Origin of the sequence: Tatumella ptyseos ATCC 33301 (assembly GCF_000735525.1) — a bacterium.
GTDB classification, from domain to species: domain Bacteria; phylum Pseudomonadota; class Gammaproteobacteria; order Enterobacterales; family Enterobacteriaceae; genus Tatumella; species Tatumella ptyseos.
Genome location: NZ_JMPR01000038.1, coordinates 1 through 57,671, shown reverse-complemented (window position 1 = coordinate 57,671; position 57,671 = coordinate 1). Strand labels below are relative to the sequence as shown.

The window sequence follows — 57,671 nt, the reverse complement described above, 5'->3', positions numbered from 1 at the left end:
CCATCAGGTAATCCATATCCTCCGCTAATGCCGGAAAGCGAAGATTGAATTTAACCCGATGTTCATTGAGTGTCTCCGGCCAGTCCAGATCCTGTTCGTCGCGAAGAATGCTGGTCGCCCGGATTAGCTTTCGAGCAACGGCACGTTGTAGCTGTAATCTGACTTTCTCATCGGTTGTGGCATCAGTTTGCGCAATTAATTGCTCCGCTACCTGCCGGAAGTCACTATTCACGGCAATGGCAATGGTTTTTGACGGTTTAAATGATTCAAACCGGTCTCCCAGGTCTTCACCGTAAATACAGACACAATGATGCCTGAGCCAGTACCCCCAGCTAAATTTATTTTCCGGGAGCAGAACCTGATGCAGCAGACCGCAATCGAAATCGATTTTGCTGATAACAGGGTAAGTTATCTCAAGTTCATTTTTAATAGCTGCCAGATGTTCTGAAGTTACCCCGTCAGGCTCATCGTTGAAAATGAGTGATACATCGAGGTCAGACTTTCCTGGCGTTGCGCGGCCTTCGGCGACGCTCCCGTACAGGTAAAGGCTGTGTATGAGGTCGGGAAAAGAGCAGGTGAGTTTTGTGACCAGATCTGCAACGACCTCAGAGAATACCGGTTGCATTTCATTGCTTTTCGACCGGGTAATATAGCCATGGCAATCAACTGCCATCAATGTCTCGCTTCATCACATTACTCCCCGGGGGATTGTTTGGCACGGTTCTGAAATTATCATTGGAGACAGAATGCTGCAAGGTCTGCGTCTTTCAGCCAGCAATCCGGTTGTTCAGTGGAGAAAATATAAAGTTATCCTCAGCGCTTATCTTTACGTCTTACCCCGGGGCATTTTAACGGGTAAAACAGCAATAATGGGCAGCACAGTGTGTAGTCCGTGAGAAGGAAAGTCTCCGAAACAGCAAGATAAACAGCCACCCCGGAGACGTTCTTAATGTCCGCAGAACCAAAATCCCATTGAAAATAAATGTTTTTCTCAATCATTCCGGTTTGCTGAACGGTGTTTTTATGTAGTGAATAACAAAAAATATCCGTTTACTACTACACCGCCTTGTGGTGGAATGATTCTCAATTACATTAAGGGATGCTGCTGATCGCCTTTCACCTACCGGAAAGATGCCCGGATAGTTGTGCCCAAAAAGCCTGATGCGTTTCCTGAAAGCTCTCAACAAAAAAGCGTAGATAATAGTCCGGGAAAAAAGTAACAATGAATCAAAACAGAAAGTCTAAATACTGTATGCCTCCCCTGTGCAAAATAGGGCTTGCAGTGTGTAGTGGTTTATTAATTTCGTCAGCTGAAAGCTACGCCGCTGAAAATACCAATGTGTTAACCGTAACGGCTTCTGATAAAAAAGCGCAGACGGGTGACAGCTATTCCAGCCCGACCACGTCGGTCGCCAGTAAAACACCGACCTCTAAACTGGATGAGGCGCAGTCCATCAGTGATGTAACCAATAAGCAACTGGAAGACTATCAGTCGACGACTTTATCGGATGCTATGCGTTTTGTCAGTGGTACGTCACAAGCGAATACCTTAGGCCAGACTGAAGATGGTATTGTTCGCCGTGGGTTTGGCTCAAACTCCGACGGTTCAGTCTTCCGTGATGGTATCCGAAGCAGTCAGGGGCTTAATCTTGATGCCACAACGGATCACGTCGAAGTATTAAAAGGTTCGTCTTCTCTGCTGTACGGAATTTTAAATCCGGGCGGGATGATCAATGTGGTCAGTAAAAAACCACAATATGAATGGCATACCATTGTTGGCGGTCATTATAATAGCACCGGCGGCGGTGCAGGAAATATTGATATCACGGGTCCCTTAGGAGATGGTTTTGCTTTCCGTTTGATTGCCGAAAAGCAGGACCAGAATTACTGGCGCGGATTCGGTAATGACAAACATAACCTGATAGCACCTTCCCTGCAGTGGTACGGCGATAAAGCCAGTTTTAATATCAGCTATGAAGATTATCAGTACGATATTCCCTATGATCGGGGAACAGCGTTTATTAATGGTAGTCCTATCGATATCGGCTATAAAACACGTCTGGACGATTACTCGAATCATGCATGGGGACGTAACCAGACATTCAGCTCTCACTGGGATTATCAGTTCAATGATATCTGGTCGACCCGGGTGACTGTCGGCCTTAACCAGCGTAAGTATAATAGCAATACGATGACTGCGACGGCGGTGAATACCACGACCGGTGTTGTCACCCGACGTCCGGATGCTTTCCGCGGGTTTAACCACAAAACAAAATATGTCTCCTGGGACGCCATCGGCACGCCTGAAATTCTGGGTATGACGCATAATATGGTATTCGGGACTGATTATGAGATGAATCAGACTTATCGTGCCCATGCGTATAACGGTACAAAGAATAACGATTTCACGCTGAGTCACCCGGTCTATGGTCTGGAAACCATCACTGACAGCTCCACCGAAAAAACGGCGGACAGTAATTTACTGAACCGGTTACACAGCCGTTCGGTTTATTTCAAAGACAGTATCGACCTGACAAACGACTGGACGGCGGTAGCCGGAGCCCGTTATCAGCATTACGAGCAGCGTGAATCCCGTGGAGCGCAGTCCACGCTGACCTATAGCGACACAGGGAATAAGTTTCTGCCGCAAACCGGGCTTATTTATAAGCTGACTCCGGATGTTTCGTTTTACGGCAGTCTGAGCAAATCATTTACACCGTCAACGACGCCTGATGATTATGGCAATGTCGCGGCACCGGAGCAGGGAACCACTTATGAGGTTGGCAGCAAGTGGCAGATAACGCCTGCATTGTTGTCGACGATTGCGTTGTACCGTATCGATGAGCGTAATGTTGCTCTGGCCCTGAATGGCAGTACCTATGCTGTGGATAGAGCACGTTCCAGCGGGGTCGAGTTCGAAGTGAATGGTGAAATTTATCCGGACTGGGATATCAGTGCCAATTACAGCTATGACCAGGCTGAAATTGTTAATGATAAGACGAACTCAGATAACAATGGCAACCGCCTGCAGAATGCCCCGCGCAATTCAGGGTCACTTTATTTAAGTCATAATATCCGGTTTAACGCTCTGCCTGGCAGCTTCCGTATCGGTGGTGGTGTCCGGTATATGGGTACCCGTGCCGGTGATGCGGATAATAGTTTTACCCTGCCAGCCTATACCGTGGCCGACAGCTTTATCGGCTGGGATAACCAGTTCATGGGTCAGAAAACCCATTTACAGCTGAATCTGAATAATCTGTTTAATAAAGAATATTACACTTCAAGCGGAGGCAACCTGCGGGTCATCGAAGGTGAAACCCGTAACGTAGTTCTCAGCGCAAGCGTTGAATTCTGATACTGAAATCTGCTGGCCACTGATACCCGTGAGTGGCCTTATTTGACTTACGATACCGCAGGGATCCGTGTCTCTGCGGTATTTAATCGATACCGGCCGGTATCCTGGGTATTCTGCTGCCGTGGTCGCCTGTTAATTATAGCTCCTCCCTTTTCCGGTTATCCGGTGTCATTTCTTTGTATCTGTAGAAAATCACGGCCGTGAGAACCGGGCAGAGAGCATGCTGTTTTCTTATTCCAGGCCCGCCTCACGGATCACTGCTGCTACCCTGGCGACGTCATCCCGGCTCAAGGCTTTCAGAGGACGAGGCAAACATTCCGGCGACACCAGCCCGAGAAGGGCGGCTGCGGCAGCCATTACCCGGATCCCTCCGCCATGCTGAGTAAAAAGCGCCCATAAAGGCGTTAAGCGCTCACTTAAAACGGCGACCTGCTGTTGATCATGACGAGCTGCTGCTTCGGCAATGGCCATTGCGGTGCGGGGAAACAGCCCTCCGCAGACAGAAAACCAGACGTCACAGCCCGCATTCAGTCCGTCAGCCGCAAAGACATCAGCACTCACCCCGAGAGCAACGCGCTCTGGTACACGGGTACGCATGCTCCGGACCCGGTCGGCAATCGTCCCGGCATCAGTCGGTGCCCCTGGCATTTTTATGGCGCTGATCTGCGGCAACGCAGCAACCCGGCTGAGCAGGGATCCTGAGAAACTGAAATGTGTACAGCGGGGATTATCATAAACACAGATCGGCACGGAAACATGGGCAGAGACGTCTTCATACAGGCTGTAAACTTCGTCATCGGTGAGCGGCTGGTAAGACATTACCGGCAGCAGTAAAGCATCTGCACCGGCTGACTGAGCATCCTCCGCCAGGCGCAGGACTTCGGCAGTACTCACCGCACCAATACTGGTCATCACCGGAATATCGCCGGCATGTGCTTTAGCGATAGCAGTGACGCGTTTACGTTGCTCCCGGGACAGATAAGCATAGCTGCCTGTAGAGCCCAGCACACCCAGTGAGTTTACCTTCGCGGCAGCCAGTCGCTGAAGCAGTCGGATAAACGCTCCCTCATCAATATCATCATTTAAGAGAGGCGTCAGGGGAAACGCGCTAAGACCTTTAAACATTATTTAACCTGACCCGGAAGGTGCAGAGGAACGGGGATCCAATATAAATAGCGTTAACACTTAATTCAACGCCCCTCTCCGGCCGGTTTATGCAAGTCAGAGGAGAGAATAGCGGAGCATATCCGGACGCTGGCCGCTACGTCAGTGTATTTGTGACGAAATTATAACCAGGTGGTGTGGCGTTTCCGCAACCTCCTGCCTGCCAGTCCCCCCTTAACCCTGGCCGTGGCCGTTACGTATTTGATCCTATTGTTAAGAATAACTCCCCATACGTTGGAATGATCACAAGATTAGCCTATGCTTTATACGCAAGTGATTACTAGGGTATTTGTGTTTTAAGGAAAAAGAATGCTTAAAATAAAACGTAAAAAGGTAAAGCCCATGCGGCTGAAGGACGTCACGATTATCGATGACGCCCGCTTGAAAAAGGCAATTACTGCCGCCGCATTGGGTAATGCAATGGAGTGGTTCGACTTCGGGGTTTATGGATATGTTGCAACGGTATTAGGTAAAATCTTTTTCCCTGATGCCTCACCGGGTATCCAAATTATCGCCGCATTAGGGACGTTTTCTGTACCCTTTATTATCCGTCCGTTAGGGGGGATGTTCTTTGGTGTTCTGGGAGACAAATACGGGCGTCAAAAAATTCTGTCCATAACCATTATTCTGATGACCCTGAGTACCTTCAGTATCGGGTTGATCCCCTCCTTTGCCTCCATTGGTGTCTGGGCACCTGTCCTGCTGTTAATTGCCAAAATGGTGCAGGGTTTCTCTGTCGGAGGCGAATATACCGGGGCTTCCATCTTCGTGGCGGAATACTCCCCCGACAGGAAGCGTGGCTTTATGGGGAGCTGGCTTGATTTTGGTTCTCTGGTTGGCTTCGTCTGTGGCGCGGGGATTGTGGTATTACTTTCCACAATGCTCGGCCATGAAAGCTTCAACGAATGGGGCTGGCGTATTCCGTTCTTCCTGGCTCTGCCGTTAGGGTTTGTTGGCCTGTATCTGCGTAATGCGCTGGAAGAAACTCCTGCCTTCCAGAAACACGTTGAATCGCTGGAAGAGGGCTCTAAACAGGGCCTCAGTGAAGGTCCTTCTGTTCCTTTCAAAGAAGTGGCCCGTAAACACTGGCGTAACCTGATTTCCTGTATCGGTATCGTGATCACCACTAATGTCGCTTATTACATGCTGCTGACGTATGTGCCAAGCTACCTGACACATGATCTGCACTATTCTGAAGATCGGGGCGTATTAATTATCGTCGTTATCATGCTGGCAATGCTGTTTGTTCAGCCAGTGATGGGCTTGCTGAGTGATAAGTTCGGACGTCGTCCGTTTATCATTATCGGCAGCATCGCGATGGTTCTTTTCTCTATCCCGTCGTTTATGTTAATCACGCATCACAGTTTAGCGGCGCTATTTTTCGGCCTGCTGATCCAGGCAATTATTCTTAACTGTCTGATTGGTGTAATGGCATCAACGCTGCCGGCATTGTTCCCGACCGAAGTGCGTTACAGTGCGTTAGCCAGCACCTATAACATCTCTATTCTGGTCGCCGGTATTACCCCGACACTGACCGCATGGATGGTTGAGGCGACGGGTAATCTCTACATGCCTGCCTATTATCTGATGATTGTTGGTATCATCGGGGTAGTCACCGGTATCAGCATGCGGGAAACCGCGAACAAACCCCTTTACGGAGGAACCCCTGCAGCGTCTTCTATTGAGGAAGCCAAAGAGTTACTGCAGGAGCACCATGATAATATCGAACAGCGTATTGAAGATATTGACGAACAAATTGAGACATTACAGAGTAAACGTCGCAATTTAGTCGATCAGCATCCGGATATTAACGGCTAACTCTGAACCGCCGCTATCCTGTCGGATAGCGGTATTTTTTCTGCATCGCGCAGAGTCGGTATTTCTTCTCCTGCCGTATTCCTGATAGCGGGTGACCATGCAACAGCACACGCTGTCCGCCTCATTCACGTCATCCGTCCTTCGCTTTTCCCTGTCTGATCATATTCACCATCTGCTCTGTAAATATGTGTTATTTTCACGTAGCCTGGTACCCGCACAAGTGGTTTCTCCGGTAATAATACCGTGCCGGCAGAGTTCAGCGCCCAGGTATCGCGAAGGCGGGGCTGGCGTCCATGATTTCATGGCACTCGCTCCGGTTATCGTGCTGGTCGCAGGAATATTTCTGACAGGATAAGATCGTTATGAACGCCTTTTTTTCGCCAACAGCACAATGTATTGTTCGCTGGCAGGATCTCCCGGGAACGGGTATCCCGCTGGTGTTTGTTCATGGTTTGGGGTGCGCATCCTCATATGAATATCCCCGGGTGGTCTGCGACCCTCAGTTCGGAAGACGGCGGGCGATCCTGATCGATTTACCAGGTTGCGGTTACAGTGAGAAACCGGAAGCTTACAGTTATGCCCTCACAGACCAGGCGAAGGTTGTGGCTGAAGTGGTGGAGCATCTGCAGCTTGAAAAATGCTATCTGTACGGACACAGCATGGGCGGAAGTATCAGTATTGAAGCTGCCGGAATGCTGAACCCGCGTTTACAGGGACTGATCGTTTCAGAGCCTAATTTCCATCCCGGCGGCGGATTTTTTAGCCGTAAAATTTGCAGTTACAATGAATACGCGTTCATCAACGGCGTCTGTCAGCAGATGGTAAAGGACGAACCAGGTCCCTGGGCCGGTAGTCTGGCGGTGGATGCCCCCGAGGCTGTCTGGCGGGGAGCCGCAGATATGATAAAGGGCAAAGAGTGGCTGGCGGATTTTATCGGATTGCCAGTGCGTAAGCAGCTAATTTTTGGTGAAAACTCGTTACCTGATGATGATTTCAGCTTACTTTGTGAGGCAGGAGTTTCTGCTGTCGTTTTGCCGGAGTGCGGTCATTGTATGTCATGGGAAGCTCCCGCAGCATTGGCCCGGGCGCTCTCTGCGTTTTGCTGCGGGGAACGGGAGTGAGAATGCTCTCTTATCTGTAATCTATTGATTTATCATAGGGGATAAGTGCATCTGTCAGCGGCTACCTGCCTGCATGTACAGTCGCAGGGTTTTGAACCTCAGGCAGCGGTATATACTTTCCCCGAAGGGTATTACACACAGGAGAGGTCATGAAGGTCACCCAATGTACTGCCAGCGAATGGAGGATGCTGGTGGATATTTTTATCGAAATGGAAACCTATTACCATGGCCCGGTACCGGTCACTCCGGAGGAGATGTCGGATTATCTGCAGCAGAAAGTCTTTCATCCGCAGTCCGGAACACGGGTGTTTAAAGCAGAGCAGGAGGGTGTGGTGGCCGGATTCGCCTGTGCCGCTATCCAGTTCCCGGCACCTCGTTACAGCGGGCAGATGTTTATTAAAGAGCTGTTTGTCTCTGAAAAATTCCGGGGGCAGGGGACGGGAACGCTGCTGATGAAAACGCTGGCGGCGGCAGCTCTGGATGCCGGTTGCCTGCGGCTGGACTGGCTTTCGGATAAACATGATGCGGCAGTACAGCTATTTTATCATGGCGTGGGCGGAGAGGTGATTGAATCAGTGAATTACTTCAGATTATCGGGGGAGCGTTTACGGTCACTGGCGAATAAGGAGCCTTCCGGTAACTCAGAATTTCCCTGATCTTCCCGATGTTGCTCCCTTTGACTGCGGGGGCTACCTGCGTTCACTGAAGAGATGTTGCAGTCAACGGTTTTTTTATGCCTGCCTACTCACCATGGTGACTGTGGCCATCTGCATCTGACCGGGAGTACGACACGGGTTCAAAACAGTATGCAGCAGGCCTCGCATTATCATCTTTTATGATGGCGCTGCCGGCTTCCATAAGGGCTTCACCGGCGTAAGTTTCCGGAAAAAGCCCTTATCACGGCAGGTAAGCAGGACGGTCATACCCGCCTTACTTTGCGGGGATCGCGGCAAATACCTCACTCACTGCTTTGGCTCCCGGATCAATATGTCCCTTCAGGCTTCCGGCACTCAGGTAAGAAGAACGGCCTGCACCCGCTTTTTGCATTTTTGACGTAGATTCAGCGCCTTTCTTCGCGGCCTTAACTACGTTAACCCAGCTTTTTTTACCGGCCAGTGCTTCCAGGGCAGGTTGCAGGGCATCGATCATTGTGCGATCACCGGGACCGGCACCACCGTATTTTTTCATTTGTTCAAGACCGGTCAGTAAACTTTTACCGATATCTTTGTCTTTTTCATAACCCTCTGCGGCAGCGCTGAACAGTAATGACAGCAACACCCCGCCGGAGCCTCCCATCGGCGTCGTAATACTTTCCCCCAGCCAGCGCAGCAGTGCCGGGGTATCATCCAGCGGAAGTTTGCCGGCTTTCAGGGCTTTCCGGACAAACCGTGCTCCGGTGGCCAGTGTGGACCCGGTATCACCATCACCCACATGGCTGTCCAGACTGTTGAGCTCATCTTCATTATCTGTCAGCGCCTTGCAGGCCGCATTGAGGATGGCAGCCACCCGGGCATTATCTGACGGAGTAACGTCGGTATTGTCAGGTAAAGATTTGGCCTTTTGCCAGGCCATTTTTGACGGGGTATAGAGCGGAACCCAGCCACTGACTTCCACCGGAGCCTGCAGGGCTTCAGTCAGCTTCGCTGTGAGCGGAAGAACGGTCAGTGAGATCCCTTTCATATCCAAAGCGCTTACCAGGGTGGCGGGGCCTTGCAGAAAGCGCACATGTTTCCCCAGCGGGGAGTCAAGTACCGCCTGACTGACCAGCGCCAGTTCCAGGACGGAAAATCCGCCCAGATTGTTAATCATCAACAGAATATCAGAGGTTTTGTTCAGGTGCTCTGTTAAAGCGTCACACAACCGGGTGACAATTTCCCGACTGTTCTGAGTCTCCAGGGTAATAATACCGTGCTCGCCATGGATCCCCATACCGAGCTCGCTCTTCCCGGCCGGAACACGCTCACTATCCTCAGCACCCGGCTGATGGCAGGAGGAAAGCGCGACACCGATAGTGGCGACTTTTTTCAGTGCTGCCCGCGTGATACGTGCGACTTCTTTCAGTGAAGCCCCCTGGCTTGCGGCATAGCCTGCAATTTTGTGGGCCAGGATCGTTCCTGACAGCCCGCGAGGCTGAGGATTATCCGGCAGGGCGATATCATCTTCCACCATTACTATCCCGACATCATAGCCGAGCGCCCGGGCTTTTTCGGCGGCGAGTCCGAAATTTAAACGGTCTCCGGTATAATTTTTGACGATCAGCAGGCAGCCTGCATCGCCGGTAACATTGATGATTGCGCTAAGGACCGCATCGACGCCCGGAGATGCAAAAATATCGCCACAGATAGCCCCGGTCAGCATTCCTTTACCGACAAAGCCGGCATGCATCGGCTCATGACCGGACCCGCCACCGGAGAGGATAGCGACCTGAGACTTGTCCCAGTCTTTACGCACCACAACCCGTAATTCCTGATCTGTTTTCAGCCGGGCCAGATTTCCGTACGGCGAAGTACGGATAATTCCTTCAAGGGCATCGTCTATAAGGGTCTCTTTCTTGTCATAGAAAAAATGACTCATCACTATCACTCCTGATAACTGCATTAAGTCGTGTGTAGAGTGTGGGTCAGAACGGGGTTTCCGGCGGGAATTTGAGTTCTTTATGTGATGCAGATCACTTTCCAGTCAGCGAACGGTGTGGGTGGCCCTCCCCGGGGGATGGGCGGTATCGGTTCTGCAGAGGACAGCAAAGGATCCGCGAACGAGGGATTTTCTTTATGCCTGCGATATCAATACCGCTCAGTTCACATCAGTTTTTCTGCCAGAAATGATACACTGAATTTTCTGCAGATGTCCGGGGGAGGTGGCTGTAACCCTCCTGCCGGCCCTGTTTATATTGACCAGAGAGGATAATAGTGACCGTTTCTATAGGTGTGCTTGCCGGGATGGGGCCACGTTCCACCGCTCCGTTTATCGATATGCTGATTTCCGCCTGCCAGTCTCAGTACGGGGCCTGCAACGATGAAGATTTTCCACTGATGCATATTATCTCATTACCTACACCTTTCCGGCCAGGGCATCCCATTGACGAGGCTGCGATGACTCATGCTCTGTGTCAGGGGATCGAGTCTCTGGTCAGTGCACAGACAGATTTTATAGTGGTGCCATGTAATCTGGCACACTGCTATTTCGCAGAAATGAGCCGTGCTGCCGGAACGACCCCTTTACTGCATATTGCGGAAAGTGCAGTACAGCAGCTTCCGGCAACGGTGAAGAACGTTGCGATATTGGCGACGGAACCCGTTATGGCAGCGGGGTTCTGGCAGGATAAAATACGGGCTGCCGGCAAAGAGGTCACCGATTCAGCGCAATTAAGAACGTCAGTGACAACGCTTATCCGGCGGATTAAAGAATACGGTTTTTCAGACCCGGTGGTCAGGGAGTGCTGGCAGACCGTGTTATCACAGCCCGAATTCTGTCAGGCCGACGCCGTTCTGGTTGCCTGCACAGATATCAGCCCGTTGATACCACGACACACCGGCCGGCAAATATTTATTGATACGGCGGAGAACCTCGCGGGATCTGCAATTCGCCACTATACTCAATTAAGATCATTGCAGGGTGACGATTGACGTCACCGTTCTGGTCAGGAAAGGCAGGCCGCAGGTGCGGCCCGCAACGGCTTCCGCAAGTGCAACAAATACGACGCCGTCATCCGTTTTCTCTGAAAAGATATTCCTCACGGTACTGAAGAACCCGTCACGTTACGCCGTTACAGACTCAGCCACGGCTACGTCAGGGGACCGATGTCGTTATCTGAATTTATCGCGGGCCATTGGCTCACGAATATGTTCATCGGGGATTTCTGCAGTGTCTGATACCGTCGGTTGCCGGTAACCTGCATGTACCGGAGCTTCCAAAGAATGAAACTGCAGAGATTTTGCAAAAGGCGCAACAGAAATAAATAAAAGCAGTAAGGCAAAGGATTTTTTCTTCATGCATTGCTCTCCGTGAAAGTGTCCACAGCATCCTAAATGACCGACAGTAAATTACTGTCATTGAGATTTAAATTACTGGCAGTCGCTGTAACAGCGGGAGAGCGCCATGTTTCTGGTGCTCATAGCTATCGGGATTACCGGAGGGTTAAGCGCTGACCAGAGATGTCCTGGTGCCCGGACGCGTCAGAGAATAGCGGTGGATCCGGCTTAATCGGCAGATTTTACCGGAGAATGACGTTTTTATGATCCGGGTCATGGGGGTTATCCCTTCGATAGGGCATGTTATGGTCGCAGAATCTTTCTGTTGCCACTTTGGAAAAAACACACTGCAAACTGGTTGTAACATTGGTAAAGGATAATTTACCTGTAATCAAAAAGGAGTCTTTATGCTGGCAAAAATGTTTTTACACGGGCGTTATTGTTATGTGGCTGTCACGGAAATGACAGAAATTGAAAACGGTCACCTTAACAGCGATAACAAATCGTTTATGGTCAAACTGGCCAACGGCATGCAGGAAAAAGTTGAAATGAATCCTGCCGGAGTCGCAAACCTGGCCAATGGTTGTATCCACCTCGGCTAATACTTATCATCCTGAGTGCTGTCAGTGCTTCTGACAGGCTCTGTCAAACGGACCTTTCCTTCCTCTGTCATCCTTTCCGTAAATTTCACGACGTGCTGACCTTTTTCCGGGCAAAAAAAAGCCCGCGGTCAGCGGGCAAAGATAACTGGAAGCAATGTGAGCAATGTCGTATCGAATACCTGATTAAATCAGTCAACTATTCGATAGGAATAAAGATAGTGGTAATCATTCTCAATTGCAAGCCCGTTCATTCAATTCATTGAATTTTTTTTCGATGTGTGAATAAGCATGATAAAAATCATTTAATTTCATTGAGTTACATTGAATTTTACGGGCGGTTTAGGTTGTTGCTCACGGGCGGGGAAAAGGGTATCAATAGCGGCGGACAATGGGTGAAGAACGCCATACTGCGAAAATAAAAACCCCGCAACCAAAGTCACGGGGTAAGGGAGTGATACCTGATCCGAAAGAGCCTTGCGGATCAGGGACTCATTCAAAAAATTATTTACGGCCCAGCAGGTAACCGAAGACGACGCCTACCGCCGCTGCAATAGCAACACCGGCATAAGGCTTATCAGATACCTGAGTTTTAATTGTATCTGCAGCATCGCGAACAGCATAGCTTGCTTGAGAGGCATATTTACGTGCCGCACCTTTGGCAGAATGTTCCGGTGAATCAGTCACATCACCAAAAGCTTCCTGTGCTGAGCCTGCCAGTTCTTCAGCTTTATCCTGTACTTTACCCATCATGCAAACTCTCCTTTTTTTCACTGTTATGTAAAATCAATTTAAGTATAGCAGGGGTTTTGTCACTGACTATGGAACCAGAATTTTCTGATGAATTGATGTTTATTTATACAGCCCGGAACCCTTAGCGTACCAGTAATCCCTGAACAAGACTGGCTTTTACCAGTGTGACTTCAGGAATATTCAGGGCGCGCATATAGCCTTCCACCAGCAGGAGGTTACTGACATCGGTGGCCCGATAATCACCATGCAATTCATCATCACGCTTCATTACCTGTAGACCCGCCAGGGTGGATAATTGTGTCAGCGTATAGCTGTCAGGCTTGTTCCCGAATTGCTGACGTATGGAATAATCATGCACTCCGCCAATGCCTATAATTTTACGATGCGGGATCAGTCGCTTCAGTGAGGCATCTACGTCGTTGCTGGCATAGAATTCAACAAACTTCAGGGCGTTACCGGCATCATTACCAATAGGGTTGGGCGAACTGTCAGGACGCAGTGGCTGGTGTTTTAGCAGGCTGACGATATAATTTTTCAGTGTGACTGACGCCAGTTTTCCCTGGTAAATAACGGGGTGAGGGTGCCCGTGCTGCTCATCCCAGGTGGTCATCTGCATGGATCCTCCGCCGATATCCCAGACAAGAATATCGTCTTTCTGTACACCGGATTGATTCAATGCTGCCCTGGCCGATGCAAAACCGAGCAGGGCTTCCTGCTGCTGGCTGATAATACGAATATGCGCCGATGATTGCTGATTAAATAACTGAATAATTTGCTGTCCGTTTTCTGCATTGCGGAAAACAGCGGTAGCGACGCCTTCAATACTGACCGGATGGAAACGGCTGGCCTGTTTTATTTCCTGCTTCAGGGCACTCAGTCCCTGACGGATGATGCTATCCGGTAAGCGATTATCTGCCGCATGCATCAGCGCATCATTATAAGACACCGGGAGCTGCTGCTGATAAAGCATCTTGCGAATTTGATGCTGGCAGGTATCGACCTCGGCCACCGCAATTTTCGTACTGCCGGAGCCGATATCAATCGCTGCACGATTTTGCAGACATGGGGAGGCTGAAACTGAAACGCAAAAGACGACCGGGACAACACTCAGTAGTAAGGTTGCCCATTTTGGCAGCGTCTGCATGGCTTAACTCCTTGTTATCTGTAGACGGATAGAAAATTACTACAAAATATGTCACAGCAACAGAAGAACCTTCGCCTGTCAGCGACTATTATAATCCAACCGAAAAGTGCGGGCGTGACCTTATCACCACAAGCTCCCGCGGGGCATCGGGTCGCCGAAAATGTTTCCCCGTCAGTCCCGATGGATTTCCTGTTGTAACCAGCTAAACAGAACATCACAGATGTATTGCTGCAGGTGCTCATCCAGGGGCTGATGTTGCGCTATGTTGTGCCATTTTTGCAGGCATCCCCGGCAACAGGTCGCGGTCGCATGTTGTGCAATAAATACCGGATGTCCGCGCATCGGTGTCTGCTTGCCGTCATTCACCGGTTCAGCGGCGGAAAGCCGGTCGCGGACAAAATCCGCAGCGTGACTCATCACGGTGACGGCACCTTTTTCCAGACAATACTGCCTTTCTTTCTCGCCGAGATGAAAGCGACTGCGGAATCGTGAGGCGGCCAGGCGCCGGAACAGTTGTGGGCGGGCAGGTAACGGCCCGGTCTGAATGCTCATGAGATAGTCATAACCCGTCATGAATTTTATAACATTGTAACGCACTGCGACTTTTTCTGTCGTGCAACAGAGATATTCTGGGCAAGACAATACAGATTTTTCTGACAGAAGATATTTCGGGATACACGATGAAAAAAATACTTGCCACCACACTGGCAATATTTCTGCCGCTGACCGCTGCATTTGCATTAACCCCGCCCAATGATGGTGACGAATTTCAGATCTCCTGTCCGGGACGGGATACCATGACCGTTGACCGTGCGGAGTACGGCATTTCAACACTGATGTGGGGAACCGATAATTTCCAGATAGCGGCAGGGCAGGAAAGGACCCGGCTCAGTGACGGACAACCGGTATGGATCACCATGTTTCGTAACGGAGACCAGTTGATGGTGGATAAAGCCACGCAGAATACCTTCTTTGTTTATGCAGGCACCACGGCACTGGTACCTTGCGAAAGAACGTTTACCCGGCCTGACCCGCTACTGACTCTGACACCGTGGAGTGACACCCACATGGCACAAAATAACGATTCCGGGAACGGGCGCCGGGGAGAACATCGTTACTCGTGAGTCAGTGACGCGGGCGGAAGCGGATGGCCGGTCAGTGTCAGTGAACAACTGTGACCCTGTACCTGCAGGTGAGCGTTAGCGCCGATAGGGAGTGTAACGGTGTCCTGCTCGTGCCCGAAGGGTAATCCGGTGATAAACGGGACTCCGCTCAGGTCACGCAAAGTTTGCCATACTGTGTCGTGGCTGAACCCTTGATCGTACTCAGAGAGTGTGGCGCCACTGAAGTTACCGAGGATCACGGCCTGTTGTTGCTGCAGGATACCGGCATGCCATAGTTGCAGCAGCATCCGCTCAATACGGAAGGGATGTTCATTCACATCCTCAATCACCAGGATCCCTTGTTTCACTTCCGGCATCCAGGGAGTCCCCGTCAGTGAGCAGAGCATGGTCAGGTTACCTCCCCAGAGAGTCCCTGTCAGTGACAGATTTTCTGTTGTCTTTGCGCGCCAGTGGATGGTATAACTTTTTTTCCTCAGGATCTCCCTGAAGTGTTGCAGGGTAAATGCTGAAGGGCTTTCCGCCCCGAAATTTCCGGCCAGCATCGGTGCACTGTAGGTAATTAACCCGGTCTGAGCGAACAGCGCCAGTTGTATGGCAGTAAAGTCACTGTGTCCGCAGAGGGCAACGGGATGATGTGACAGGCGGTCAGCCAGGGCGGTATAACGGATGTCGCTGAGTAATCTGCCGGCACCATATCCTCCCCGTACCGCGAGAGCGATATCAGGCAGTGATGTGCTTCCGGCCAGTTCATTCAGGTCTGCCAGTCGTTCAGCATCGGTTCCGGCAAAACGCTGGAAACGGCGAGTGATAATGTCTGTGTTTTCCAGCCGGTGGCCCTGGTCTCGCAGGTGTTGTACGCCGCGCCAGGCCGCTGCCTGATTGATGCAATAACCGGAAGGGGCAATCAGTCGGATAATATATCTGGCAGTCATAGCATTATCTTCTTCAGGAGAAAGTAAACAAAACACAGATATCACATCATGAAGAAAACAATCGTCGAAGTCACGTTTTTAAACCCCAGGTGATTTCAGACAAACGGTAATTTTACCCGGTTTATAACCCTGTATCATAGGCGACGCAAAATTATCAGGATAAAAACACGTGAAGATAAAGTATCTTGTGCTTTCTGCCTTATTTCTGGCAGGTTGTGCCAGTCAGCCACCCCGGCAACCCACAGAACAGCAAAAATATACACCGTTAATAGAAGCTCCACCCTCAAGAGTTCTGACCAATAATGATTGGTCTATTTTCACTGAAGACGCTGCCAGTCATTATGGTGTTGATCAACGTTTAATCAGCGCCATTATTAGTGTCGAGTCCGGTGGAAATCCAAATGCGGTAAGTCGTTCTAACGCCATCGGCCTGATGCAGATAAAAGCGTCTACCGCCGGACTTGAAGTCTATAGGGCTCAGGGAAAGCACGGTGAGCCAACCCGCAGGGATTTGAAAGATCCTGCGAGAAATATTGAGATCGGTACGGCTTATATCAAAATCCTGCAGAAGACCATGCTGTCAGGTATCCATAATCCTGTGACGCTGCGTTATGCGACGATAGTTTCTTATTCAAACGGCGCAGGAGCGTTATTACGTACGTTCTCACCTAACCGCGAACGTGCGATTGCGATGATCAATGACATGACGCCGCAGCAGTTCTATCGCTTTATTGAGCGCAGTCATCCGGCCAGCCAGGCACCCCGCTATTTATGGAAAGTGACCAACGCATACGAAGATAGCTAATGTCTGTGATTGGGCAGAGGCTGAACGCCTCTGCCCAATCATGCATTATGCACCCGGCCGGGCATTATTCCCTTTTTGTTACATGGCTGACGTTTAGTGGCTCCGGGGGGGGATTTTCTGCCGCTTTTTATAGCAATCACTCCGGGGTAACGTGACAATACCTGAAAATGTGCCAGGCTATATCTCTGATAACTTCGGTGTATTGTGAAGTTATCGTTACCACTGGACGGGGACCCGGCCCGGTGGATTAATAATTAATGCTGATTAATTTATGTAAGGAGCAGTTATGGGCATTATTTCATGGATTATCTTTGGTCTGATTGCAGGTATCCTCGCCAAATGGATTATGCCAGGTAAAGATGGCGGCGGTTTCATTGTAACCGTTATCCTGGGGATTATCGGTGCCGTTGTCGGTGGTTGGATCAGTACACTCTTCGGTTTCGGAAAAGTGGATGGATTTAACTTCGGAAGTTTTGTCGTCGCAGTGATTGGTTCACTGGTCGTACTGTGGATTTACAGAAAAATCAGAAGTTAATTCGTCTTTCAGAAAAAGGCCATCTCCGGATGGTCTTTTTTTATGGCATTTTCCGGCGAGTACCGTTGTTATCCCCTCAGGCTGAACCCGTTCACCGGGAAAGCACAAAATGGCCCGTGAAGTCAGCTAGCCCCTCTGTCGGCGAAAGGTGCGGGGTTATCCGGATCTCCCCGGAGGAACAATGCCTCAGGGGATAAATCCCCCCCGGCATTGACAAGGCGGGGCAGGCAACATTAAATACGACGCTTTGAGAAAGCGTGGGGTGAATCGCTGAGTTTGGTGATCTGCGGCCCGCATCAACACTGAACCTTGCAAGAGATAACCTGAATGAATGAATTTTCGCTGATTTGCCGTATTCTCGGATCATTGTTTAACCGTGCCCCGAATGATCCGGTGTTACAGCCCCTGTTCACACTTATCCGCGAAGGTAAGCTGCAGCCCGTGTGGCCGCTCGAACAGGACGACCTGCTGAAAACATTACAGAATAACTGTGACCAGCCTGCGCTGGAAGCCGACTACCAGGTCTTGTTTGGCGGTGAACAGCCTGCAGTTTCCCCGTACGGCTCTCAGTGGGAAAATGGTCCCCGGGAAGAAGACGTAAGGGCGTTTCTTCAGCAGCGTGGTATGCCACTGACCGATGCCCCGGCAGATCATTTCGGTATGCTGTTACTGGCAACGTCCTGGCTGGAGGACCAGTCTCAGGAGGATGAATATCTGGCGCAGTTCACGTTATTTGATGAGTATCTGTTGCCATGGTGCGGAGCATTCCTGGGGAAAACAGAAGCCCATGCACGGACTCCGTTTTATCGCACGCTGGCATCCATTGCCCGTGGTGCGATTCAGGCGATGTATGAAGAGCTGGCAGAGCAACAGGATCCGGAGCCGGCAGAGTAATCTGCATGAAGCCCGGGCCGGGTGTTCTCTTCTGACACCCGGAATACCGCACCCGTCAGGTGTCGGACCAGTGGTGAGTACAACTGTAGACCCAGGCAGGTGGCACGTTTTTTAATACCCGTCGCCTCTGCCAGGTGAAATAGCGTGAAAGCTCTGACTGGGTGAGTGACGTATACTGAAACTGCACGAAAACCCCGCCGGGTGTCAGGGCCTGATGAACCGCGGAAAGTATGGCATGCCGCACCGGGACCGGCAGCGAAAGCAGCGGTAAACCGGAGAAAATTGCATCATACTGACCTGTCAGACGTTCAGCAGATTTGGCGTGAACCTGCAGGCGGGGATCATTGATTGTCCGTAACCGGGAGACCAGGGGCTGACTGATCTCAAATACATCTATCGTCGCTTCTGCTGACATACGGTTCAGCAAAATTTTAGTCAGAACACCGTCACCGGCACCCAGTTCAGCCACTTTCTGAATAGCTCCCCAGTCGGCACAGCCGGCCATAGATTCACACAAGGCCATCGATGATGGGGTAATGCTGCCTACTTTCCGGGGGTTACGGATAAACTGTTGAACAAAACCTGCCTTAGAACGTACCAGACTGATGGCAGAAGCCAGCATGTAAACCTCCATGATCAAGTTAACCTTATTACTATGTACCCGATCCACAGATAAAGTGCCTGCACTGATGACAAAAGAGATCATTATCAGAATAGTCTGCACGTTGTAAACGAGGCCGATGTTGCCGGAAGTATGCAGGCGGCAACAATCTGCAGCAAAAATCACTTTCTGCAGGGCTGTCTTTTTCCTCAGGCCGGATATTCCTTCCGTCAGTCAGAAAGGGTTTTCGGGGACTCAGGGAGACGAGTGGTGACGTTCTTCTCCGCTCTGGCGGCTTGCGGCAACCCCGGTCATCACTCTGCTATAAGGTGTAAACCGTCAGGCCGGGGATGTGGCCGGAGGGGAGAGTTGCGGATCCGGCAGGAGAGCCACGGTACAGGTCTGTGGCGGAAAACATGAGGGCGGAAGGTGGCCCGCCAACTGACGGGCCATAGAACAGCTTATTTAAAAAACATCACCGAAACACATAACAGGCCCACAACCAGCACCAGGAAATTGGCTACAGACCGGTAAGGGCGTAACGCGGGTACCAGCCAGGTCGAAAGCGTCGGCATAATAAACAGGATCAAAGCGATCAACGGGCCGCTGATGGCATAAATCATCGACAGTGCATTCGGGTTAATACAACACACAATGAAGGTGAACAGAGACACTATCGCCAGTGATAATCCGCGGCTCAGTTTAGGGCCGGGGTTAAAACCGGCAAACTGTGCAGTGGAAGATACGACCTGGGTTGCACCTTCAATGACTCCGAAATAGGTCCCAAGGAATGATTTCGACATCGCTACCACGGCGACAATGATCCCCGAGGCGCTGAGCCAGCCCGCCGACGAAGACATCATCGATAATGCAGATAAAATGGTCAGCCCCTGGGTTTTAGCGATTTCCACATCCTCTGCCGGGATCGCCATAAAACAACTAAAGACGAAGAACAGTACACTCAGGCAGATGATCAGATAGGCCACTTTCATGATTTTTTTGCATTTGGCCATCGCCTGATCATGATATTTCTCGCGCTGAGCCACGGAAAAAGTAGAAATGATTGGGGTATGGCTAAACGCGAAAACCATCACGGGAATTGAGAACCAGATGTCATGCAGCGTATCCGGCGTGTAGGTTAACCCGGAGGTGAGCAGGGAAGGCTGCCAGTGACTGCTGAGATATACCGACAGAAACAGGAAGTAGGCAATCAGCGGGAACACCAGGAATCCCATGACTTTTATGGTGACATGGCGGCCGGTCAGGAAAATCAGGTTCAGAGTCGCGACCACGCCCAGACTGAGCAAGACTCTGGTGCCTTCACCGACCACCTGATGTCTGGCCAATTGTTCAGCCAGTGAATTGGTGATGGCGACAGCATAGATCAGGATAACGACAAAGAACGCGACAAAGTAAAGGATCGAAATCAGATTACCTATTTTTTTACCGAAAAATTGCCGGACTGCAGAGGTGATACCGTCCTGCTGATCACCGGCTTTTGAGGCCAGAATAAACTGACACAAGGCTTTGTGCGGCCAGTAGGTTAAGGGCCAGGCCAGTAAGGCTGTCAGAAATAACACTACCGCTCCGGCCGATCCTAACTGAATAGGCAGAAATAACGTCCCGGCGCCGACAGCAGTACCATATAGCGCAAAGCTCCACAAAGTCTCTTCTTTTGACCAACATTTAATCATTCTGCGAATGTATCCACCTAGTGAGAAAAAGTAGGGTAATTTACCATAATAAAAACTTATATGTTATCGGGCTAAGGGCTGTGATGGAATGAACGGGAAATTAAAGTGATAAATCGGTGTCAGAGGTTCTGATTTTAGGAGTAATTCGGCATCATTCGGGCTGTCATTGTTGTGACGTTATCAGATAAAATAGTAAATAAATCGTCAGGTTATGGCAGAGCCCTGAGTATTTAGCGCTATAATTTCCCTCCCGGCCCTCTGTCGGTGAAGATTTCAGACTAAAAAATAAAATGAAGCGTCGGGCTGTGGATAATGCGCATGGCTGGCCATCAGTAATGAGGATATATGATGAAAATTTGGGCCCTGGGTGACGCCGTCGTCGATTTACTCCCTGCCGGTGATATGAATTACCAGGCCTGTGCCGGAGGAGCGCCACTGAATGTTGCCGTGGGTGTTGCCAGACTTGCGGGTGACAGTGCGTTTATCGGCCGGGTCGGTAATGATCCTTTCGGCCGCTTTCTGAAACGTACGCTCGAAGAGCAAGGGGTCGGGGCGGAATTCATGCTCACCGATGAAACTTACCGTACCAGTACGGTGGTGGTGGATCTGGCAACCAGCGGTGAACGCAGCTTCTCATTCCTGGTGAATCCTTCCGCTGACCAGTTTCTGACTTCCCGTGACCTGCCGGTATTCGGTAAAGATATCCTGCATTACTGTTCACTGGCACTGGCGGCTGAAAATTGCCGTGAGGCGGTGGTTCAGGCCACAAGCAAAGTGAAAGCCCGTGAAGGCTGGGTCAGTTTTGACTTAAACCTGCGTGAACAAATGTGGTCAGATAAAGCAGAGATGCGCCGCGTTATCGAACAACAGTGCCGGAGTGCAGATATTCTCAAACTTTCAGATGAAGAATTACTCTGGATGACGGAAGAGGAAACCTCAGACTGGGAGGAAGCGCTGGCATTACTGGAGCGCTACCCGGCCCCGCTGAAAGTGATCACCCGCGGTAAAGAGGGCGGGATCGTCTTCTGCGGGCAGGATAAATTCAGCTTCCCGGGCTACAACGTCAAAAGCATTGATACGACCGGTGCAGGCGATGCCTTTATGGCCGGCCTGTTATCATGGCTTGCGAGACACGGGCTGCCTGAAACTGAACGTCTGAGCGCTCTGCTGTCGCAGGCGGGGGCCTGCGGGGCACTGGCCACTACCCATAAGGGGGCCTTGCCGGCCTTACCGACACCCGCCCGGCTGAACGATTTTATCCGTGCGGCTGGCCTGCTGACGCTTCACCCGTTGTGATCTTCCGGCAGATAAGCCAATACAAATTCATGGCTTATCTGCTTTTATCCCCCGACTGACCTCTGCTGATAAATTCCTTTTTCTGACGTTTTCATTTTTTCTCCCCGCTTGTCTTATATCAAATTTCATGAGAACGATTCTCATTATACTAAAGATCTACCGCCCGTGACGGGGGATCATCAAGTGAGGACGGCTTATGCCAGTAAAACCTTTCTGCCGCTATCGGATCCGGGCTATCAGCCCTCAGACACCACCGGCATTCCGCCAGAAACTCTTTTCGCTGGGCCTGCTGCCGGGGGCAGAGTTTGATGTCGTCAGGGTGGCACCGCTGGGCGACCCGCTTGAAATCAGTGCGCCGACGATGACTATCATGCTACGCCGCAGAGATCTGGCCCTGCTGCAGCTGGAACCTTTGCCGGTCAGTGAAGGGAGCCCGTCAGCATGAGTCAGCAAGCATTAACTATCGGGCTGGCGGGTAACCCGAATACCGGAAAAACCACATTATTTAACCAGCTGACCGGTGCATCGCAGCGGGTAGGGAATTGGGCCGGGGTGACCGTAGAAAGAAAAGAAGGCTTCTTTGCCGCCGGGGAGACACTGGTCAGACTGGTGGATCTGCCTGGGCTTTATTCGATGACCATGACCTCGCCGGAAAGCTCACTGGATGAACAGATTGCCAGTGCGTTTATTCTGCAACAGGATGCCACGTTACTGATTAACGTTATTGATGCCAGTGCACTTCAGCGGGATCTCTGGCTGACGTTACAGCTCAGGGAAACGGGGATCCCTTGTATTGTGGTCCTGAACATGATGGATGTTGCAGAGCAACGCGGGGTTTTACCGGATATTGAGCGGCTAAGACGCGCACTGGGCTGTCCGGTGATCCCGATGGTTTCAACGCGCGGGGAAGGGATCCGGGCGCTGAAACATGCCATCGATCACCTTCAGACATCCGGCCCCGGTACCGCCTGTTCACTGGCTCTCCCGGCGGAAACGGAAGCTATTCGCCGGCAACTGTCAGACAATATTACCGGACATTTCTCACCGCAGATACAGCGCTGGATGGGGCTGCAGGTACTGGAAGGTGACCTTTACAGCCGCCGGTTTCTGCCACCGGACATAGTCTCAGAGATACTTCCTGATGCAGATCTTGCGGATAAGCTGGCGTTACAGATAGCCGGATATCGTCAGCAGCGTTGCCGGAAACTGGCGCAGGAAGTGACCCACCGGCAGGTGGCGAAACCCCATCGACTGACTCTCCGGCTGGACCGACTGGCAATGGATCGCTGGCTGGGGCTGCCGGTATTTTTACTGCTGATGTACCTGATGTTTTTCCTGGCCATCAATGTCGGCGGGGCCCTGCAGCCTCTGTTTGAAAACGCGTCGGTCACGCTGTTTGTGCATGGGATCCAGTGGCTAGGGTGGATTTGCCAGCTCCCGCCCGGGGTCACCGACTTTTTTGCCAGTGGCATTGGTGGCGGGATCACTACCGTATTACCCCTGATACCGCAAATCGGGATTATGTACCTGTTGATGGCGTTTCTGGAGGATGCCGGCTATATGGCCCGGGCGGCCTTTGTGATGGACAGACTGATGCAGTCTCTGGGGCTGCCGGGGAAATCCTTTGTCCCGCTGATCATCGGCTTCGGGTGTAACGTCCCCTCGGTAATGGGATCACGGACACTGGATGCACCCAGAGAGCGATTAATGACCCTGCTGATGGCACCTTTTATGTCCTGTGGTGCCAGGCTTGCTATTTTTGCTGTCTTTTCATCGGTCTTTTTTAGCAGCCACGGGGCCCTGGCGGTCTTTGGTCTCTACCTCTGCGGCATTTTCGTGGCGGTACTGACCGGATTATTACTGAAATATACCCTGCTGCGCGGTGAAGCTACACCTTTTATCATGGAGTTACCGCTATACCATTTGCCGCACCTGAAGAGCGTTGGCTTACAAAGCTGGCAGCGTCTGCGTGAGTTTGTCTGGCGTGCCGGTAAGGTCATTGTGCTGGTCAGCCTGCTTATCAGCGGGCTGAACAGCTTTACTCTGCAGGGGCACCCGACCCGCCCCGGAGATGAGGCTGCTCTGGAAACGGTCAGTAAAGCGATAACACCGCTGCTGGGGACTTTCGGGGTACAGCCGGATAACTGGCAGGCAACGGTCGGACTGATCACCGGGGCGATGGCGAAAGAGGTGGTTATTGGTACGCTGAACACACTCTATACTTCTCAGGCCATTGATGAAGAGCGCTTTGATCCTGAGACGTTCAGTCCTCTTAGTGAACTCACCGGGGCCTGGCAGGCGACCCTGGAGAGTCTGGCGACAACCTTTAGCTGGCAGGTGCTGGAGAACCCTATCGCCGCCAGCCAGGGAGATACGGAGATCAGCAGCAGTGCATTAGGGGTAATGCACCAGAAATTCCCCGGTAGTGGCGCTGCTTTCTGTTATCTGCTGTTTGTCCTGCTCTATGTACCCTGTGCCTCTGTAATAGGGGCAATTGCCAGAGAGAGCAGCCGTGGCTGGATGTTGTTTTCGGTGTTCTGGGGGCTCAGTATTGCCTGGTCGGTATCGACTCTGGTCTGGCAGCTCATGATTTTCTCATCTTCCCCGCTCAGCGCCGGGCTCACACTTTCTGCGGTGATTATTTATAACCTGATCCTGGTCGGGATACTGGCGAGGTGTAAACCCCGCATTTCCATGCCATCTGTGCCGGTCTCAGCCTGCGGGGGATGTCGGGGATGCGGTTCACAGTCAGGATGCCATTAAGCGGTATATCGCCACGGACGTCACGGTATGGTAGGGTTCCCGGACAGCACTGACCGGTTATTTCAGGAGATCCTATGCGCAAATTGATGTTGATGATATTGCTTGTCCCGCTTTCAGGCATCAGTCTGATGACACAGGCAGCTACCCGCGATGATGGCCGGATGATGAAACCCTATCCGCTGGCAGAAGCTGAAATGCAACGTAATGTCATAGTATTACCGGCAGTCAGTCATGAGCAGAACTACCGTGTGGAGCTGATTGTCGGTAAAAAAGTGATGGCAGACTGTAATCTGGTACATCTGGCCGGGTCGTTCAGCGAAGAAACTGCAAAAGGATGGGGATATCCCTATTATCGCGTCACGCTGCAACCCGGGCTTATCTCTACACGCCGGGCCTGCATTCCTGCACAGAAGACCTCCCGATGGGTGACTTTACCGGCTGCCTCCGAAAAGCTGTTGCGCTATAACAGTAAACTTCCGCTGGTGGTGTATGCCCCGCAGGGGATACAGGTCAGTTATCGTCTATGGAAAGGCGGTGATGATGTGGTGAAGTCAGAGCCGCGTTAAACGTTCTGCTGTGCGGGGCCTGGCTGAATGGTTATTATTGCAGCGATCATCAGGCCACAGACCGGTTTCTCTGTAAACGTACAGAATGCTTTGTGGCGGTTTTTCGGGGGGCGGATATTTCAGCAAGATTACGCTATGTCTGCCGGGAAGAAGACGATGCAGAGTCATTGTTTCGTGACGGGATCATTGACCGGCAGAGCGGATGACTGGTTGTCCGATATTCCGGTGATGTGCAGCAGGTCACGTAGTTTCAGAAGGGGGGGCACATTGTGCCCCCCCTTGGTGTTCAGGAAGGAACCGCGCTCTGTACCGGTGCCCGGCGCAGCAATGCGTACATTCCGCCGGTCACCAGGCTGCCGGCAATGATAGCCACTAAATACATTCCGACATGCCCGACGGCATGGGGAATGGCCAGGACAAATAATCCGCCGTGAGGTGCCATCAGCGTACACCCGAAATACATCGATAACCCGCCCGCCAGGGCACCACCCGCCATGGTGGACGGAATAACCCGCATCGGGTCGCGGGCAGCAAACGGGATAGCACCTTCAGAGATAAAGCACAGCCCCAGTACAAAGGATGCCTTACCCGCCTGAAGTTCCGGAGGTGTGAACCGGGATTTTGCAAGCCAGGTGGCAATGCCCATCCCCAGGGCAGGAACCATCCCGGCCGCCATAATGGCCGCCATTGGCTCATAAGACTGTGACGCCAGCAAGCCGACACCAAAAGTATAGGCTGCTTTATTGACCGGACCACCGAGGTCGAAACATTGCATAGCCCCGAGCAGGACGCCGAGTAACACTGCATTGGCGGTGGTCATACCGGCCAGAAAGTGGGTCAGCCCTCTCATTACAGCTGACACCGGCCCACCCACGACATAAATCATTACCAGCCCGGAGATCACGGTCGCCAGCAGCGGGATCACCAGTACCGGTTTCAGCGCCTCCATAGACGAGGGCAGGGTGATTTTCCGGGTCAGGAACCGGGCTGTATATCCGGCCAGGAAACCGGCGATGATCCCGCCAAGAAAGCCAGCTCCGCTGGCTGAGGCCAGCATTCCGGCGATAAGGCCGGGAGCGAGGCCGGGACGGTCGGCAATGGAATAAGCAATATAACCCGCCAGCACCGGTACCATTAGCGCGAAGGCCGCCTTGCCGCCAATTTCCATCAGAGCGGCAGCCAGTGTTCCGGGTTGTTTAAATGCATTGATCCCGAAGACGAAGGAAAGGGCAATACATAATCCCCCGGCCACTACCAGCGGTAACATATGTGATACCCCGGTCATCAGATGTTTATAAATCGCCGGCAGTTCAGTCCCCCGCGCCTGACTGTCCACCGTGTTATTCTGATAAGGCGTTGCCAGCCGCAGTGCCTCCAGCAGTGTTTCTTCCGGTTTTTTCAGTGCCTGGCTGGTGCTGGTGCGGTAAAGGCGCTTACCGTGAAACCGTGAAAGATCAGTTTCGATATCAGCGGCGATGATCACCACATCAGCTTCATGGATATCTTCATCACTGAAGGTGTCACGGGCCCCGACAGATCCGCGGGTTTCTGCTTTGAACGGAAACCCTCGTTTTGCGGCTGCCGTTTTCAGGGCTTCTGCCGCCATAAACGTATGAGCCACACCGGTCGGGCAGGCGGTCACTGCAATGATACGTTCGTTCATCAGATACACCTTTTTATATTGAGGCCAGTATTATCAGTAAAAACAGGTGCCTGTCAGAGGGGGACAGAGACTGAGCCGTTACTGCCGTGACCAGGCTGCCGCCTGCCGGAACAGCTCATCTGAAGGGCGAACCCCGGTATATAACGCAAACTGTTCTACGGCCTGGATAGCAAAGACTTCAGCGCCGGTGATCACGGTCTTATTCAGCGCTCTGGCCGCGTTGATCAGGGGGGTGGTCTCCGGCAGTGCCACGACATCAAACACGGTATCCGCTGCTGCGATTTCTTCCTCGCTGTAGGCGAGTGTATTTTCATCGTGGCCGCCGGCCATCCCTATCGGGGTGGCATTGATCAGCAGTTGCGGATGCAGCCCTGCAATATCACTTCCGGCCTCAAAACCATAGAGATCGGCCAGTCTGGCCGCATTTGCCGGATCCCGGTCAATAATTCTGCCACGGGTAAAGCCTGCATCCCGCAGGGCGCAGGCGACCGCTTTTGCCATACCACCGCTGCCGCGCAGCACAAAAGTTAACCCGTTATCGACCTGGTACTGTCTGAGCAGCGTCGCGATAGCGATATAATCGGTGTTATAGGCCTTCAGGTAACCTTCGGTATTTACAATCGTATTTACGGAGTGGATCGCTTTCGCCGAGGCATCCAGCTCATCCACCAGGGCGATCACCTGCTCCTTGAACGGCATAGAGATGGCACATCCCCGTACGCCCAGCGCGCGTACCCCGCTGATTGCCCCGGCTAAATCGGTGGTAGTGAACGCTTTGTAGAGGTAATCAAGGTCCAGGGCATCGTAGAGGAAATTATGAAACCGCGTACCGAAGTTACTTGGACGCGCGGCGAGAGACATACACAGGGTGGTATCTTTATTCAGATGACGGGTCATTTACTGCTCCTTGTCTTTCAGTCAGCCATACCGGAAGCCGGACACGGGGTCTGTCCTCCGGGCAACGGTATCAATACTTGCCGCTATCTTTATAATGGGCTAAAAAGAGGAAGTTAAAAACGGCTGTCTTTTTATTCCGGGAGTTCCGCTTTTATGACTGTCCAACGGCTCGAACAGCATTACCGGCGTCTGCTGGCGTTTTACCCTCAGCGTGAAGTGACACTGACGCTGGGAGAGTTAGCTGATAAAATCTGCTGCTCAAAGCGCCATATGCGGGGGGTATTGCTGCGAATGCAGCAAGCCGGCTGGCTGAGCTGGCAGCCTGGTGTAGGGCGTGGTCATCAGTCGGTCCTGACCCTGCACTATAGCGAAACGCAGCTGCTGTTCAGAAAAGCGGAACAGCTACTGGATGAGGGCGATATCCGTAGCGCGGTCACGCTGCTGGGGGATCAGCAGCAGCTGGTGGCGGGGCTTCTGCGTCAGAAACTGGGGTATCAGGTCCGTGAAGATTACCAGTCGCTGCGTATTCCTTATTACCGTACCATGCCGAACCTTGCCCCCGGCACGCCGCTACGCCGCTCTGAAATCCATCTGGTAAAACAGATATTCAGTGGCCTGACCCGGGTCAATGATCAGACCGGACTTGCTGAAGCGGATTTGGCACATTTCTGGTCACAGCGTGATTATCGTGACTGGACGTTTCATTTGCGCCCGGCGGTACGCTTTCATGATGGACGGGAGCTGACCAGTGACGATGTCGTAACATCGCTGGCGCGCCTCGTTTCACAGCCGTTGTTCTCCCATATAGCCCGGGTTCATGCCAGAGGACGTCTGACGGTAGAGATAACGCTGAGTCAGCCCGATGCCTGTTTACCCTTATTGCTGACCGACAGCGCGGCGTTGATTTTACCGGCTGACTTTGCCAGCCGTCCTGACTTTGCCACATTACCGGTAGGGACCGGCCCCTATCGGGTGGAGGAAAATAACCGGCTACACCTGAGAATGCGGGCTTTTGACCACTACTTCGGGTTGCGAGGCTTGCTGGATGAAATTGAGGTAATTGTCTGGCCGCCTGCGCTGAAACAGGCAGCAGAAGCCTCTCAGGGAAAAGGTGATGTCAGGGGACAACCGTCCGCATGGCTGAGTTCCAGCCTGAGTGATATCGAGTATATTTCAGGGCAGGCGGTCAGCCTCACCGGGCATCCCGGCGAAGACAGCGGTGATATGTTCCCCGAGAAAGGAGGCTATTTTCTGCTCTGTGACAGCCGTTCACCCCACTGGCAGCAGAGTCCGGCACGACGCTGGATCCGCGAAATTCTGAACCCTTATGCGCTTATTCAGCGTTTTATACCGGCCATTCGTCCCTTATGGATCCCTGCGGCCAGCCTGATGCCGGACTGGTTACATGCGATGTCTGAAGGTGAGGCTATCCGTCCGGCATCCTTACCCGTCGGGGGGGCCGGAAACATTCTTCGGCTGGCGTTTCACCGCCAGCATCCTGAGTTTGAAATGCTGGCCCGGGAGATGCAGTTTCTGCTTAAGCAGCAGGGGATCATCCTGCAACTGATGGAGCAGGATTATGAAGAATGGGCTAACGGAGAGGGGAATGTCGATCTCTGGCTGGGCACGGTCAATTTCCCGGTCCCTGAAGTCTGGAATGCCGGTGCGTGGCTGTTAAGTCTGCCGCTGCTCAGGCATTCGGTTTCCGGGGGGGATGCTGAACGCTTTGCCCGATGGCAACATGCCTGGCGGGCGGGATCTCTGCAGGGGAAACAACTGACTCAGCAGGTGATCCACGACGGCTGGTTACAGCCGCTGTTTCACCACTGGATGCGCCTTAAAAGCCCGGGACAGGCTCAGGGGATCCGTTTGAATAATCTTGGCTGGTTTGATTTCACCCGGGCCTGGATGGCACCTGCCGCCGGCCCGGGGACAGAAAAGGAAGAGCAATGACTCAGAGAAGGCGGCTGCGCATAACCTCGCCACAGAGCAACTGAGCCTCCGGACGCTGTTTCTGGTCCTGCTTCAGCGCAGACTGACACTGAGTTTCGGTCGGATAGAGTGCTTTGGTCACAGGAAGCACATGGGAATGAGAAATCATCAGTGCGACGAATCCGGCTATCATAATTATACCTCCGGCAGTTCAGGCCTCAGATACTGTTAAGTGTAGCGGATGACAGGTTTTTTGCCGCACTTTATTTTCAACGGGGCCGGTTTTTACGGGAAAAAAGATGCGCGCGATCAGCGCGAATAACACATTATCTTCTTCTATCACCGGAGATATTCTGCGGTAATCCCGGAGCTTTCGACGACACATGCCGAAGCCGCATTCCGGGTGTTCAGGAAGGCATCAATACCGGTGATCACAGCGTTACCCGGTAACAGAGTATCTGCGTCCTGATCTGTGAGAGTCTCTCCGGATGACGCTGTGAAAACGGGCACCCGCAGGTACCCGTTTTATACTGTGACTGAAGGTTGGGCCGTGACTCAGAACATCTCAGCCATATTCAGCTGGCTCATCAGTAATGCGTTGGCGCTGTAATCAACAGGAATGGCAACGACGGCCGGGCCCTGTACATCCATAGCGGCACGCAGTGTGGATTCCAGCGTTTCTGACGACGTCACCGCGAAGCCTTTCGCACCAAAAGCTTCGGCATAGGCTTTGAAATCGATAGGTCCGAAATCCACGCCGGAAGCACGGTTATATTTTTTCTCTTCCTGAATCGCGACCATGTTGTAGCAGTTATCGACCCAGATAATATGCAGGATATTTACCCCCAGACGGACCGCAGTTTCCAGTTCCATGCTCGACTGCATAAAGCCGCCATCGCCGGAGACAGAAACAACTTTACGTTGCGGATCCACCAGCGCGGCACCAATCGCCCAGGGCAGGGCAACCCCCATCGTTTGCTGGCCGTTAGAAATCAGTACCTGGCGGGCGCGGAAGCTATACAGGTAGCGGGCAATCCAGATATGGAAGCTGCCCATATCCACACACAGGGTGACATCACTGTTAACGATGTCCTGCATAGCGCGTACCAGACGCAGTGGGTGGATAGCAAATTGCTGCAGGCTGCGGCCTTTCTGGGCCAGTAACTCACGCTGTTGCTGACGTTCCTGCAGGATAAGCGTTGTGCTATGACTGAGTGCATAACGGTGGTTAATCTGTTCGGCCAGCAGATCCACCGTGCCGGCGATATCCCCGATCAGTTCAATGTCCGGGGAATAGTGGCTGTCGGTCTCTGCCGGTAAGACATCAATATGGACCAGCCGGGCGGTTCCCTGATTCCATTTCACCGGTTCATATTCTACCGGGCTGTAACCGACGGTGATGATCAGGTCTGCATTCCGCAGTAACTGGTCACCGGCCTGGTTATTGAACAGGCCCACACGTCCGGCAAAGCGGGAGAAGTGGTTCTGGTCAATCACCCCGGCGGCCTGATAGGTACTGGTGACCGGAATTTCACTGCGGGTCAGCAGACGGCGAACAGCATCGGCGTTACGGGGCTGGCTGGCCATCAGGCCCAGCAGAAGCACCGGGTTTTTCGCCTGAGCAATCAGCGCGGAAACTTCATTGATCTCTTGCTGCGGTGCCGTGCCCAGGGAAGGTAACCGTGCGCTTAAGACATGTCCGTTGGCAGGTTCATTCACAATGTCCATCGGCAGACTGATAAAGGATGCCCCCGGACGACCAAACTCAGCCGCACGGAAGCCGTTGGAGAGAACCTCTGCAATCGCAGACGAGGAAGTGACCTCGGCGGAATATTTTGTCACCGGACGGAACATAGAGACAGTATCCATGGTCTGGTGAACCTGTTTCAGGTGATCCTGACGACTGACCGCACCGCCGATAGCCACAAAGGGGTCACCTTCAGACGTGGCAGTGGCCGCACTGGTGATAAGGTTTGAGCAGCCGGGGCCGGAGGTGACCAGTGCCACACCGGCTTTACCGGTCAGACGGCCAATCGCACCGGCCATAAATCCGGCATTGGCTTCCAGTCGTACCGGAACGGTAATAATCGAAGAATCTTCCAGTGAATCGAAGACACGGTCAATTTTAGCGCCGGGGATCCCGAACACATATTTGACCTGCTGTTCTTCTAACTGGGCAACGACCAGGTCGGCACCACATTTCCACTCAGTTTTTTTATCACTTTTGTTCACAATAGGATCCTTACTCGCCTGTTCGATAGCGGATTAACCTTCAACAGATTGGATAGCTGCACTCAAATCTTCAGGATTAAGATCGGCGTTACGGAAATCTTCATCCTCAGGAAAATCGATCACCAGTTTTTCAATAGTACCAAAGGTGAGCCGGCCTTCCCGGACCTGATAGTCGAGCACATGACCGCCACTACTGCGTTGCTGGTTAATAAAGTGTTCGTGATAACCGGCGACATTGATCCCCTGCATAAATTCCGGGGTCAGGAAACCAATCAGCACCCCGTCCTGTTGCTCAATGTGAAACACCGGTTGTTCTTCAACCGCCTGCATCATGGGCTTATAGGGACGGTGCTGTTCCGGCACGGTTCGGGTATCTACTTTGTCGAAGTGACCATCAATTCGCAGCGCACAGAAGATATTCTGACTGGCGACATTGGCATCGATAATGTCGTGGATCTGCTGACGACTGTGAGGTTCTTTGATGGTGTATTCGTGTGTCGGATTGAAAAAGGTCATCACGGCAAACGGTGTTTTCTGATCCGGCGAGGCACTGCGTGCACTGCCATCACTGCGTAACTGAAACACATCACTATTGAATGCGATCATCTCGCCATCCAGATGATTAAATGTGCCCAGCCCGAAATCACCGTGCTCCAGTAACTGGCGGATAGTCGTCTCACCTTCATAAACGCCACTGAGTAATGCACTCATCAGTGAGGCCTGATAGATAATATTTTCTCCGCGATCTTTTTCTAATTTTAACGCTGCCCTGGTAATATCACTGATGCAGGAACACCCGCAATGTCTCGTTTCCATGATTAATTCCTGAGGTTTTATGACTTAACCTTGTGGCCTAAAGGTTGACAGGATGGCGAAGATAATTCCAATATGATGCACTACTCACTTTAAGACGTTTTTGATATGGAACTTCGGCATTTACGCTATTTTGTCGCGGTCGCAGATGCGGGTAATTTTACCCGTGCTGCCGAAAGCCTGGGGATCTCTCAGCCACCGCTGAGTCAGCAGATACAGCGGCTGGAGCATGAAATCGGCAGCCCGTTACTGCGCCGCCTGACCCGCAGTGTCGAATTGACACCGGCAGGAAAAGTGCTATATGAAGATGCAATTAAAATTCTGAAAATGTCTGATTCGGCGTTTGAGAAAGCCTGCAGCGTCGGACGGGGGCTTAGCGGGTCGCTGAGGATAGGTTTTGCATCCTCGACGGCACTGAATCCGCAGGTATTTACCCTGTTGCATAATTTCCGCGACCATTATCCGATGATCAATCTTCTGCCCGGTGAGTTGCATATGTCAGCGCTGATCAATGAATTGCTGAAAGGCGCCATTGATATCGCGTTTATCCGTCTGCCCTGTGACAGAAGCCGGGAAGTGGACTACCGGGTCATCGATAATGAAGAGATGGTGGTGGCATTACCGCTGAATCATCCGCTGGCAGAGCGCCCTGTACTCAGCTCACTGGCAGAATTGCGCAATGAAACGCTGATTATTTTCCCGCGGGAAATCTCGCCCGGGCTCTATGATTCGGTGATCACTGCCTGTCATCAGGCGGGCTTCACACCGCCGACGTTTGCACAATCGCCCCAGACAACCTCGGCCATCAGTATGGTGGCGACCGGCTTTGGTTATACGATAGTGCCGGTATCACACAGTAAAATAGATCAGGCCAGTGTCTGTTATCTGCCGATTGAAGGCGCACCGCTGAAAGCTCAGGTCGCGCTGGCCTGGCGGCGTCATAGCCTCAGTAAAGCGGGCGAACATTTTCTGGCACTGTTATAAGCGTAACCCGTGGAGTGATAAGGCCTCTGCCAGGTTCGTGGCAGGGGCTGCGGAATAAAAACGGATCCCCGGAACATCATTCATTGCTGATACCGAAACGGAATTCTCAGGTCTGTATAGCTCCCGGGGAGATGAGGATGTCATGCGACGTCCTGTTTATATGCCTGTGCATCAGGAAGGGGGATCGGGCAATGGTGTCCCCGCCTGACTTTTTCCATCACTGTAATCCTGCCTATCGTGTCCTGCCCGGGGACCAGCAGTATGCCTGCAAAGGGATCACGCAGAGTCATTTTCTTATGGTTATGACCATGACATCAGTGATTTATCGAAGGGAAAACCTCCCCCTGTGGCAACGGGTAGCGATAACCACGGAACCCCGACAGACGGCACGGGCAGACAGGCCCTGCCACCCGACAGGGCCTGTAAGGAGTCAGCGGATAAAGTCCTGATCGTCGATGATCCTCAGCGGTTCGATATCGCTCTCCTTCTTAATGACCAGCGTCGGATCTGAACGCAGACAGGCCCCGCCGTAGTGCCCACCGACAGTGAACGTACACACCTGGATATATCGTCCGGCTACCTTTGGCAGACACCAGAGTTGCTGATAGATATTGGTTTGCCCTGCAAATTTGCCGCCGGTCTCACCGAGCAACTGTTCGCGGTGACTTACCAGCCCGATATTGCTGCCGCAACGCCCCCCGATGGGTTTAATGGCATAGCCGGTCTGTTGCAGTTCCTCATTAATGGTGAAGTCAGTATCCAGCAGATATTTATGATGCGGGAACAGCGACCACAGCACCGGAAGGATCGCTTTATTTCCGGGGATCACGGTCCACAGGGGTTCAAAAACCATCACCTCGGGCCGCAGCAGCACATCCATCAGCCGGACCTGATGATCGGCTTCTCCGGTACGGATAGGTAAAGCGGCCGGCGGTTCGGCTTCACATTCGGCCCGCAATTGCTCCAGCACGGTTTCCCAGGCCCAGGTTTTCCAGACACAGTTCACTTCGCGACCCTCCGCGTCGATCAGCTGGCCGGTGGCGTTCCAGTGTAATTCCCCGAGGCCGTGCAGAATTTTGCTTTTGAAGCCGGCATCGGTTAATGCTTGCTGCATCATCAGAGCATGATAATTTTCTTCAATATCGTCATCCTGAAGAATGTGTACGAACGGCAGGGCATCGCTGTGTTTCCAGGCATCCGCCAGCGTATTGATCAGGCGGCGGCAGGGATCTTTACCCTTATCGACACCTCCCTGGCGTGCCCATTTCCCCAGTACAATACCGCCTTCTGTATGACAGGAAGCCGAATCCGCGTTGTATTCATAGACTTTCAGACCCCGTTCATCCAGACAAAAATCGAGCCGGCCGGTGATCATATGATGGCGACGCCGCTGCCAGGAAAGACGCAACCGTGGCCAGAGAATTTCAGGGATATCGAACAGGCGGAGCAGGCTGTCGTCCCGCAATACTTTATCGGTAGCATGAAGGTACATCAGGTGCAGTTCGTTGGTCGCGCTGATCAGTTCCTGTTCTGCACTGCGGGAGATCGTAAAATACTGACAGGGATCCGCATTGATCACCGCACCGTTATTCGCCTGCATATACGCATGTTCAACCGGGTTATTGTTATCCAGCCACTCACCGGAAAATCTGTCCGCCTCCGGTACGCGTTCAGCATGGATAGCCAGATAAGCGGATTCGGTTTCCGGGGCAGGCAGACTGTCCACACTGTCACAGGTCTGCACCATCCAGCCGAGGATCTCCGTATCATCAAAGGTGTCTTCGATAACATAGCGGCCATTATCACAGCGCAGCACCAGCTCACGGGTCCATTGCTGTCCGGCGGGCAACGGACTGTGGATCACGTTCTGTTCAACTATCTGGATTTTGCCTGCATAGACGCGGGTAATAATCGCGACATGGCCGGTTGTTTCAAATTCACCGCCTTGTTGCCAGATCAGTAACGCGCCGGAGACTGGCGGACGGGCACTACCGTTAGCAAAAGCCTGTAAGGGGAGAATATCGTCATTAACGACCTGGCGGAGAAAACGCAGAGCGAAGATTTCGTAAGCCATCCGGACATCGGTAAACACCACACCATAGTTCAGATACAGAAAGCGGCGGGCAAATTCGACACATTGCCATTTATAGCCCATGTATTCGTTGCCAAGATAACTACGCAGTGAAGCATCGTCCGGAAATTCTTCGCTATCCAGTGAATCGTAATCAGAAGAATAGATAGCGACACCGCCGGGGGCGTAACCTAATACTGTCCCGAAAGGAGCGTGATTTTGCGTAAGTTCCACAGTCATTTTTTGCCTTAATCGAAAAACAGCCAGCCTGAGGCATGGAGTGTTCAGTATCCCTGACATCAGGAGAGTCCCGGGCGGGGCTGGTTCAGGGAGTGTTTCCCGGAGCAGGGTGCCGGACAGAGCGGACGGCAGACGGGGCGGGCAAAATAATCATAGCACTAAAATCCGGGAAATAAACCGGCATTTATGTGACGTTGTCACTTTGTTTTTAATCAGAAATAAAAGGCTGCCCGCAGGAACTGCGGGCAACGGAAACTCAGAGTGCGATAGTTAATTCACCCAGCGTTTTTACCAATGCCATGTTCTCACGGTAGTCTACCGGGCAGGCAATGACCGTCACACCGTCGCCCGCCAGAGCTTCTTTCAGCACCGGCAGTAATTCCCCGGCAGAAGTGATCTGATGACCACGGGCACCAAAACTTTCAGCGTACTTCACGAAATCAGGGTTTCCGAAATCGACCGAATCGTGGGCACCTTCTTCAATGTCCATTTTCCATTTGATCAGCCCGTAGCTGCCGTCTACCCAGACCAGCACGACCAGCGGAATACGTTCACGGACGGCTGTTTCAATTTCCTGTGAATTCATCATAAAGCTGCCGTCCCCCATACTGGCCAGCACTTTACGCTGAGGAAACGCCAGTTTTGCGGCAATCGCGCCAGGCAGGGAAAACGCCATGGTGGATAAGCCGTTCGAGGTCAGGCAGGTAAGGGGCTGATAGGTAGGGTAGAGACGTGAAACCCACATCTTAATGGCCCCGGTATCCGCCAGCACAATATCGTGGTCATCCAGTGCACTTCGCATATCAGCCACCACCCGTTGTGGTTTCAGCGGGAAGCTATCGTCATGACGGCCTTTCTCCAGTTCCTGCTCACGCAGGTGGCGGATAGTTGCGCTGCCGGGCTGAGCATGCAGTGGTTCTTCACCCAGCGCCTCGCTCAGTGCGGACAGTGTGAGTGAAATATCCGCGGCAAGGGCGATATCGGTGCGGTAGTGACGATCGGTATCCGGAAGGAAGCTGTTGATGTGGATGATCTTTTTATCGGCATCCGGGTTCATCCTTTCCGGGGCAAATTCCTGAAGCTCGTAACCGACCGCCAGGATCACATCGGCTTTATCGAAAGCAAAATTCTCGTAATCATGGCGCATAAAGCCCATCACACCCAGCGCATGCTGACTGCGATCGCTGATCACCCCTTTGCCCATAAAGGTGGTGGCCGCCGGTATCTGATAACGTTCGGTAAACTGATTCAGCGCACTCGCGGCACCGTTTCTTGCCACGCCGTGCCCGGCCAGGATGACGGGGTAGCGCGCCTCACGCAGCAGCTTCGCGATAGCAGAAACTGTTTCAGCCGGCGGAAGAGAAATACTGCTGCTTACCGGCAGAATGGGCTGCAGGTTTTCAGGTACCGGCATCGCTTCCACATCCTGCGGGATAGCCAGATAAGTCGCCCCCGGCCGCTCCTGCTGTGCTATCTGAAAGGCTTTACGAACCATTTCAGCCGAGGCGGCGGGAGTGTAAAGGGTATCAGCCCACTGAGTCACTGGTCGGAACATGGCGGTCAGGTCGACAATCTGATGGGATTCTTTATAGATCCTGTTCAGTCCTACCTGGGCTGAGATAGCCACCAGCGGACTGGAATCGGTCTGCGCGTCTGCGGTTCCCAGCAGCAGATTAATGGCGCCGGGACCGAGAGTCGCTGTGCAGACCCCGGCTTTCCCGGTCAGGCGACCGTAGATGTCGGCCATAAATGAGGCTGCCTGCTCATGGCGAACCAGAATAAAACGGATATTTTCTGAGGCAGTGATGGCGCGAACGAATTTGATATTTTCCTCGCCCGGGATCCCGAAGACGTATTTCACGCCTTCGGCTTCAAGACAGGAAACAAGAAACTCAGCGACATTTTTCGTTTTAACGGTCATACATTATCTCCGGGATATCGGTTATCTGTTAAAACCGCACACGAATGGTTATTTACCCGGCCAGGTAATATAACAATCCGCCCATGGTCAGAATCGAGAAAAGTGTACTAAAGAAAAGAATGGAAGCGATTTCCTGCCCGGCAGTTTTGTATTGTACGGCCAGGATGACACAGACAGAGGCGGTCGGAATGGCCATGCTGATCACCGACAGGCTGAGTGTCTGACGGTCGGTATGCAGCCAGAGTGCCAGCGCCATAATCAGCAACGGCAGGATAATATTTTTAGCCACAATGGACAGGATAACCGTGCGGTTAAACACCACGTGATAGGAATACAAAATCACTCCGGAAGCAAACAGTGCAACCCCGCCGGTGGTACCGCCAAGCAGTTGTAGTGCGCTGCGAAAAGCCGCGGGAATATGCAGATTGCACAGTAAGAGAAATAACGCCAGCACAGGGGCCCAGACCACAGGTTCTTTCAGGGTATGGACGATATGCTGTAAGAAGGAGTCACCTTTCTTTTCTGTGTCGGAAGAGGAAAGGATCAGAATAGTCAACGGCACCTGAAACAGGTTCATAATAATACTGCATAAGGCGATGGGAATGGTGCTGATCGTCCCGTACAGATGACCCAGGACCGGGACGCCGACAAAAGGAACCGCCGGGCCGGACACCGAAAGTGCCAGCAAGGCCGCCAGGCCGGGTTTCTGACGAAACAGATAGCGTACCAGCAGAAAGACAAGAATATATCCTCCTACCATGCCGGCCAGCAGGATAACGGCGATCAACCCCTGGGAGAGGAGTACCGAACGGGAGAGGCCCATCATCCCCGCAAACAGGGTTAACGGCAGGGCATACAGCATGACCATCCGGTTAAGTATCGCCCCCTGACCGGCATCAAAATCATGGTGCCAGCCGGCAATAAAACCCAGCAGCAGTGTGACGACTATCGGCAAAAGTGCCGGGATAATCAAATCAATCATTATTATTCTCCCGCATCAGGTCAGGCATCATCACAGGCCAGTGCAGTGGCCCGAAAGGGCCTATAAAGTAGCTCTGATAACCTATGATGTATAGCGGGTGGCATACTGAACATTCACGGCATATCGATAAGTTTAACTGATGAAACAATTCCGTAAAAAAATATTATTTTTGCGGGAACAGCGTCATCCTGCAGGATTTAAGGGCCGGTTTCAGCAAGCAACGTAAAACGGGCAGGAGCCAGGAAACAGACAGATAACCCTGAAAATAGCAAGGTTAAATAATAAGAATAGATTTTTTTCAATGGGTTATTGATTAACACTTTAAAAATTAAGCTTTTCCTGATGCGGATCTCACCGTGCTTTCAGAAAATAATGTAAGCTGGTATGAGTGTGTTATTTTTACACATTAGTGAAGAATATCTTTTGTATTTATTGGCATTTTCCGGCCTTCTGTTCAGGCTGATATAAGGCGAATGACCCGGAATTTACACTGCAAACAGGCAGGCTGCGGTCTATATTTATTATTTATTACCCGGCAGGTCGTGGTGACTGACCTGACCAGAATATTTGCTTCATACTGACCCGAAGGCTAATGCTATGGAACTGAAGGATTACTACGCTATTCTCGGGGTAGAACGTACTGATGATACTAAAGCCATTAAGACCGCTTATCGCCGTCTGGCCAGGAAATATCATCCCGATGTCAGTAGCGAGAAAGATGCAGAGACAAAGTTTAAAGAGATCGCCGAAGCCTATGAAGTGCTGAAAGATAAAGAGCGTCGGGAAGAATATGACACCCTCTGGCAGCACCGTAATGATCCCCGTTTTAATGAGTATTCTTCCACCGGTTCGGCCTATTCGGATGCCGGAAGTGCCGGACAGGAAGACTTCTCTGACTTCTTTAGCTCCGTTTTTGGTCAGCAGTCACGACAGGCCCGGCAACCCCGCGCGGAACGCGGCCAGGATATCGAAACCGAAGTTGCCGTTTTCCTCGAAGAGGCTCAACGGGGTGAAACCCGGACCATTCAGTTCAGCTTACCGGTACGTAATGCCTTCGGGATGATCGTGCAGGAGATCCCGAAAACGCTGAAAGTCAAAATCCCGGCCGGCATCTCAGACGGTGAGCGGATCCGTCTGAAAGGACAGGGCGGACAGGGCAGTGGCGGTGGGCCTGCCGGTGACCTTTATCTGGTCATCCGTATTGCTCCGCATCCTCTGTTTGATGTGGCGGGGAATGATCTGGAGGTGGTTTTACCGCTCGCCCCCTGGGAGGCGGCGCTGGGCACCAAAGTATCGGTGCCGACACTGCAGGACAGTATTCTGCTGACCATACCGCCGGGGACTCAGGCAGGACAGCGTCTTCGGGTCAAAGGCAAAGGACTGTCTGCCAGGCAGAGTCAGGGAGATCTCTACGCCGTGGTGAAAATTGTTATGCCACCCCGACCGGATGAAAAATCACAGGCGCTCTGGCAGCAACTGGCTGACGCCGGGTCGGCTTTCGATGCCCGCCGGGGCTGGGGGAAAGAATAATGAGTCATGTCGGGATCACCTTCACCGTCACCGAGTTTTGTCTGCACACCGGCTTAACCCGGGCAGAACTGACCGAAATCATCGGGCTGGGTGTGCTGGAACCGCAAGGGGAAGCTTCTGAGCAGTGGCAGTTCGATGATGGATCGCTGGCACTTTGTCTCCGTGCTCAGCGTCTGCGCCGTGAACTGGAACTTGACTGGCCGGGGATAGCGGTGGCGCTTACCTTACTGGATGAGATAGAACGTCTTAACAGTGAAAACAGGCAACTGAATCAGCGCTTGTTGCGGTTCACTTCACCTTAACAGTAAACCGGGCGGCTCTTACGGCGCAAGTCCGGGCGATTATCCGGCTCTTATGCAGCCTGTTGCCTGGTGAACGGGGCAGAGGGTCGTTATCTCAGTCAGTCGGTTTTCTTTGCAGGAAAGCCGAACCTTTCCTGCGCCTTTCCGGCGTGAAGTGCGTCGATATTCCCCTTTATATGCCCCTTTATTGCAGCCTTCGGGGCGTTAACTGTCTTTCTGAACCGGTATGGCCGCCCGGCAGTTTATACACCTTGCTGGCCCCGGTAAGTTCAGCGTGTTATCGGAGATCACGGACGGCCGGAATAACGTCATGAGGGTACAAGATGGCCCTGTTGAACCCGGAAAGAGGGTTTCCTCACGCAGATGATAGTAAACAACGTAACTTTATGGTTTATAAGGAAAAGTCTCGCAGTGCGGTGGTGTTTTTTTAACCGGATTGTTTAATCGTTATTCATGGTACCGGTTCCTTTTCGGGCGGATTTGCAATTCAGATTTAAGCCTATTAGGGTGTGCGCCAGACAATGACAGAGCTTTAATTACCCATGTTGGCATTAAGCTTGCTTGTTAATAAGACAGGTCCTCAGATAAGAGAACTGACCTGCGGTAGCCGCTGCGATTGCGCAGCATTTAAGTCAATACATTAACCTGCAGAGTAAATAATTATGTGGCTCAGGGAAACCAACAGCGGCGAGCGTAAAACACTCGCCGCTGCTTTTATGGGATACGGGATCGATGCCTTCGACTCCATGATTTACACTTTTATGATCCCGACGTTTATTGCGTTGTGGGGAATGACAACCACCGAAGCCGGTTACATCGCGACCGGTGCGCTGATTTCGTCTGCTGTGGGCGGATGGCTGGCAGGGATCCTGGCGGACAAATACGGCCGCGTCAGAATGCTGCAGGTTACCGTCCTCTGGTTCAGTTTCTTTACTCTGTGCAGTGGCTTTGTTCACTCACCGGAACAACTGTTGTTTACCCGCGTTATGCAGGGGCTGGGGTTCGGGGGAGAATGGTCGGTCGGCTCCGTACTGATTTCTGAAATGATCCGCGCCCGTCACCGGGGGAAAGCGGTAGGTCTGGTACAGAGTAGCTGGGCGGTAGGCTGGGCAGTGGCGGCTATTGCTTACTGGCTGATCTATTCTTCATTCTCTCCGGCACTGGCCTGGAAAATGTTGTTCTGGGTCGGTGCATTACCTGCGCTGATCCTGGTCTGGTTACGTCGTAACCTGCAGGACCCGGAAATTTACTTGCAAACGCGCCGTCGTCAGCAGGAGACCGGTGTATCGGAAGGCAGCTTTATGCAAATCTTCCACCCGAAAATGCTGCGTATCACGCTGTTTTCCAGTCTGCTGGCCACCGGTATGCAGGGAGCTTACTATGCGGTCACGACCTGGCTGCCTACGTTCCTGAAAACTGAACGTCACCTGTCCGTGCTCAATACCAGCGGTTACCTGGTGGTACTGATTGCGGGCTCCTTTGCCGGATATCTGACCAGCGCCTGGGTCTCGGATGCATTTGGCCGTCGCCGCTGTTTTATTCTGTTTGCTCTGTGCGCCATCGTGCTGGTGGTCAGCTATACCTTACTGCCGGTGACCAATACGGTGATGATGGTACTGGGTTTCCCGCTTGGCTTTTTCCTGTCCGGTATTTTTTCCGGGATGGGGGCCTATCTCAGCGAGCTATATCCGGGGCATATCCGTGGCTCGGGGCAGGGGTTCTGTTATAACTTTGGCCGTGCTGTCGGGGCTATCTTCCCGGGAATGATTGGCTATATGAGCGGACACATGCCTTTGGGAACCGCTATTGGTTATATGGCTGGCGGCTCGTATTTGCTGGTCATCATTGCCTGCCTGGCATTGCCGGAAACCCGCGGCAAACAGCTGGATGCGGATATGGCGGCTGAACGTCAGGGCTGAGGTTGAGGACGGCGATTTATGCCCGTCGCTTTATGATGAAGCGACGGGTTAAAAAGCAGAACAGTCACAGCCGTTATGCCTGCCGCCGGTGTCGCCCCCGGTATTCCTGGCCTGCACAGTCACCCTGCAGACAGCGGTAATGGCCATCCGGGTACCGTTTGCCGTCAGCCATGCGCCAGCTTGCCGAGTATTCGCTCACCCTCCGCATCCTGTGGCAGAAACACCAGCAAACGGGAACCATCGCGGGGGGCAGAGAACCAGTTCATCTGCTGCAGGGTAAAGTGGCCGTATTCCGGATGGTTAAAATGCTTAATATGATTTTCGATACTGCGGATTTCATAATGCTGTTGCCAGAGCTGATAAAACCGGGGCGAGACGGAAAAAAAACATTCCAGTAACTCTTGCCAGCGCGGATCCTCACGATATTCAGCCATGCCCGCACGGAAATAAGCCACATAGAGGGGCAACACCGTGGACTCATCAGACAGACGACTGCGCCACTGTTCATTGGTCAGGTACTGATAAATGCAGTTACGCTCCCCGACCGGCACCGTATCAAGATCCACTCCCATCAGACGGCAAAACGCCGCGTTACAACCGAGAATATCGAAATTGGGCCGTTGCAGCGACGCCGGATTAGGCATCAGCGACTGAAGCAAGCGCTGTGAGGCCGGGCCTGCCTGCCGGCATTCTGCGGCTAACGGTCCGTCCGGTACCGGGAGCCCGGCCAGGATAAACAGGTGACGGGTTTCTGCCGGCGTACATTGTAATGCCTTGCTGATCGCCGATAAGACGGCGGCCGACGGTTTCATTTCCCGGCCCTGTTCAAGCCAGGTGTACCAGGTTACACCGACGTCCGCCAGCATCGCGACTTCTTCCCGGCGCAGGCCGGGGGTACGGCGACGGCCGGTATTCGGTAACCCCAGACGTTGCGGGTCCAGACTCTCCCGGCGGGTACGCAAAAAGGCGGCCAGCAACTGACGGCTGTTTTTTTCCTGTCTCACCGGGCTCACAGCGGAAGGCTGCATTGTCATTCTGTACTCCAGCATAGTAGTGCTGGTACCAGTATAAGCAGGAACTGGTACCCTGTTAAATATTCCTCAATACTACGGGCAGATAATAAAACACACAACGGAGCTTTCATGAAAGCGACACCTGCCTCGCCCGGGAAAACCGGTCTGATATTGTTACTGACGGCGCAAATGTTACCGCTGATCGATACCTCGATCACTAACGTAGCACTGGAATCGATCACCCGTTCACTGGCCAGCAGCGCCACAGACCTGGAGCTGATTGTCGCGCTGTATGGCGTTGCATTCGCCGTCTGTCTGGCGGTGGGCAGTAAACTCGGGGACAACTACGGCCGGAGGCGTATGCTGTTGACGGGGGTGATTATTTTTGGCCTGGCCTCACTGTTCTGCGGTCTTTCGGCCAGTGTGACTCAGTTACTGATCGCCAGGACGATTCAGGGGATGGGGGCAGCGCTGATTGTGCCGCAAATTCTGGCAACTCTGCACGTGACATTGTCAGGACAGGCCCACGGGCGGGCAATCAGTCTGTATAGCGGCATCGGGGGGCTTGCGTTTATTATCGGACAGGTCGGAGGCGGCTGGCTGGTATCGGCAGATATCGCCGGACTGGGCTGGCGTAATGCGTTTTTTATTAATGTGCCTATCTGTCTGCTGGTACTGATCTTCAGTCTGCGCTTTATTCCGGAAACCCGCAATGAACAGCCTTCCCGTATCGACTGGCAGGGCACGGCATTACTGGCAATGATCCTCTGCTGTCTGCTGTTTCCGTTGGCTCTTGGGCCGGTAATGCACTGGCCGTGGATGATGCAGCTGGCCTGTATTGCCGTGCTGCCGCTGGGTTTGCTGATGCGTTACGGCGCTATTTTGCAGCAACGGCGCGGTCTGAACCCGCTATTGCCCCCACGCTTACTGAAACTGCCGGGGGTACGCTTCGCCTTATTGATTGCGGTGCTGTTTTTCACCTGCTGGTCCGGGTTTATGTTCTGTATGGCGTTAACCCTGCAGGCGGGGGCAGGCATGGGGGCACTGGCTTCCGGGAACAGTTTTATTGTGCTTGGAGCCTCTTATTTTATTGCAGCCCTCTATGCGCCAAAACTGATTGCCCGTTACACTCCGGCACCGGTATTACTGGCAGGAGTGCTGGTACAGGTCAGCGGTGTCGGGGTGCTGATAGCGACTCTGGCCTGGCAGGGAAATGCGCTGACGCTCTGGTCGATTGCGCCCGGCACATTACTGATGGGGATGGGGCAGGCGGTAATAGTGAACTGTTTTTACCGGATCGGTATGCGGGATATTGCCACCCGGGATGCGGGCGCAGGCAGTGCCATTCTTAGTACGTTACAGCAGGCGTGTCTGGGGATAGGGCCTGCGGCGGCTGGCGCACTCTATCAGTATCTGCATCAGCAGCTTAATGGCAGTTATGCCCATGCCATGTCGGGTTTCCTGATGGCTGAAGCACTGGTCATGATGGGGCTGGGGCTTGCCACTCTCCTGAAACGTCACACACTGCATCTGTCGCCGGTGCAGGCAGAGGCACAGGACGGCGGCAGGTCTTAATGCCGGACAGAAAAAAGACGCCCCGGGCGGCGTCTTTGCTGTCGTTGCGGCTGGCAGTGCGGGGTCAGTCCTTGTCTCTCTGCGGCTGAACCCGGGTGGTCAGTGCCATAATGGCACTGGCAAGGCTGAATACCCAGATGATCCAGGCCATGGTCCAGGGAGTGCCGTCATTGAACATCGCCAGCAGTAACGAGGCAAAAATACCGCTACCGTACTGTAAAGAGCCAATCAGGGCAGAGGCAGAACCGGTGATCTCCCCGGCATTATCCAGGGCTGCCGCCGTAGAACCGGCCGCGATGATACCGTTCATCGAAAAGAAGAACAGCACGGTGATCACAATCAGTACCATCCCTGCCGGATGTCCGGCCGAGACCAGAGCCAGAAGCGTTGCCGCAATCGCAGCAACGACCGCTGCAACTTTCAGCAGCTTCTCCAGCGGATAATGCCGCACCAGATGCCGGTTAGCCTGACTCATAATGACCACCCCGACGATGTTCACCGCAAACAGCCAGCCGAAATACTGCGGGTCAACCCCGAAATAGCTAATGTAGACAAACGGAGAACCGGCAACAAAGGCATACACACCGAGGTAATAAAACGCCAGACACAGGGTAAAGCGCATAAAAACAGTATTACGCAGCAGTGAATAATAGTTAGTCACGGCCCTGACGGGAGAAGATTTCACCCGTTTCTCCGGTGGCAGTGTTTCCGGCAGCCAGTAAAGTGAAATCAGCATCAGTGTGCCCAGCACGGCCAGTAGCCAGAAAATGGCCTGCCATGAGGCGAAACGGATGATTTGCCCCCCCATCAGCGGGCCGGCGATAGGCGCCACCGACATAATCATCATTAATACCGACAGCATCTGCGCTGCCCGGGTTCGCGTGAACAAATCCCGTATCATCGCCCGTGCCAGCATGGGGCCGGTACAGGCCCCCAGGGCCTGAAATACACGCCAGAAAACGATCTGCGTAATATTGTGCGATAACGAACAACCGATGGAGCCGACAATAAACAATACCATGCCGATGATCAGGGGCTTGCGGCGGCCCAGATGGTCACTGACCGGGCCCCAGACCAGTTGTGCAATACAGAAACCCAGCAAGAAACCGGTGATGGTCAGTTCGGTATTTCCCTGCAGATCTTTCTGCATAGCCGGTAATGCCGGCAAATAAATATCTGTCGAGAGCGAGGTAAAGGCCATTAACGCGCTGAGGATCAGCACGAAAGGCATGCCGGTGACCGGCAAAGCAGCATGACGCGGCTGCGATTTCATGTCAGACATAAAAATCCTGATGCAAGGAAGCTGTGTATGTAAGCCGTATTAGCGGTGAAGCAGGCAGGTTTGAACGGGTAAGGCCCGGGAGCTGAATTTACCACGGATAATTCCCGGCGATCTTACCTGACAGACAGCGGCGGGACAAGCCTCAGGCCGCTGCCGCCTTAAGGGTAGCAGGTATTTTCTGTAAAGAAATATAGCCAGTGAAAACGACGGCCTAAGTGGTGTGAATACTCAGAGAATGCGCAGCCGGCAGCGTCTTTCGGCTGTTCAGGCCGGGCTACGGCTGGAATACCAGCAAAGCAGCGAGCCGGCACAGACCATAATGGCACCTGTCCAGAAGTTATGACCGAGTGTTTGCCCCAGCAGCAGTGCCGCGAACAACGAGGAAATCACCGGAATAAAATACGATGCGGCTGCCAGCAGGGTGACATTGCCATGTAAAACACCGACATTCCAGGCAGCATATCCCAGCCCCATCGCCACCGCAATGCCGGCCAGACAGCCCAGCACTCCGGGGCTGAAGTGCATCGCCGGGGTATCGGAAAAAAAGAATTTAACCCACAGCGCCACGGCGGTCAGAGCGAAAAAAAGCGTGATCCCGTTATTGCCATTGGCCAGCTTTTTGGTCAGTACACAATATATTCCCCAGATAATGGCACCGGCAAAGGCCATTCCGTAGCTCAGGGGGTTGGAAGCAATGTTCTCGGTCACCTCATGCAGTGAAAAACCCTGTTCACCGCCAAGCACTTTACCTACGCCGGCAAAACAAAGCAGAATTCCCGGCAGCATCAGCAGGCCGGGCCGCCGTTTATCGGCAATCAGGGCGAAGAGCAGGGTCAGGCTGGGCCAGAGATAATTCACCATCCCTACCTCAATCGCCTGGGCATCCGTCTGTGCAAAGCCGATGGACAGGGAGAGACAGATTTCATAGGCCACAAACAGCACGGCCCCGGGGATCAGGTATTTACGCGGGAAGGAGGACAGCGCAGGGATCCCGACCACGAAGAACAGTAATAACGAGCTGCAGGTATAGATCATCGCTGCGCCGCCAATCGGTCCCAGACCTTGCGTCACTCCGCGAAGAAATCCGACCAGGGTACTCCATAATATGACGGCGGTCAGGCCGATCACAGTGGCTTTTCTGACTGGCATCCCTGAACTCGCTCCGTAACTGTAATGAGGAAATTGCGGGTTACCCTGTAGTTTACCGGCCGTTACCGGGCGAACACGGGGGTAATAAAAAGTAAGAATAAATTAACAATAAATAAATAAAAATCAAACGGTTTTCGGAGGCAGACAGCGGGGGTCGCATAGCTGAAACGTAACGGCCCGCGGGGGATGAACATAGCAAGCCCGGTGGCGTCGTGGCTGACAACAAATTTTCCGCAAGCGCGTTCAGGGAGTAGTGATCAGATGAAAACGTAACCGATAATAAGGCGCTGGGCGACAAAAGGGCGGCCGGGAGTGCGTGATACAGGCACAGCCCGGCACCGTCCGCATAACGGGTGTGATTAAGGGACTTTTGACATTTTCCTGTGACGCAGTGCAGAGGAAACTTTAGGTATCATCATACTGATAACAATAATCAGGCAACCGACAATCTGCGACATTGTAATTTTCTCTGCCAGGATCAGATAGGAGAAAACATAGGCCGCAGGTAACTCGAGGGTCACAAGCATTCCTGCCAGTGTCTGCGATGTCCGCGGCATCCCCAACCCGAAAAGCAGCACCGGCAATACAGACGAGAACATGGCCGTCAGCAGAGACCAGAAACTGTCGGTAGTAAACGGTGAAATAGTGACGTGATCCTTCATCACACAGATAGCCGTAATAAAAGCGCCCAGCGTCAGTAACTTTGCCTTGTCCGTGACACGGTTACTGGTCGCGATTTGTGAGGAACAGAGGATCACCATACTGTAGCAACAAGCGGCGGATAATCCCCAGAGGAGGCCGGTCATATTCAGCGTGACATGGCCACCGAAAGCGCCGGTCGCAATCACCACGCCGGAGATAATGCAGAGCAGTGCCACTATATCCTGCCGTGCAATACGGCTGCGTTTGATAAGAGAGGTCATCAGCGGGGCAATCCAGGAAGATTGCATGATCAGCAACGTTGCGGTCGGGACGCCGACATAGGCGACGGCACTGAAAAAACAGTAGGTGACACCGAATAACGGCACTCCCGTGAACAGGGCGATACCTTTCTCTTTCGGCGAGATAACGCCTTTTTTATTACTACTGAACTCAGAAAGGACAAAAAACAGGATAAAAGAGAACAAATACTGAGTCGCGATAATATTGCTGATATGTGCGCCATGCCCGATGGCCAGACTCATAATGATGCCCGGCAGTGCATAACAAATGGCTCCCAGGATGATCATGACCGCCCCGGAGGCATGTTTATTTAGCATAATAATGGCTCCCTGACTGTTTCCCGGCACGGCTACCCCCTGTACCGGTAAAGATGACGTCGTAGTGAGTTCCCGGGTACTGAGGATCAGTGAGTGTCGCCCGGGGAAAGCGAAGTATAGCAGGGCATTACGGATAACTCAGCGGCAGACAGAGGTAAATAAGGAAAGCCTATTACGGGGGAGCCTCCCGGGCCGATCGTGAGTGATTAACCCGGATAAGGCGTAAGGAATGTACTGACTTCTGATGCACATAGCCCGATCTCTACCCGTGGTACATCTTTACGCACAATATCGATGCCTTTTCCCTGATTACGGGGGTGTGGGTCGATCACAGAGACAAATAAACGGCCAATATTGCGCTTTACCAGTGCCCTGGCACAGGAGGGGGTTCTGCCGGTAAATGAACAGGGCTCCAGCGTGACATACATATCACAATCCTCAAGTGACCCTGACACTTTGGACAGGGCATCCATCTCTGCATGATGTAAACCGGGGGCATGGGTATAGCCCGTGGCAATCACCTTACCGTCCCGGACAATCACACACCCGACCGGAGGGTTAGGCAGACAGTCCGGCAAGGCTTGTTCTGAGACGGCTAAGGCCAGCAACATAAAGGCTTCGTGGCTCACAGATGATATCCCCTGAGTAAATTAAGGTGTGAAGATAAAATTACATGCCTTGCCCCTATCCTCTCAGGATAGTGAATAAACATCTTAAACTCCTTAAGGTCCTCCGGGAGCACGGCATTCCTGCCAGTATCGCGAAATAGTGATATCGCTGGCGAAAATCACCAGCCCCCGGGAGTCTGATTACAGTAGTTCAATAACTTCAAATTCTTCTGCCACAATCTCCATATCGTCGGAATAGGTTCCTTCCCGGGTGAAGAACTCTTTATGTTCCTGTCGCCAGTATTCCAGACTTAAATCGCCTTCACCTTCTTTTATTGCCAGTGCTTCGGTCGCTTCTGAAAAGCGTAACAGGCGGGTTGATATCGTACGGATGACACAGACCGGTACATCTTGTCCGTTAAGGATGATATTGATGCTGCCAGGTCGCGGCGCATCAGGGTCTTCCCGGAATGCAGACAGGGACCCGCAGGATGCGGTTTTTAATCCCCGACAGACCAGGTCAGACAGTTCATCTGCCATTTCAGGACTGTCACCGAACGCCCATGCCAGTGACTGAGGATACTTCTTTTTAAGATCGTCGATCAGTGCCATCGTAAAATTCCTTTATTGAAGCGTTGAGTCTGTCGGTCAGATTCAATAACTGCCCTCAGTATCACAGAGGCTGAATAAGAACTGTTCATACATGCGTGCCGCTAATATATCAGACCGATAAAATAAAAGGAGTAATTAAACTCCGGTGGAAATCTGCCAGCCGGGTGATCCCTGATGTTCTCCGGGTTCCTTATGACCGGAATATCGGTCCTGATTCAGGCATAGCGGCTTCGCCGTGAGTGAGTGAAAGAAGATTGAAGCGATGCCCGCGGGTGGCGGACGGGATAGCTGGTGGGTTCTTTGCGGGGCGCGAAAAATCGCTTCATCCGGTCCCTGATATAAGCCGCAGCACTCTCTGTCAATCTGCCTGCGGAGAAAATCATATTACAGTTATTTTTCTGCCAGGCGGCGGGTGTAACCCGTTGCTTTTGATAAATAAGGTGATCAACGTGGCGGTATTTTGTGATAGATATAACTACCCGATCACCATCAAGATGGAATAGCCATGAAAATCAGACAAGCCCTCGCTGAAGAGGCGGAAGAATGCTGGAATATAAGAAACCTTGCAATCCGGGAAGGGTGTAAAGCGGTTTATCGCGCCACGGTAATTCATGCCTGGACCCCTGACGTCATGCCGGAAAATTACAGGGAAGAGATCACCCAAAACCCTTTCTTTGTGGCGGAAGACCCCCGTGATGGTCTTGTAGCCACCAGATATCTGGATCTGGCCGCCGGAAGTGTAGAGGCTATTTTCACGCTACCGGACTATTTTGGAAAAGAAAGGTTGTGCCAGTAAGATCATCGAAGCGATTAAAAGTGAAGCACAGCGACGTGGATTTAAACGACTGACGTTGTCTTCCACCCCGAACGCGCAGTCATTTTATCAGAAACATGGCTTCTTACTGATCGGCGAAGACAACCATTTTTCCGGACTCGCTCAGGCCGGGCTTCGCTGTATGCATATGTTCATTGATCTTGTCGACTGAAAGAATGAGTATCGGTTTGAATGATCGGATCTCCGGCCCAACTATCCGCAATGGCAGGATCCCTGACAGAAGAATACTCTCGCCAGCCATGATATTTGCCGGTACCGTATACCCCGGTATCCTTTTTATTGCCGGTCGGAGCATTTATGCAACTGATAGAGAGTCATTCAGAGTATCCGGACAGGGTTTTTACTGAAACAGATTTTTCTGGCCTGAGTGTCAAAGACACGATCTTCGAAGAATGTGAGTTTTCACATTGTAATTTTTCTTCTGCTAAATTTTCCGGGTGCAAATTTACCGGTTGTACCTTTAATTATTGCAACCTCGCGGTTGTTGAGATCCCGCAGTCCCGTTTCTATGATATTCAGTTCCATGAATGCAAACTGACCGGCATCGACTGGACGAGGGGAGACTGGCCGGTGTTTAATCCGGATCCCGATCTCCGTTTTACCCATTCACTGCTGACTCATGCTTCTTTTATGGGATTAACGTTGCACCGGGTGAGAATGGAAGAGTGCAGGCTGGTCGGGGCAGACTTCAGAGAAAGTGATCTCTCCGAAGCCATCATGACGGGGTGTGATTTTTCAGAAAGCTTATTTAACCAGACTATCCTGCGTAAGGCAGATTTTACCAATTCGTGGGGCTTTAACCTGGACGTACGGCATAATATCGTGACCGGGGCTACGTTCACCAAATGGGAGGCACTGCCACTGCTTGAGAGTTTAGGGATCCGACTGGTGGAGTAAAGGTCTTACGGTAAAACGCAGTTTTACCCCCTACTGGTATCGAATCAGGCCGGTCAGTGGTCTGATAAGGTGCAGGATCCTCACCGCAATCAGCCGAAATGCTGTCAGGAACATCTCTGATTAACCTGATCAGTCAATAGAAAGCAGACTCTACAGGGTCGTCCGGCCTCTGAACTTATGGGCAGAGCTGATCCTTCTCCTCTGTTCACCGGTATAGTGATTGCGATAACCTGGCCTCCGGGATAAAACAACAGCTTCTGATGATCGGGCTTCAGTTCATAGTACAGCCGTTAAATTTATTTAAGACGAAAACGTTCGGGACGATATAACTTGCGCTGACAGAGGATACCGACAAATGACGATAAAGCCGAAGCTGCTTGCACCTGCTTTAAAACCCGGTGATACGATTGGTTTTTTTTCACCCTCATCTCCGGCAACGATGACTGCACCTAACCGTTTTAATCGTGCAAAATTGTTTTTTGAAAACAAAGGATTTCAGCTCAAAGCCGGAAGTCTTACTGGCCGGTCAGATTACTATCGTTCAGGCTCTATTAAAGAGCGGGCTGAAGAACTTAATGCGCTGATCCGCGACCCCGATGTACGCTGTATTATGTCAGTTATCGGCGGCACTAACAGTAATTCGCTTTTGCCCTATCTTGATTATCAGGCGCTGACAGAGGATCCGAAAATAATCATTGGTTACTCCGATGCGACTGCACTGCTCGCAGGGATTTACGCCCGAACAGGTTTGATTACCTTTTACGGACCGGCCCTGGTAGCTTCTTTCGGCGAATTCCCCCCACTGGTCAACGAAACCTGGCAGTCGTTTTCTGAATTATTGATGCAACCCCGGACAGGCTCCTATGAATATCGTCTTCCGGAAAAATGGACGGATGAACGTCTGAACTGGGATGACGTGGAGCCTGTCAGGCCTAAAATACTCTATGAAAACAACTGCCTTTTTACAGGGGCTGGTATCGTGGAAGGGCGCGTAACAGGCGGTAACCTGAATACTCTTTCGGGCATTATGGGCACTGAATGGATGCCTGAAATACAGGATGGCGATATCCTGTTTATAGAAGACAGTCTGAAAGATATCGCGACTGTTGAACGCTTATTCTCTATGCTAAAACTGAACGGTATATTGGATAAAGCAGCAGCGATCATTTTAGGTAAACATGAACTGTTCGATGATGCAGGCACCGGCCGACGTCCTGCTGATGTATTACGGGAAGTGTTGGAATATAAGCCGTTACCGCTGGTCGATGGTTTTGATTGTTGCCATACACATCCGATGCTGACTCTGCCATTGGGAATTCCGTTACGCATTGATTTCGATAATCAGACCATCGCTATTACGGGGCAATATTTGCGTTGATGAGTTATCACCTGCCGATAAGCGCAGGTGATCGTCCCGGGAATATGAGCAATAAACAGGTTATGACCTCATCAATATCATGCAGGTTTGAGGTTAATTGAGTCATAAAGATCCCCCTGAGCAACTATAAATCCGTGGAAAATTTTAGTTAATAACGACGTTGCTACGGTCCGCCATATGTGATCAATGAGTATGATTGTACGTTAAGAGTGAGTGGGAAAAATATCAATATAATAGGGTGATACGATGGATGGGAGATTATTTTATCTGATTGCAATAATTAATTTTTAAGATGCTTCATATATTCTGAAGCGCTGAAAGGTATCTTTTTTAATGTTAGCACTATAATTTATCTTGTTGGATCCTAACACTATTTATTACTTAGAGTAATAGGATTCAGCCGTTTTTTCTTGTTAAGCATTTTCCATGGCATTAATAAAAAAGCTATTTTTTAAATATTGATACCAATGATCGAAAGATTCATTTGTTTTTTTAGAATAAATAGGAGTTCCGTTCTTATATAGCTGACCACCGACAAGGTAATATGACACTCTGATCTTTAATGTGTTATTTTTGACAGATAGTCTATTTAGCTTGGAGCTGTTACTTCCTTCGTTAATGAAGTAAAAATAGATATGGTGATTGTTTTTTGAAAGTTCGAGAAGTTTCTCATAGGTATCCTTATCAGGATGATGAGTACGTACAACTTCTATGATAATATTTGGGTAAGCCGAACGAGGGAAAAACTTATTTCTATCCCTTCCTCCTATATCAGGTTGAATGTAAGAGCCATCATGAAATGCGATGCGCGCATCTGCCTCACTATACCATTGATAATAACTATTAGCCAAAGCGCTGAAAATAATTTTTTCTTCACGATCTTTATTTTCATTAAAAACATACGTAAAGAAAGTAATGGAGTTAATATTCTCATTGTTTAGATTATCACATAAGTAATTCACACAATTATCATGCGTCGGATTGTTCTCGGCTCTGCCTAACCTGTTACCAAAAGAGGGTATTCCTACTCTTCTGAAATGGGGGGTGTTCTCATTTCTGACTGGAACAACAATGCAATCGTCCTCATCAAGGAGTGGTTCTTCTTTCATTCTCGGGTATAAAACCGGATTAAAAATATCGAGTTCTGTGTAGTCCCGGCCTGATAGTAGTCCTCTTGGCATATGTTCTCCTGACATTCAATAGTTAATGATTCTACAGGGAGGTAACATTAATAACATCATCTTTGAATGCATACAATCATAAGGTGATTACAGCTTCATATTTTTAAGCGCAAGGTACTATGTTAATTCCGTGATCATCGAGATGCATGCTGATAAACTGGTATTTAAATAGCCACTTGAAAATGGCTACGCTGATCAGACAGAATGGATGCTACGATACGGTAGCTACGCTCAATCCGACTGGTATATACTTCCTGCTGAAAGCAATTTATTTAATTCAAATTCTTCGGCTTAAGACGCGTTGAGGGTAGCCTCTGAACTTTTTGCAGACTATGAAGTTATCAAAGAAAACTTAGCGTACCTACAAGATGAGAAGGTGTAATGCAAAAGAGGATCTATTTACTTAATGCTTTATTTCTGTTCCCGATGTGGATATCGAAAACCCTCCAGCCTCTATTCTGGGCTGGAGAAGGTAAGTTAAATTTATTTTCGCTATCGTATGTTGCAATGGCGGTGGCGGGTTCACTATCAATTTTTTACTCATCGCTGCTGGCAAAAACAGGCATCCGGTGTGCCCTTCTTATCGGCTATGCCTTATACGGCGCCGGTCTCGTGATGAGAGCTTACCCTCAGAATGCTCTTTTAGCCATCCTCACCGGGCTGACTGCCGGGATAGGAGCCAGCGTAACAGGCATTACGCTCAGGGCACTGATCCTTGAAACTGATGAAGTTAACCGAAAGAAAGCGGTTCTCCATACTGATAACATCAGCACGTTATCGCAAAGTTTTGGCGCTATGCTGTCAGGTTTACTTGTTTCATTTGTGTCTTTGTATTTTCATAATGGATACCAGATATCGTTATGGATCACCGGATTACTGGCAATGTCTGGTATGCTCTTTGTGCCGAAAACCGGCTATAAAGATGATTTTTCTACGCATAAAAAAGATAGGGCATCCTTATCCCTAATGAAAAAACCTGACACAATAACCACTTTTATTTTCATGGCTTGTTTTGCACAAGGTTTGTGCTGGGCTATTTTTATCCCTCTGGTACCTATATATTTAAAAGATATAGGATATTCAATTAATAGTATTGGCGTTATTTTATCTTCAGGTGTTGCTTTAGGATTTGTTTTAAAAAATATCTACGTCTCTCTGACAAAAAAGTATGAAATTAATAACTCTCTTATGCTTTTCACATTGCTTTCGTCAGCGTCTGTCTTCTTGTCTGCATGCTTTCTTTCAGAGAAGATAAAGCTTTATTTCGCGCTCACCATTATTGCATTTTATACTTTTAAAGCGACGATGTCGCTGATCCTCAATTTCATTGAGATGAACATTGCTGAAAAGGGGCGGGCACATGCTGTATTTGGCATCAGGCAGACTGCGTTCCTGACAGGTGACATTGCAGGTGGAATATTAATGCCTATTGTTTACCATCATAATATCCTGACGCGATATTCCATAATCCTCCCTGTCTTATTACTGATCGCGTCAGCGCTTATTGAGAAATGCGATCAATTAGCCAGCAGGGATGGTAATCCCCCCATTTTTAACGGAGGTGATAAGTAGAATCAGGCCATACGCTGAATATGCTGCATCGGTGTAAACCCATTCAGTGCCATATTCGGTCGTTGGTGATTATAAAAATATTGCCATTTTGTCGCATATTCCTGCAATTCATTTAATGACGAAAACAGGTGCTGTGATCCTACCCGCACAATGTGGACACGGTCGTTCGCATTATTTCACGGCTGATAAAGCGTTCTCCGTAGATACATTCGACTTTCAGCGAGTGGAAGAAACTTTCCGCACAGGCATTGTCGTAACAGCATCCTCTGGCGCTCATGCTGCCACGCAGATTATGTCGTTTCAGCAGTGCCTGATAATCCGCCGAACTGTAGCTGACCGGGCTGAAATTCCGGGCAGCCTTTGCACGAAGTCCCTGACGTCGCAGACTGGCTGCAATCGTTTTGACGTTGTACTCAGGCAGTTCGTCAGCGAGACGAGGCGCACCATAACGCTGTTTTGCTTCAGTGAATGCCTTACGGACAGCAGTATCACAAGCGAGCGGAACTGCTGACGTGGCGTTATTTGCTGACAACGCAGACGCCACGCATACCAGCCGCTGCGGGCAACCTGAAGCACCCGGCACATGGCCTTGATGCTGAATTCAGCCTGATGTTTTTCGATAAAGACATACTTCATTTCAGGCGCTTCGCAAAGTATGTCGCGGCCTTTTGGAGAATGGCTAGTTCCTCGTCCCGTTCAGCCAGCTGGCGTTTCAGGCGGGCAATCTCAGCGGCCTGTTCACTCTCACGTTCAGAGGAGGTTGCCTGTTGTTGCTGTTTGCTGCGCCAGTTGTAGAGCTGTGACTCATACAGGCTGAGTTCGCGTGCGGCTGCGGCAACACCGATGCGTTCGGCCAGTTTCAGGGCTTCGTTGCGGAATTCAGGCGTATGCTTCTTCCGGGTCTTTTTGGTAGTTGATGTTGATGCTGATTTTGTCATGTGAGTCACCTCTGGTTGAGAGTTTACTCACTTAGTCGCGTGTCCACTATTGCTGGGTAAGATCACTGACCCAGCCAGTCATAGCGTACTGTCCGGTTATAACGCTCAATATAAGCATTCTGCTGAGGTTTTCCCGGCTGAATAAAGTTGAGTCGGATATCCTGTTGTTTAGCCCATGTCATCAGTGTATTACCTGCATACTCTGGACCATTGTCACACCGAATTGATATGGGTTTTCCTTTCCATTCAATGAGCTGCTCCAGTGTTGTTATGACCCGGATAGCCGGGAGTGAAAAATCAACCTCAATAGCCAGTGCTTCGCGGTTGAAATCATCAATCACATTCAGCAGACGCACAGAACGACCATCTGATAGCTGATCATGCATAAAATCCATAGACCAGCTTATGTTACGGCTTTCGGGGACAACCAGTGGCTCAGGCTTTTCACGTTTTAACCGCTTTTTAGGCTTTATACGCATGTTAAGCGACAGTTCGCGATAGATACGATAGATCCTTTTGTGGTTCCATCGGAATCCTTTCACATTACGTAAATACAGATAACAAAGCCCGAATCCCCGGTTTTTCTGACTATCGGTGATCCGAATCAGCCAGTCAGAAATTTGCAGATTCTCCCTGTGGAGAACGGGCTTATAGCGGTAACAACATTCACTGATAGCAAAGATCTGGCAAGCCTGACGAACACTGACTCCCTTAAAAGTGACTGCATGCTGCGCCATCGGCTTCCGGTCGG

Annotated in this window: 49 protein-coding genes and 4 pseudogenes (1 of these 53 running past the window's edge); 25 read left to right on the top strand and 28 right to left on the bottom strand. The window is 51.5% G+C overall.

The window, feature by feature from the left end; all coding sequences use genetic code 11:
• Positions 1-673, bottom strand: partial view of a nucleotidyltransferase domain-containing protein gene (locus GTPT_RS12070; protein WP_029991782.1) — the 5' portion only. 101 nt of this gene lie to the left of the window's left edge; 673 of the gene's 774 nt are visible here — the first part of the coding sequence; its start codon is at positions 671-673; its stop codon lies beyond the left edge, outside the window.
• Positions 674-1,252: 579 nt separating this feature from the next.
• On the opposite strand from GTPT_RS12070, the gene GTPT_RS12060 reads away from it, so the two are divergent.
• Entirely contained in the window at positions 1,253-3,355 is a 2,103-nt protein-coding gene (locus tag GTPT_RS12060; RefSeq protein ID WP_422396454.1) for a TonB-dependent siderophore receptor, read from the top strand.
• 231 nt (positions 3,356-3,586) lie between these two features.
• Here GTPT_RS12060 and GTPT_RS12055 read toward each other — a convergent pair whose 3' ends face one another.
• Entirely contained in the window at positions 3,587-4,480 is an 894-nt protein-coding gene (locus GTPT_RS12055; protein WP_029991779.1) for a dihydrodipicolinate synthase family protein, read from the bottom strand.
• A gap of 348 nt (positions 4,481-4,828) precedes the next feature.
• Between GTPT_RS12055 and proP the strand changes: the two genes are divergently transcribed.
• From proP to GTPT_RS12040, 3 genes are all read left to right on the top strand, one after another.
• Entirely contained in the window at positions 4,829-6,337 is a 1,509-nt protein-coding gene (proP, locus tag GTPT_RS12050) for a glycine betaine/L-proline transporter ProP (RefSeq protein ID WP_025901824.1), read from the top strand.
• A gap of 362 nt (positions 6,338-6,699) precedes the next feature.
• Entirely contained in the window at positions 6,700-7,458 is a 759-nt protein-coding gene (locus GTPT_RS12045) for an alpha/beta fold hydrolase (RefSeq protein ID WP_025901825.1), read from the top strand.
• A 149-nt stretch (positions 7,459-7,607) separates the two neighbouring features.
• Positions 7,608-8,114, top strand: a complete 507-nt coding sequence (locus GTPT_RS12040; protein ID WP_025901826.1) for a GNAT family N-acetyltransferase — start codon at positions 7,608-7,610, stop codon at positions 8,112-8,114.
• Positions 8,115-8,388: 274 nt separating this feature from the next.
• Here GTPT_RS12040 and GTPT_RS12035 read toward each other — a convergent pair whose 3' ends face one another.
• Positions 8,389-10,032, bottom strand: coding sequence for a dihydroxyacetone kinase subunit DhaK (locus GTPT_RS12035; RefSeq protein ID WP_029991778.1), 1,644 nt, complete (start codon positions 10,030-10,032; stop codon positions 8,389-8,391).
• Positions 10,033-10,367: 335 nt separating this feature from the next.
• On the opposite strand from GTPT_RS12035, the gene GTPT_RS12025 reads away from it, so the two are divergent.
• Complete coding sequence (locus GTPT_RS12025; protein ID WP_029991776.1) at positions 10,368-11,084, top strand: aspartate/glutamate racemase family protein; 717 nt, start codon at positions 10,368-10,370, stop codon at positions 11,082-11,084.
• A gap of 180 nt (positions 11,085-11,264) precedes the next feature.
• Here the strand turns inward: GTPT_RS12025 and GTPT_RS12020 are convergent, their stop codons facing one another.
• Positions 11,265-11,450, bottom strand: a complete 186-nt coding sequence (locus GTPT_RS12020; RefSeq protein WP_025901830.1) for a hypothetical protein — start codon at positions 11,448-11,450, stop codon at positions 11,265-11,267.
• A 386-nt stretch (positions 11,451-11,836) separates the two neighbouring features.
• Between GTPT_RS12020 and GTPT_RS12015 the strand changes: the two genes are divergently transcribed.
• Complete coding sequence (locus GTPT_RS12015) at positions 11,837-12,031, top strand: hypothetical protein (RefSeq protein ID WP_025901831.1); 195 nt, start codon at positions 11,837-11,839, stop codon at positions 12,029-12,031.
• 501 nt (positions 12,032-12,532) lie between these two features.
• Here GTPT_RS12015 and GTPT_RS12010 read toward each other — a convergent pair.
• From GTPT_RS12010 to GTPT_RS12000, 3 genes are all read right to left on the bottom strand, one after another.
• Positions 12,533-12,781, bottom strand: a complete 249-nt coding sequence (locus tag GTPT_RS12010; protein WP_025901832.1) for a CsbD family protein — start codon at positions 12,779-12,781, stop codon at positions 12,533-12,535.
• Between the two features lie 121 nt (positions 12,782-12,902).
• Positions 12,903-13,925, bottom strand: a complete 1,023-nt coding sequence (locus GTPT_RS12005) for a Ppx/GppA phosphatase family protein (RefSeq protein WP_029991775.1) — start codon at positions 13,923-13,925, stop codon at positions 12,903-12,905.
• A 171-nt stretch (positions 13,926-14,096) separates the two neighbouring features.
• The gene (locus GTPT_RS12000) at positions 14,097-14,477 is read right to left on the bottom strand and encodes a DUF4186 domain-containing protein (protein ID WP_051170998.1); all 381 of its coding nucleotides are present in this window, start codon (positions 14,475-14,477) and stop codon (positions 14,097-14,099) included.
• Positions 14,478-14,605: 128 nt separating this feature from the next.
• Between GTPT_RS12000 and GTPT_RS11995 the strand changes: the two genes are divergently transcribed.
• Entirely contained in the window at positions 14,606-15,049 is a 444-nt protein-coding gene (locus GTPT_RS11995; RefSeq protein ID WP_051170996.1) for a hypothetical protein, read from the top strand.
• Here the strand turns inward: GTPT_RS11995 and ldcA are convergent.
• Complete coding sequence (ldcA, locus tag GTPT_RS11990) at positions 15,040-15,981, bottom strand: muramoyltetrapeptide carboxypeptidase (RefSeq protein ID WP_029991772.1); 942 nt, start codon at positions 15,979-15,981, stop codon at positions 15,040-15,042. The two genes, GTPT_RS11995 and ldcA, sit on opposite strands and share 10 nt — an antisense overlap.
• 169 nt (positions 15,982-16,150) lie before the next feature.
• Here ldcA and GTPT_RS11985 point away from each other — a divergent pair, with 169 nt between their 5' ends.
• From GTPT_RS11985 to GTPT_RS11975, 3 genes are all read left to right on the top strand, one after another.
• A complete protein-coding gene (locus GTPT_RS11985; protein ID WP_025901837.1) occupies positions 16,151-16,786 on the top strand; it encodes a transglycosylase SLT domain-containing protein in 636 nt (211 codons plus the stop codon).
• Positions 16,787-17,072: 286 nt separating this feature from the next.
• Positions 17,073-17,321, top strand: a complete 249-nt coding sequence (locus GTPT_RS11980; RefSeq protein WP_025901838.1) for a GlsB/YeaQ/YmgE family stress response membrane protein — start codon at positions 17,073-17,075, stop codon at positions 17,319-17,321.
• Between the two features lie 327 nt (positions 17,322-17,648).
• Entirely contained in the window at positions 17,649-18,215 is a 567-nt protein-coding gene (locus tag GTPT_RS11975) for a TorD/DmsD family molecular chaperone (RefSeq protein ID WP_025901839.1), read from the top strand.
• A 55-nt stretch (positions 18,216-18,270) separates the two neighbouring features.
• On the opposite strand, the gene GTPT_RS11970 is transcribed toward GTPT_RS11975, so the two are convergent.
• Together GTPT_RS11970 and GTPT_RS11965 are read right to left on the bottom strand one after the other, a co-directional pair.
• Positions 18,271-18,837, bottom strand: coding sequence for a class I SAM-dependent methyltransferase (locus tag GTPT_RS11970; protein ID WP_029991771.1), 567 nt, complete (start codon positions 18,835-18,837; stop codon positions 18,271-18,273).
• A 440-nt stretch (positions 18,838-19,277) separates the two neighbouring features.
• Entirely contained in the window at positions 19,278-20,510 is a 1,233-nt protein-coding gene (locus GTPT_RS11965; RefSeq protein WP_025901841.1) for an amino acid permease, read from the bottom strand.
• Between the two features lie 348 nt (positions 20,511-20,858).
• On the opposite strand from GTPT_RS11965, the gene GTPT_RS11960 reads away from it, so the two are divergent.
• The 4 genes from GTPT_RS11960 (at position 20,859) to GTPT_RS11945 (ending at position 25,135) form a co-directional block, all read left to right on the top strand.
• The gene (locus tag GTPT_RS11960) at positions 20,859-21,806 is read left to right on the top strand and encodes an aminoimidazole riboside kinase (protein WP_029991770.1); all 948 of its coding nucleotides are present in this window, start codon (positions 20,859-20,861) and stop codon (positions 21,804-21,806) included.
• Positions 21,807-22,002: 196 nt separating this feature from the next.
• Positions 22,003-22,251 (top strand): FeoA domain-containing protein, encoded by a 249-nt coding sequence (locus GTPT_RS11955; protein ID WP_029991769.1) that lies wholly within the window; start codon positions 22,003-22,005, stop codon positions 22,249-22,251.
• Positions 22,248-24,569, top strand: a complete 2,322-nt coding sequence (gene feoB, locus GTPT_RS11950) for a Fe(2+) transporter permease subunit FeoB (RefSeq protein ID WP_029991768.1) — start codon at positions 22,248-22,250, stop codon at positions 24,567-24,569. Before GTPT_RS11955 ends, feoB begins: the two co-directional genes overlap by 4 nt.
• 74 nt (positions 24,570-24,643) lie before the next feature.
• Entirely contained in the window at positions 24,644-25,135 is a 492-nt protein-coding gene (locus tag GTPT_RS11945) for an ecotin family protein (protein WP_025901845.1), read from the top strand.
• A gap of 286 nt (positions 25,136-25,421) precedes the next feature.
• On the opposite strand, the gene GTPT_RS11940 is transcribed toward GTPT_RS11945, so the two are convergent.
• Together GTPT_RS11940 and GTPT_RS11935 are read right to left on the bottom strand one after the other, a co-directional pair.
• Positions 25,422-26,798 carry a fructose-specific PTS transporter subunit EIIC gene (locus GTPT_RS11940; RefSeq protein WP_081671504.1) on the bottom strand — a complete coding sequence of 459 codons (1,377 nt, stop codon included), beginning with the start codon at positions 26,796-26,798 and terminating at the stop codon, positions 25,422-25,424.
• Between the two features lie 78 nt (positions 26,799-26,876).
• Positions 26,877-27,695, bottom strand: coding sequence for a shikimate 5-dehydrogenase (locus GTPT_RS11935; RefSeq protein ID WP_029991766.1), 819 nt, complete (start codon positions 27,693-27,695; stop codon positions 26,877-26,879).
• Positions 27,696-27,848: 153 nt separating this feature from the next.
• Here GTPT_RS11935 and GTPT_RS11930 point away from each other — a divergent pair, with 153 nt between their 5' ends.
• Positions 27,849-29,648, top strand: coding sequence for an SgrR family transcriptional regulator (locus GTPT_RS11930; protein WP_029991765.1), 1,800 nt, complete (start codon positions 27,849-27,851; stop codon positions 29,646-29,648).
• Position 29,649: 1 nt separating this feature from the next.
• Here the strand turns inward: GTPT_RS11930 and GTPT_RS17560 are convergent, their stop codons facing one another.
• From GTPT_RS17560 to budA, 3 genes are all read right to left on the bottom strand, one after another.
• Positions 29,650-29,820 carry a hypothetical protein gene (locus GTPT_RS17560; protein ID WP_156022710.1) on the bottom strand — a complete coding sequence of 57 codons (171 nt, stop codon included), beginning with the start codon at positions 29,818-29,820 and terminating at the stop codon, positions 29,650-29,652.
• A gap of 362 nt (positions 29,821-30,182) precedes the next feature.
• Positions 30,183-31,859 carry an acetolactate synthase AlsS gene (gene alsS, locus GTPT_RS11925; RefSeq protein WP_156022709.1) on the bottom strand — a complete coding sequence of 559 codons (1,677 nt, stop codon included), beginning with the start codon at positions 31,857-31,859 and terminating at the stop codon, positions 30,183-30,185.
• Positions 31,860-31,892: 33 nt separating this feature from the next.
• Positions 31,893-32,675 carry an acetolactate decarboxylase gene (budA, locus tag GTPT_RS11920; protein WP_025901850.1) on the bottom strand — a complete coding sequence of 261 codons (783 nt, stop codon included), beginning with the start codon at positions 32,673-32,675 and terminating at the stop codon, positions 31,893-31,895.
• 105 nt (positions 32,676-32,780) lie between these two features.
• On the opposite strand from budA, the gene GTPT_RS11915 reads away from it, so the two are divergent.
• Entirely contained in the window at positions 32,781-33,656 is an 876-nt protein-coding gene (locus GTPT_RS11915) for a LysR substrate-binding domain-containing protein (protein ID WP_029991763.1), read from the top strand.
• 430 nt (positions 33,657-34,086) lie between these two features.
• Here GTPT_RS11915 and gss read toward each other — a convergent pair whose 3' ends face one another.
• From gss to GTPT_RS11900, 3 genes are all read right to left on the bottom strand, one after another.
• Positions 34,087-35,967 carry a bifunctional glutathionylspermidine amidase/synthase gene (gss, locus tag GTPT_RS11910; protein ID WP_025901854.1) on the bottom strand — a complete coding sequence of 627 codons (1,881 nt, stop codon included), beginning with the start codon at positions 35,965-35,967 and terminating at the stop codon, positions 34,087-34,089.
• A 256-nt stretch (positions 35,968-36,223) separates the two neighbouring features.
• Positions 36,224-37,888, bottom strand: coding sequence for an acetolactate synthase large subunit (locus GTPT_RS11905; RefSeq protein WP_025901855.1), 1,665 nt, complete (start codon positions 37,886-37,888; stop codon positions 36,224-36,226).
• A 52-nt stretch (positions 37,889-37,940) separates the two neighbouring features.
• Positions 37,941-38,870, bottom strand: a complete 930-nt coding sequence (locus tag GTPT_RS11900; RefSeq protein WP_029991762.1) for an AEC family transporter — start codon at positions 38,868-38,870, stop codon at positions 37,941-37,943.
• Between the two features lie 597 nt (positions 38,871-39,467).
• Here GTPT_RS11900 and cbpA point away from each other — a divergent pair.
• From cbpA to GTPT_RS11885, 3 genes are all read left to right on the top strand, one after another.
• Positions 39,468-40,400: a curved DNA-binding protein gene (gene cbpA, locus GTPT_RS11895; protein WP_025901857.1), complete on the top strand. Its 933-nt coding sequence runs from the start codon at positions 39,468-39,470 to the stop codon at positions 40,398-40,400.
• Entirely contained in the window at positions 40,400-40,702 is a 303-nt protein-coding gene (cbpM, locus tag GTPT_RS11890; protein ID WP_025901858.1) for a chaperone modulator CbpM, read from the top strand. Before cbpA ends, cbpM begins: the two co-directional genes overlap by 1 nt.
• Before the next feature lie 662 nt (positions 40,703-41,364).
• Positions 41,365-42,621 (top strand): MFS transporter, encoded by a 1,257-nt coding sequence (locus tag GTPT_RS11885; protein WP_029991761.1) that lies wholly within the window; start codon positions 41,365-41,367, stop codon positions 42,619-42,621.
• Between the two features lie 164 nt (positions 42,622-42,785).
• On the opposite strand, the gene GTPT_RS17730 is transcribed toward GTPT_RS11885, so the two are convergent.
• Positions 42,786-43,655 carry a helix-turn-helix transcriptional regulator gene (locus tag GTPT_RS17730; RefSeq protein ID WP_051170994.1) on the bottom strand — a complete coding sequence of 290 codons (870 nt, stop codon included), beginning with the start codon at positions 43,653-43,655 and terminating at the stop codon, positions 42,786-42,788.
• 108 nt (positions 43,656-43,763) lie between these two features.
• Here GTPT_RS17730 and GTPT_RS11875 point away from each other — a divergent pair, with 108 nt between their 5' ends.
• Positions 43,764-45,209, top strand: a complete 1,446-nt coding sequence (locus GTPT_RS11875; RefSeq protein WP_029991759.1) for an MFS transporter — start codon at positions 43,764-43,766, stop codon at positions 45,207-45,209.
• Between the two features lie 64 nt (positions 45,210-45,273).
• Here the strand turns inward: GTPT_RS11875 and GTPT_RS11870 are convergent, their stop codons facing one another.
• From GTPT_RS11870 to GTPT_RS11850, 5 genes are all read right to left on the bottom strand, one after another.
• Positions 45,274-46,491, bottom strand: coding sequence for a multidrug effflux MFS transporter (locus tag GTPT_RS11870; RefSeq protein ID WP_025901862.1), 1,218 nt, complete (start codon positions 46,489-46,491; stop codon positions 45,274-45,276).
• Positions 46,492-46,755: 264 nt separating this feature from the next.
• Positions 46,756-47,640, bottom strand: a complete 885-nt coding sequence (yddG, locus tag GTPT_RS11865; RefSeq protein WP_029991757.1) for an aromatic amino acid DMT transporter YddG — start codon at positions 47,638-47,640, stop codon at positions 46,756-46,758.
• Between the two features lie 359 nt (positions 47,641-47,999).
• A complete protein-coding gene (locus GTPT_RS11860; protein ID WP_152975036.1) occupies positions 48,000-48,899 on the bottom strand; it encodes an EamA family transporter in 900 nt (299 codons plus the stop codon).
• Between the two features lie 206 nt (positions 48,900-49,105).
• Positions 49,106-49,528, bottom strand: coding sequence for a bifunctional diaminohydroxyphosphoribosylaminopyrimidine deaminase/5-amino-6-(5-phosphoribosylamino)uracil reductase RibD (locus tag GTPT_RS11855; RefSeq protein WP_241964902.1), 423 nt, complete (start codon positions 49,526-49,528; stop codon positions 49,106-49,108).
• Positions 49,529-49,708: 180 nt separating this feature from the next.
• Complete coding sequence (locus GTPT_RS11850) at positions 49,709-50,119, bottom strand: ASCH domain-containing protein (RefSeq protein WP_029991755.1); 411 nt, start codon at positions 50,117-50,119, stop codon at positions 49,709-49,711.
• Positions 50,120-50,624: 505 nt separating this feature from the next.
• Between GTPT_RS11850 and GTPT_RS11845 the strand changes: the two are divergent.
• The 3 genes and pseudogenes from GTPT_RS11845 (at position 50,625) to GTPT_RS11835 (ending at position 53,229) form a co-directional block, all read left to right on the top strand.
• Positions 50,625-51,105, top strand: a pseudogene (locus GTPT_RS11845) (GNAT family N-acetyltransferase).
• A 146-nt stretch (positions 51,106-51,251) separates the two neighbouring features.
• The gene (locus GTPT_RS11840) at positions 51,252-51,851 is read left to right on the top strand and encodes a pentapeptide repeat-containing protein (RefSeq protein WP_025901866.1); all 600 of its coding nucleotides are present in this window, start codon (positions 51,252-51,254) and stop codon (positions 51,849-51,851) included.
• A gap of 355 nt (positions 51,852-52,206) precedes the next feature.
• Positions 52,207-53,229 carry a S66 family peptidase gene (locus GTPT_RS11835; RefSeq protein ID WP_029991754.1) on the top strand — a complete coding sequence of 341 codons (1,023 nt, stop codon included), beginning with the start codon at positions 52,207-52,209 and terminating at the stop codon, positions 53,227-53,229.
• Positions 53,230-53,642: 413 nt separating this feature from the next.
• Here the strand turns inward: GTPT_RS11835 and GTPT_RS11830 are convergent, their stop codons facing one another.
• Positions 53,643-54,410, bottom strand: coding sequence for a hypothetical protein (locus tag GTPT_RS11830; protein ID WP_038011478.1), 768 nt, complete (start codon positions 54,408-54,410; stop codon positions 53,643-53,645).
• A gap of 381 nt (positions 54,411-54,791) precedes the next feature.
• Here GTPT_RS11830 and GTPT_RS11825 point away from each other — a divergent pair, with 381 nt between their 5' ends.
• Entirely contained in the window at positions 54,792-55,982 is a 1,191-nt protein-coding gene (locus GTPT_RS11825) for an MFS transporter (protein ID WP_051170992.1), read from the top strand.
• Between the two features lie 2 nt (positions 55,983-55,984).
• On the opposite strand, the pseudogene GTPT_RS17115 reads toward GTPT_RS11825, so the two are convergent.
• Positions 55,985-56,113, bottom strand: a pseudogene (locus GTPT_RS17115) (integrase core domain-containing protein); the annotation flags it as partial.
• A gap of 26 nt (positions 56,114-56,139) precedes the next feature.
• Positions 56,140-56,920, bottom strand: a pseudogene (locus tag GTPT_RS17340) (transposase); the annotation flags it as partial.
• Positions 56,921-56,969: 49 nt separating this feature from the next.
• Here GTPT_RS17340 and GTPT_RS18090 point away from each other — a divergent pair.
• Positions 56,970-57,065: a hypothetical protein gene (locus GTPT_RS18090; RefSeq protein WP_479685649.1), complete on the top strand. Its 96-nt coding sequence runs from the start codon at positions 56,970-56,972 to the stop codon at positions 57,063-57,065.
• Here GTPT_RS18090 and GTPT_RS11810 read toward each other — a convergent pair.
• Positions 57,031-57,657 (bottom strand): annotated as a pseudogene (locus tag GTPT_RS11810) (DDE-type integrase/transposase/recombinase); the annotation flags it as partial. The gene GTPT_RS18090 and the pseudogene GTPT_RS11810 overlap by 35 nt on opposite strands.
• Positions 57,658-57,671 lie beyond the last annotated feature (14 nt).

Bases quoted from the DNA above. Each gene is read 5' to 3' on its own strand.
- GTPT_RS12060 (WP_422396454.1), top strand. From the start codon at position 1,253: ATGCCTCCCCTGTGCAAAATAGGGCTTGCAGTGTGTAGTGGTTTATTA.
- GTPT_RS12055 (WP_029991779.1), bottom strand. From the start codon at position 4,480: ATGTTTAAAGGTCTTAGCGCGTTTCCCCTGACGCCTCTCTTAAATGAT.
- proP (WP_025901824.1), top strand. From the start codon at position 4,829: ATGCTTAAAATAAAACGTAAAAAGGTAAAGCCCATGCGGCTGAAGGAC.
- GTPT_RS12045 (WP_025901825.1), top strand. From the start codon at position 6,700: ATGAACGCCTTTTTTTCGCCAACAGCACAATGTATTGTTCGCTGGCAG.
- GTPT_RS12040 (WP_025901826.1), top strand. From the start codon at position 7,608: ATGAAGGTCACCCAATGTACTGCCAGCGAATGGAGGATGCTGGTGGAT.
- GTPT_RS12035 (WP_029991778.1), bottom strand. From the start codon at position 10,032: ATGAGTCATTTTTTCTATGACAAGAAAGAGACCCTTATAGACGATGCC.
- GTPT_RS12020 (WP_025901830.1), bottom strand. From the start codon at position 11,450: ATGAAGAAAAAATCCTTTGCCTTACTGCTTTTATTTATTTCTGTTGCG.
- GTPT_RS12015 (WP_025901831.1), top strand. From the start codon at position 11,837: ATGCTGGCAAAAATGTTTTTACACGGGCGTTATTGTTATGTGGCTGTC.
- GTPT_RS12010 (WP_025901832.1), bottom strand. From the start codon at position 12,781: ATGATGGGTAAAGTACAGGATAAAGCTGAAGAACTGGCAGGCTCAGCA.
- GTPT_RS12005 (WP_029991775.1), bottom strand. From the start codon at position 13,925: ATGCAGACGCTGCCAAAATGGGCAACCTTACTACTGAGTGTTGTCCCG.
- GTPT_RS12000 (WP_051170998.1), bottom strand. From the start codon at position 14,477: ATGAGCATTCAGACCGGGCCGTTACCTGCCCGCCCACAACTGTTCCGG.
- GTPT_RS11995 (WP_051170996.1), top strand. From the start codon at position 14,606: ATGAAAAAAATACTTGCCACCACACTGGCAATATTTCTGCCGCTGACC.
- ldcA (WP_029991772.1), bottom strand. From the start codon at position 15,981: ATGACTGCCAGATATATTATCCGACTGATTGCCCCTTCCGGTTATTGC.
- GTPT_RS11980 (WP_025901838.1), top strand. From the start codon at position 17,073: ATGGGCATTATTTCATGGATTATCTTTGGTCTGATTGCAGGTATCCTC.
- GTPT_RS11975 (WP_025901839.1), top strand. From the start codon at position 17,649: ATGAATGAATTTTCGCTGATTTGCCGTATTCTCGGATCATTGTTTAAC.
- GTPT_RS11970 (WP_029991771.1), bottom strand. From the start codon at position 18,837: ATGCTGGCTTCTGCCATCAGTCTGGTACGTTCTAAGGCAGGTTTTGTT.
- GTPT_RS11965 (WP_025901841.1), bottom strand. From the start codon at position 20,510: ATGATTAAATGTTGGTCAAAAGAAGAGACTTTGTGGAGCTTTGCGCTA.
- GTPT_RS11960 (WP_029991770.1), top strand. From the start codon at position 20,859: ATGAAAATTTGGGCCCTGGGTGACGCCGTCGTCGATTTACTCCCTGCC.
- GTPT_RS11955 (WP_029991769.1), top strand. From the start codon at position 22,003: ATGCCAGTAAAACCTTTCTGCCGCTATCGGATCCGGGCTATCAGCCCT.
- feoB (WP_029991768.1), top strand. From the start codon at position 22,248: ATGAGTCAGCAAGCATTAACTATCGGGCTGGCGGGTAACCCGAATACC.
- GTPT_RS11945 (WP_025901845.1), top strand. From the start codon at position 24,644: ATGCGCAAATTGATGTTGATGATATTGCTTGTCCCGCTTTCAGGCATC.
- GTPT_RS11940 (WP_081671504.1), bottom strand. From the start codon at position 26,798: ATGAACGAACGTATCATTGCAGTGACCGCCTGCCCGACCGGTGTGGCT.
- GTPT_RS11935 (WP_029991766.1), bottom strand. From the start codon at position 27,695: ATGACCCGTCATCTGAATAAAGATACCACCCTGTGTATGTCTCTCGCC.
- GTPT_RS11930 (WP_029991765.1), top strand. From the start codon at position 27,849: ATGACTGTCCAACGGCTCGAACAGCATTACCGGCGTCTGCTGGCGTTT.
- GTPT_RS17560 (WP_156022710.1), bottom strand. From the start codon at position 29,820: ATGATAGCCGGATTCGTCGCACTGATGATTTCTCATTCCCATGTGCTT.
- budA (WP_025901850.1), bottom strand. From the start codon at position 32,675: ATGGAAACGAGACATTGCGGGTGTTCCTGCATCAGTGATATTACCAGG.
- GTPT_RS11915 (WP_029991763.1), top strand. From the start codon at position 32,781: ATGGAACTTCGGCATTTACGCTATTTTGTCGCGGTCGCAGATGCGGGT.
- gss (WP_025901854.1), bottom strand. From the start codon at position 35,967: ATGACTGTGGAACTTACGCAAAATCACGCTCCTTTCGGGACAGTATTA.
- GTPT_RS11905 (WP_025901855.1), bottom strand. From the start codon at position 37,888: ATGACCGTTAAAACGAAAAATGTCGCTGAGTTTCTTGTTTCCTGTCTT.
- GTPT_RS11900 (WP_029991762.1), bottom strand. From the start codon at position 38,870: ATGATTGATTTGATTATCCCGGCACTTTTGCCGATAGTCGTCACACTG.
- cbpA (WP_025901857.1), top strand. From the start codon at position 39,468: ATGGAACTGAAGGATTACTACGCTATTCTCGGGGTAGAACGTACTGAT.
- cbpM (WP_025901858.1), top strand. From the start codon at position 40,400: ATGAGTCATGTCGGGATCACCTTCACCGTCACCGAGTTTTGTCTGCAC.
- GTPT_RS11885 (WP_029991761.1), top strand. From the start codon at position 41,365: ATGTGGCTCAGGGAAACCAACAGCGGCGAGCGTAAAACACTCGCCGCT.
- GTPT_RS17730 (WP_051170994.1), bottom strand. From the start codon at position 43,655: ATGACAATGCAGCCTTCCGCTGTGAGCCCGGTGAGACAGGAAAAAAAC.
- GTPT_RS11875 (WP_029991759.1), top strand. From the start codon at position 43,764: ATGAAAGCGACACCTGCCTCGCCCGGGAAAACCGGTCTGATATTGTTA.
- GTPT_RS11870 (WP_025901862.1), bottom strand. From the start codon at position 46,491: ATGTCTGACATGAAATCGCAGCCGCGTCATGCTGCTTTGCCGGTCACC.
- yddG (WP_029991757.1), bottom strand. From the start codon at position 47,640: ATGCCAGTCAGAAAAGCCACTGTGATCGGCCTGACCGCCGTCATATTA.
- GTPT_RS11860 (WP_152975036.1), bottom strand. From the start codon at position 48,899: ATGCTAAATAAACATGCCTCCGGGGCGGTCATGATCATCCTGGGAGCC.
- GTPT_RS11850 (WP_029991755.1), bottom strand. From the start codon at position 50,119: ATGGCACTGATCGACGATCTTAAAAAGAAGTATCCTCAGTCACTGGCA.
- GTPT_RS11840 (WP_025901866.1), top strand. From the start codon at position 51,252: ATGCAACTGATAGAGAGTCATTCAGAGTATCCGGACAGGGTTTTTACT.
- GTPT_RS11835 (WP_029991754.1), top strand. From the start codon at position 52,207: ATGACGATAAAGCCGAAGCTGCTTGCACCTGCTTTAAAACCCGGTGAT.
- GTPT_RS11830 (WP_038011478.1), bottom strand. From the start codon at position 54,410: ATGCCAAGAGGACTACTATCAGGCCGGGACTACACAGAACTCGATATT.
- GTPT_RS11825 (WP_051170992.1), top strand. From the start codon at position 54,792: ATGCAAAAGAGGATCTATTTACTTAATGCTTTATTTCTGTTCCCGATG.